The 57,671-nt window shown below is 58.5% G+C and carries 35 protein-coding genes and 2 tRNA genes (1 of these 37 running past the window's edge); 18 read left to right on the top strand and 19 right to left on the bottom strand.

Features of this window, described 5'->3' with window-relative positions:
• Positions 1–5,045, bottom strand: the 5' portion of a protein-coding gene (locus ABIQ96_RS16215; RefSeq protein WP_348215663.1) for an Ig-like domain-containing protein. The gene continues 4,267 nt to the left of window position 1, outside the view; only the first 5,045 of its 9,312 coding nucleotides appear in the window; it begins with the start codon at positions 5,043–5,045; its stop codon lies off the left edge, out of view.
• Positions 5,046–5,444: 399 nt separating this feature from the next.
• Positions 5,445–5,885 (bottom strand): 3-hydroxyacyl-ACP dehydratase FabZ family protein, encoded by a 441-nt coding sequence (locus ABIQ96_RS16210; protein WP_348215662.1) that lies wholly within the window; start codon positions 5,883–5,885, stop codon positions 5,445–5,447.
• Positions 5,886–6,040: 155 nt separating this feature from the next.
• Here ABIQ96_RS16210 and ABIQ96_RS16205 point away from each other — a divergent pair, with 155 nt between their 5' ends.
• From ABIQ96_RS16205 to ABIQ96_RS16195, 3 genes are read left to right on the top strand one after another with little or no spacing between them, the layout of a single operon-like run.
• On the top strand, positions 6,041–6,835 hold the full coding sequence (locus tag ABIQ96_RS16205) for a lysophospholipid acyltransferase family protein (protein WP_348215661.1): 795 nt from the start codon (positions 6,041–6,043) through the stop codon (positions 6,833–6,835).
• Between the two features lie 50 nt (positions 6,836–6,885).
• The gene (locus ABIQ96_RS16200; protein WP_348215660.1) at positions 6,886–7,668 is read left to right on the top strand and encodes a glycosyltransferase family 2 protein; all 783 of its coding nucleotides are present in this window, start codon (positions 6,886–6,888) and stop codon (positions 7,666–7,668) included.
• Positions 7,665–8,315, top strand: coding sequence for a methyltransferase domain-containing protein (locus ABIQ96_RS16195; protein WP_348215659.1), 651 nt, complete (start codon positions 7,665–7,667; stop codon positions 8,313–8,315). The genes ABIQ96_RS16200 and ABIQ96_RS16195 overlap by 4 nt, the downstream gene beginning before the upstream one ends.
• A gap of 153 nt (positions 8,316–8,468) precedes the next feature.
• On the opposite strand, the gene ABIQ96_RS16190 is transcribed toward ABIQ96_RS16195, so the two are convergent.
• The 3 genes from ABIQ96_RS16190 to ABIQ96_RS16180 form a co-directional block, all read right to left on the bottom strand.
• Entirely contained in the window at positions 8,469–8,720 is a 252-nt protein-coding gene (locus tag ABIQ96_RS16190; protein ID WP_348215658.1) for a hypothetical protein, read from the bottom strand.
• A gap of 116 nt (positions 8,721–8,836) precedes the next feature.
• Positions 8,837–8,909, bottom strand: a tRNA-Phe gene (locus ABIQ96_RS16185).
• A 106-nt stretch (positions 8,910–9,015) separates the two neighbouring features.
• Entirely contained in the window at positions 9,016–11,583 is a 2,568-nt protein-coding gene (locus ABIQ96_RS16180; protein WP_348215657.1) for a DNA translocase FtsK 4TM domain-containing protein, read from the bottom strand.
• Between the two features lie 129 nt (positions 11,584–11,712).
• On the opposite strand from ABIQ96_RS16180, the gene ABIQ96_RS16175 reads away from it, so the two are divergent.
• Positions 11,713–12,288 carry a hypothetical protein gene (locus ABIQ96_RS16175; protein WP_348215656.1) on the top strand — a complete coding sequence of 192 codons (576 nt, stop codon included), beginning with the start codon at positions 11,713–11,715 and terminating at the stop codon, positions 12,286–12,288.
• 3 nt (positions 12,289–12,291) lie between these two features.
• Here the strand turns inward: ABIQ96_RS16175 and ABIQ96_RS16170 are convergent, their stop codons facing one another.
• The 3 genes from ABIQ96_RS16170 to ABIQ96_RS16160 all read right to left on the bottom strand — a co-directional run bounded on the left by ABIQ96_RS16170 (position 12,292) and on the right by ABIQ96_RS16160 (position 24,354).
• Entirely contained in the window at positions 12,292–19,071 is a 6,780-nt protein-coding gene (locus tag ABIQ96_RS16170) for a hypothetical protein (RefSeq protein WP_348215655.1), read from the bottom strand.
• Between the two features lie 176 nt (positions 19,072–19,247).
• On the bottom strand, positions 19,248–23,666 hold the full coding sequence (locus tag ABIQ96_RS16165; RefSeq protein ID WP_348215654.1) for a von Willebrand factor type A domain-containing protein: 4,419 nt from the start codon (positions 23,664–23,666) through the stop codon (positions 19,248–19,250).
• A 97-nt stretch (positions 23,667–23,763) separates the two neighbouring features.
• Positions 23,764–24,354: an RNA polymerase sigma factor gene (locus tag ABIQ96_RS16160; RefSeq protein ID WP_348215653.1), complete on the bottom strand. Its 591-nt coding sequence runs from the start codon at positions 24,352–24,354 to the stop codon at positions 23,764–23,766.
• Between the two features lie 248 nt (positions 24,355–24,602).
• Here ABIQ96_RS16160 and rnhA point away from each other — a divergent pair, with 248 nt between their 5' ends.
• The 4 genes from rnhA to ABIQ96_RS16140 all read left to right on the top strand — a co-directional run bounded on the left by rnhA (position 24,603) and on the right by ABIQ96_RS16140 (position 29,308).
• On the top strand, positions 24,603–25,073 hold the full coding sequence (rnhA, locus tag ABIQ96_RS16155; RefSeq protein ID WP_348215652.1) for a ribonuclease HI: 471 nt from the start codon (positions 24,603–24,605) through the stop codon (positions 25,071–25,073).
• Between the two features lie 45 nt (positions 25,074–25,118).
• Positions 25,119–26,054: a lysophospholipid acyltransferase family protein gene (locus ABIQ96_RS16150; RefSeq protein WP_348215651.1), complete on the top strand. Its 936-nt coding sequence runs from the start codon at positions 25,119–25,121 to the stop codon at positions 26,052–26,054.
• Positions 26,055–26,179: 125 nt separating this feature from the next.
• On the top strand, positions 26,180–27,982 hold the full coding sequence (locus ABIQ96_RS16145; RefSeq protein WP_348215650.1) for a HEAT repeat domain-containing protein: 1,803 nt from the start codon (positions 26,180–26,182) through the stop codon (positions 27,980–27,982).
• Between the two features lie 396 nt (positions 27,983–28,378).
• Positions 28,379–29,308: an N-acetylmuramoyl-L-alanine amidase-like domain-containing protein gene (locus ABIQ96_RS16140; RefSeq protein ID WP_348215649.1), complete on the top strand. Its 930-nt coding sequence runs from the start codon at positions 28,379–28,381 to the stop codon at positions 29,306–29,308.
• 3 nt (positions 29,309–29,311) lie between these two features.
• Here ABIQ96_RS16140 and ABIQ96_RS16135 read toward each other — a convergent pair whose 3' ends face one another.
• Both ABIQ96_RS16135 and ABIQ96_RS16130 read right to left on the bottom strand, forming a co-directional pair.
• On the bottom strand, positions 29,312–30,892 hold the full coding sequence (locus ABIQ96_RS16135; protein ID WP_348215648.1) for a glycogen/starch synthase: 1,581 nt from the start codon (positions 30,890–30,892) through the stop codon (positions 29,312–29,314).
• 240 nt (positions 30,893–31,132) lie between these two features.
• On the bottom strand, positions 31,133–31,756 hold the full coding sequence (locus ABIQ96_RS16130) for a hypothetical protein (protein ID WP_348215647.1): 624 nt from the start codon (positions 31,754–31,756) through the stop codon (positions 31,133–31,135).
• Positions 31,757–31,941: 185 nt separating this feature from the next.
• Between ABIQ96_RS16130 and ABIQ96_RS16125 the strand changes: the two genes are divergently transcribed.
• From ABIQ96_RS16125 to ABIQ96_RS16105, 5 genes are all read left to right on the top strand, one after another.
• Positions 31,942–32,748 (top strand): choice-of-anchor K domain-containing protein, encoded by an 807-nt coding sequence (locus ABIQ96_RS16125; protein WP_348215646.1) that lies wholly within the window; start codon positions 31,942–31,944, stop codon positions 32,746–32,748.
• Positions 32,749–32,848: 100 nt separating this feature from the next.
• Positions 32,849–32,924: transfer RNA gene (locus ABIQ96_RS16120), tRNA-Ala, on the top strand.
• A gap of 125 nt (positions 32,925–33,049) precedes the next feature.
• Entirely contained in the window at positions 33,050–33,739 is a 690-nt protein-coding gene (locus tag ABIQ96_RS16115; protein ID WP_348215645.1) for a DUF1345 domain-containing protein, read from the top strand.
• Between the two features lie 335 nt (positions 33,740–34,074).
• Entirely contained in the window at positions 34,075–34,779 is a 705-nt protein-coding gene (locus tag ABIQ96_RS16110; RefSeq protein ID WP_348215644.1) for a PRC-barrel domain-containing protein, read from the top strand.
• Positions 34,780–34,800: 21 nt separating this feature from the next.
• Positions 34,801–35,028, top strand: a complete 228-nt coding sequence (locus tag ABIQ96_RS16105) for a hypothetical protein (RefSeq protein ID WP_348215643.1) — start codon at positions 34,801–34,803, stop codon at positions 35,026–35,028.
• Between the two features lie 60 nt (positions 35,029–35,088).
• Here ABIQ96_RS16105 and ABIQ96_RS16100 read toward each other — a convergent pair whose 3' ends face one another.
• Entirely contained in the window at positions 35,089–35,487 is a 399-nt protein-coding gene (locus tag ABIQ96_RS16100; protein WP_348215642.1) for a hypothetical protein, read from the bottom strand.
• A gap of 412 nt (positions 35,488–35,899) precedes the next feature.
• On the opposite strand from ABIQ96_RS16100, the gene ABIQ96_RS16095 reads away from it, so the two are divergent.
• From ABIQ96_RS16095 to ABIQ96_RS16085, 3 genes are all read left to right on the top strand, one after another.
• Positions 35,900–36,295 carry a hypothetical protein gene (locus ABIQ96_RS16095; protein WP_348215641.1) on the top strand — a complete coding sequence of 132 codons (396 nt, stop codon included), beginning with the start codon at positions 35,900–35,902 and terminating at the stop codon, positions 36,293–36,295.
• A gap of 36 nt (positions 36,296–36,331) precedes the next feature.
• Positions 36,332–36,628: a PRC-barrel domain-containing protein gene (locus tag ABIQ96_RS16090; RefSeq protein WP_348215640.1), complete on the top strand. Its 297-nt coding sequence runs from the start codon at positions 36,332–36,334 to the stop codon at positions 36,626–36,628.
• 1,567 nt (positions 36,629–38,195) lie between these two features.
• A complete protein-coding gene (locus tag ABIQ96_RS16085) occupies positions 38,196–38,957 on the top strand; it encodes a DUF6799 domain-containing protein (RefSeq protein ID WP_348215639.1) in 762 nt (253 codons plus the stop codon).
• Positions 38,958–39,117: 160 nt separating this feature from the next.
• Here the strand turns inward: ABIQ96_RS16085 and ABIQ96_RS16080 are convergent, their stop codons facing one another.
• The 5 genes from ABIQ96_RS16080 to ABIQ96_RS16060 form a co-directional block, all read right to left on the bottom strand.
• Entirely contained in the window at positions 39,118–40,059 is a 942-nt protein-coding gene (locus ABIQ96_RS16080) for a fibronectin type III domain-containing protein (protein ID WP_348215638.1), read from the bottom strand.
• Between the two features lie 597 nt (positions 40,060–40,656).
• Complete coding sequence (locus tag ABIQ96_RS16075; RefSeq protein WP_348215637.1) at positions 40,657–41,334, bottom strand: response regulator transcription factor; 678 nt, start codon at positions 41,332–41,334, stop codon at positions 40,657–40,659.
• Complete coding sequence (locus tag ABIQ96_RS16070; protein ID WP_348215636.1) at positions 41,331–43,514, bottom strand: PAS domain S-box protein; 2,184 nt, start codon at positions 43,512–43,514, stop codon at positions 41,331–41,333. Before ABIQ96_RS16070 ends, ABIQ96_RS16075 begins: the two co-directional genes overlap by 4 nt.
• 11 nt (positions 43,515–43,525) lie before the next feature.
• Complete coding sequence (locus tag ABIQ96_RS16065; RefSeq protein WP_348215635.1) at positions 43,526–46,243, bottom strand: chemotaxis protein CheB; 2,718 nt, start codon at positions 46,241–46,243, stop codon at positions 43,526–43,528.
• A 403-nt stretch (positions 46,244–46,646) separates the two neighbouring features.
• Positions 46,647–46,913 carry a hypothetical protein gene (locus ABIQ96_RS16060; protein ID WP_348215634.1) on the bottom strand — a complete coding sequence of 89 codons (267 nt, stop codon included), beginning with the start codon at positions 46,911–46,913 and terminating at the stop codon, positions 46,647–46,649.
• Between the two features lie 239 nt (positions 46,914–47,152).
• On the opposite strand from ABIQ96_RS16060, the gene ABIQ96_RS16055 reads away from it, so the two are divergent.
• Positions 47,153–49,504, top strand: a complete 2,352-nt coding sequence (locus tag ABIQ96_RS16055; RefSeq protein WP_348215633.1) for a glycoside hydrolase family 2 TIM barrel-domain containing protein — start codon at positions 47,153–47,155, stop codon at positions 49,502–49,504.
• 391 nt (positions 49,505–49,895) lie between these two features.
• Here the strand turns inward: ABIQ96_RS16055 and ABIQ96_RS16050 are convergent, their stop codons facing one another.
• Positions 49,896–51,887, bottom strand: coding sequence for a BamA/TamA family outer membrane protein (locus ABIQ96_RS16050; protein ID WP_348215632.1), 1,992 nt, complete (start codon positions 51,885–51,887; stop codon positions 49,896–49,898).
• Positions 51,884–55,408, bottom strand: coding sequence for a translocation/assembly module TamB domain-containing protein (locus ABIQ96_RS16045; RefSeq protein WP_348215631.1), 3,525 nt, complete (start codon positions 55,406–55,408; stop codon positions 51,884–51,886). The genes ABIQ96_RS16050 and ABIQ96_RS16045 overlap by 4 nt, the downstream gene beginning before the upstream one ends.
• 242 nt (positions 55,409–55,650) lie before the next feature.
• Between ABIQ96_RS16045 and ABIQ96_RS16040 the strand changes: the two genes are divergently transcribed.
• Positions 55,651–56,589 (top strand): type I phosphomannose isomerase catalytic subunit, encoded by a 939-nt coding sequence (locus ABIQ96_RS16040; protein ID WP_348215630.1) that lies wholly within the window; start codon positions 55,651–55,653, stop codon positions 56,587–56,589.
• 214 nt (positions 56,590–56,803) lie between these two features.
• On the opposite strand, the gene ABIQ96_RS16035 is transcribed toward ABIQ96_RS16040, so the two are convergent.
• Positions 56,804–57,262 (bottom strand): hypothetical protein, encoded by a 459-nt coding sequence (locus ABIQ96_RS16035; RefSeq protein WP_348215629.1) that lies wholly within the window; start codon positions 57,260–57,262, stop codon positions 56,804–56,806.
• Between the last annotated feature and the right edge of the window lie 409 nt (positions 57,263–57,671).

Below are 57,671 nucleotides of genomic sequence, written 5' to 3'. Positions count from 1 at the left end.
ATGACCTCGGTGACGGTGAGCAGCACCGTCACAGGAAGAGAATCAAGCGCGCCGTTGTTGGCACGGTAGGTAAATGAATCGATTCCGAAGAATTTGTTGTTAGGTATATAGTTAAAACTCCCGTTTGCATTCAATACGATGCTTCCGTGCGCCGGGCCAGCACCGAGAACCGCGGTGAGTGGACGGGATCTGGGATCGCTGTCGTTTTGAAGCACCCCGCTGGCAGGAATGACAAGCGCGATGCTTTCGCTCGTCGAGTAAGAGTCGGCCGCCGCCACAGGTGCCGGGATGACCTCGTTCACGGTAAGATTCACCATCACGATGTTCGAATTCAAAAGCCCGTTCGTCGCATGATAGGAAAATGAATCCGGGCCGAAGTAATCTCCCGCAGGTGTGTAGGTGAAACCTCCGTTGGAATTGAAAACAAGACTTCCATGGGACGGATTTGAATCGCGAATCGCCGTCAGTGGCCGCAACCTGGGATCCGTATCATTGGCGAGCACTCCTGCGGCAGGAACCACAAGAGCGGTGTTCTCGTTAGTTGAAAACCCGTCGGCCCGCGCTAGCGGAGGGTAAACCACCGGAATGACCGTAATGGTCACCGTCGCGACATTGGAATCAGCGATGCCGTCACGGGCACGATAGGTAAAGGAGTCGGTTCCGAAAAAATCAGCGTTGGGGGTATAGACGAATGATCCATTAGAATTCAGCATTACGGTACCGTGGTTTGGCGGAGCCACGAGCAAAGCGGTCAGCGGCGTGAAATCGACATCCGTATCATTGGCAAGCACTCCCGCGGCAGCGACCACTAGCGGGATGTTTTCATTCGTGGAAAAGGAATCGGACACCGCCTGCGGCGGGGTGTTGGGAATGGCGGGCGAAAGGCCCGTAAGCCGCACGTTGTCGAGGACCAGATCAAGATTGACGGTGCTGGCGGACTGGTCGCGGAAGGTGAGGGTCGTGCTCGTGCTGTCGGCCACGAACGTAAAGCTCTGGGGCAGCCAGCGGTTGGCTCCTCCGCCAAGACCATTGATGGTGATCGATTGAGAAAGGAGGATGCCGGCACCCGTGACAGACACCTGCATCTTCTGAGAGCTCGTGTTATATGAAAGCACTCCGGCATCAAACGCCAGGGTATAGGTAGCCCCGGTCACCGTGCCGAACGTTTGGGAAAGCACGCCGTTAGGGGTAAGATTTCCACCGTTGAATTCCACCAGCTTGCTACCTTGAGTCGCCGCATAGGGCGCGCCGGACTGGATATGCTGGTTTCCTGTCGCCGTCCAACGATCATAGCCCGATTCGAAGCTGCCGTTCTGAAATCCTCTCGGAGAAACCGTCACCCGGACGTCATCAGTTGACTCCAGACCGATGGTGTCGGTGACCTTCAGTTGGATCAGATGATTGCCCACGTTCAGATTGGCAACGGGATGAATACCGCTGGCAATGAGCGCGCCGTTTTTGAGCCAAGCATAAGAAAGAATAGGGGCGTCACCTGCCCGACTGCCGCTCGCGTCGAGTGTGACCTGCTCGGAGCCATTCACATCCTGATCGACAACCTGCAGATCCACCCCGGCATCCGCAGTGGGCCCGATCGTGATCACAGGGTTCAACGAAAGCCAGTTGATCGCGCCGGCGGTTCCGTTAGGTTCGACGGCCACTACGACAAGACGCAGGACATGCTTCCCGCTCCCCAACGATATCCCCGGCACCGTGATGGTTTGCCAGATGCTCGCGCTTCCGGTCTGCGGGATCGCGATCAGCCCGCTGATATCCGCACCATCCGCTTCCAAACGGATTTGGCCACCCGCGGCGGCGTTGCTGACGCGCAGATCGAGGGTGTGATTTCCCCCGGTCTCCACATTGACCGTGTATTCCAACCACTCGCCGACCTGGGTGTTAAAAACGTCATGTCCGCCCCCCGCGTCCGTAGTGCTCCCAACATCGACACTTTCCGTCGTCCGATAGAGTCCGCCTTGGTTACCCGGAGTCAGATCGTGATAAGCAACACCCTCTCCACCATCGTCGAAATCCTCCGCCTGAATCGTGCCTGGGACCGGCCACGGACTGCCGCCGTGGGGCAGATTATCCAAAGCCGAAATCACGGTTACCGGACGACTGGCGTTGGATTCATTTCCTGTTAAGTCGAAAGAGGTCAGCACATAGTGATAGGTATTTCCGGTTACCATCGAGGTATCGAGAAAATCAACGGCACCAGCGGGCAGCGTTGCGGCAAGATGACCCGCATCGGTGGGCACCAAGGCAATCTCCGAGCGGTAAACCCGGTAGCCCGCAAGGTCCGCCGCACGAACCGAATTCCATGAGAGATGGATTGAGCCGGCGGAATCGGAAGATGCGCCCAATCCGCCGGGAGCCGGTGGTGGTGTGGCGTCTCCCGAACCCATCCGGTCGATGCGAAGCGCGACATCCTGCTGATAGATCACCGGATCAAGGGTGATCGGTCCTCCACCGTGGACAAATTCCCGGACGCGTAGCTCCACCAGATCGGATGGCCGGACCCACACGGCCCGCCATGATCCTGCCGGCAATGTCACCACCGCGGCGATGGCATGGTCGGAGCCGTCGATCGGGTCGTAGGCAAGTTGTCCGAACGCGGCCGGAACGGTTTCTCCCCCATGATGGAAATAGGCCACGTATTGCTGCCCCGGACTCGCCATTGACTGCACTCTCGCCCCCGCGGGAATGCCGCTGGTGATCCACGATGAATCGCGACGCAACGCAGCCAGATGCAGGTTGTCCACATAGCTGCCAAGATTGCGCAATACCTCGCGAAAACTTCTGCCAAGTGCGCTGTCGCCCGCTTCATCTTCCGCCGAGTAGAGGAAATAGGGAACATCCAGCCCGTTGTAAATCGCCCCGCCTCCTAGCAGAAACATCCACGACTCCAAGCGTGTCTGAAGCGCGTTCATCGTATGCGTTTCGTCCAACGATAGAATGAGTCCGCGTGAATAATGGTCACGCAGTAATACCTCCGCGCCTGCGATGGCCGGATCCGGTCCCTGCACCCTGACCGACAACGGATAGTGCTCGTTGATCATGTCAAACCCGGGAGTCAGCGCGTCCGCGAATTGCGGAAAATTATGCGCCACCAAATGCCGGTTGGGCAATCCCGCCTCTTCGCCGCGGATCACACCGAGCATCCGCTTTTGAAATTCCACTTCCGCAGCGTCCTTCACGCCTGGCTCGTTCCAGAACGGCTCGTTCTGCGTTTCATAGTAAATGTTATCGAACCCGTTCAATTCGTTGCTGATCCTGCGGACCGCCGCCTCCTGCGCGGCTACCAGATCGGCATCCGTCGCACGCATGCTGTCGTATCGCTCCGTCGCGCCGTATCCCTGCACATTGTTGGCCGGGTTGAACGGACTGCCACGCCAATCGGAATCATTGTAAAAGGTGCAGAAGAAGGTGAATTCGATGGCGATGCCCCGATCCGAGCACGCCTGCGCGAAAGATTTCAGTCGAATGAAATATTCTTCATTCCAAGCGGTCAGGTCCCACTTGCCAAGTCCATCCAGAGCAAGTCCGCCGGCATCGCTGCGCTTCCAGGGCTGCATGAACTGCGGCGGGGTCGGCGCGAGAGGAGTTCCGTTCAAGCTGGCATTGTCATGATGAAAACCTAACAAAAACGCCCGGGTAAGATTCATCCCGTCGCGTTGCAACACGTTGAGGTAAGGGACGAAATCGAAATTGGAATTGATCACGGAGCTGTAGTGCTCGCCGTAGGTACGCAACAGCGTGGGTTGCCCCCGGAAATCCAAAATATGCGGGTTCTGCGGATGGACACGGAGCGGCTGCCACACGCTTCCGCCGTTTGCTGAAGGCCGCCGTGTGATCCGCAGGTGATCCAGGAGCAATCCGTCTCCCGTGACGGAAACCGATAGATCCGTAAAGCTGAGTGTGGCACTCGTGCTGTCCGCGACGAACGTGAGAGCCTGTGGCTGCCAGACATTGCTTCCCCCGCCCGCGTTGGTGATGGCAAGGGTTTGTCTCAGAAGATTGGTCGTTCCGTCGATTTTCACTTCAAGACTCTGACCGGACAAATTACCCGCAGCTCCCATGTCAAAGGCGAGATCGTAAGTAGCTCCTGCGACAGTCGCGAAACTCTGGCTCAAAATCCCGTCCGCTGTGGAGCCACCCGGGTGGAAGTCCGCGGATTTCGTGCCGTCGGAAGCACCGACAGACAAGCCTGATCCGATCGCCACATTTCCGGTGTTTGTCCATCCTGCGAAATCAAATTCAAAACTTCCATTGATGGGAGTAACGAGCGCACTGGCGGCGATCGCATCAAACCAGATCCGTCCCATCTGCTTGTAGCCCGCCTGGCCCGGATGGATTCCGTCGCCGGGCTGGAAAAAGTTGTTCGCAGGAATCGGGTCGGTCAGGGTGATGCCGGAGTTCATCTCCACGAGAAACACCTTTCTGCCGCGGTTCGCATGTTGCCGCACCAGATTCCGCACTCCAATGTTGTAAGAGTTCACTTCGGCGTTCAATTGCGCCGCCGGCCGGCCGTTCCAGGCTTGAGTCATCGGGATGATCGTCGCGACGTAGAGCTTGAGGTTCGGCGAGTTGGAGATCATGCCGTCGATCAACAAATCCAGATTTCCCAAAGCAGTGGCAACCGCAACGCCTTGGAGAATGTCGTTCGATCCCAAGTGCAGCAGCACGATGTCCGGAGCGAGGGCCAACTGGGAGGACAGATTCGCAAGAACCTCGTCGGTGCGGACGGCAGGAAATCCGGAATGATCGGGATCCATCCCCAACGCCGCATTGTCAGTCCTACTTCCGACAAAATCGAACGCCACTCCGGCGATTTTCAAACGGTTCTCAAGCTGCTTTCGATACCCTCCGGGGATATCTCCGTTAGGAAAGCCGATGTCATTGTTTCCCCGCGTGATCGAATCACCCAAAGGTATGATTCTCAACGGTCCGGCCTGAGCGAAAGCGCCTGCAGCAGTCATCAGCAACGCAATCAACAGCACGGCAAGAACGCGGCACGAATCGCCGCAATTCAGGGGAATTAACTTCATGTCCAATGGGGAGGGGTAAAACGGGGGATTCCATTGGGGGGAGATGGTGGGATGGAATTGATAGTCGAGTGACAATCAATTTGCAAATAAGTTGTTAGCTATTTTTTAATTCAATGGCGAGAAGATTGAGAGACTTCAAGTACAATCCGATTCATGCTTCGGCACTGCGTGGCATACACCGTTGCTACCTTCCGGATCGTGATCTCCATTCGATACCGGATGATTGGCTAACGCAAAACGACTTGCGCGATTTTAGCGTTAGATTTTAAAATTTGGCTGCCGCTGCGAATCGTTCAATTCGCAATGAGGCTCGCGCGGCGGACTCTAAATCCGCCTCTTGACGAGATCATTTGCACTCATACTTTTGTATTATCGACAGACCAACCGGTCTGCTGAATCCTATTCGGACAAGGTGCCGCTAAGAGTCACTCTGGCGGTGGCCAAGGTGCCGTACGGGCCATCCACCTCGCCCACGATCTGCACGAGCCCTGCAAGGCGGCCTTCCAGTTTCGCACTGATTCTCAACAAGTCACCGGGCACGGCGGCACCTAGGATTTTCGCAGCACGAATCCCGGTTAGACGGAGATCAGACATGGCGGGATGTTCCGGGTCCGTCTGGACGACAATTCCGCCGAGTTGGGCGATGGCTTCAATGAGGATGACTCCCGGCATCATCGGATGTCCCGGAAAATGCCCTTCGAGAAATGCCTCGTCTCCCCTCACCCGGTAGATCGCCGTGGCTTCGCGGCCTGGTTCCAAAGATTTCAACTCATCGACAAAACGGAAGGACGGGCCGTGTGGCAGGGATCGTAGGGCGGCGGCTTGATCGGCAGGACTCATCTGTGGTCAAGTATCGCACGATTTCCACCGCTTCTGACAAGTCCCGATGCCACGGAGAAAAATCAAATCGACCCGTTTAGGTTTCCGCATTAGGTTCAACTCCAGTGGAATCCGGCGACCCAAGCAGCGCACTCACGATTCATCCCCCCGAAGCGATGTCGCTCCGGTGGTGGCTGCGCGCACCTTGGGATTATGTGATGATGGCATTGGGGCTCCTTTACTGGGGCGTTTTCGGCGGGCTTCTGACGTTGATCGGCGGGCCGCTGCATTTGCTGCTTCCACGGCGCAAGGGCGAGCGGCTGGGGCGATTTCTCCTGCATCAGTTGTTCCGGAAATTTGTCGTCTATCTGCGGCTCTCGGATCTGGTGCGGGCGGACCTGACCGCCCTCGACAAGTTGGAAGGGATCAAGCATTCGTTCATTGCGGCACCGAACCACACCTCGCTGTGGGATGTGGTTTTCATCATCGCCCGGTTGCCCTCCGCCGTGTGCGTGATGAAAAAGCAAATTCTCCACAACATCGTCCTCGGCGGTGGCGCGAGATTGGCGGGCTATATCGCCAACGACGGAATGAGCCGTATGATCCGGGCCGCCACGACCTCGTTGGAGGAGGGCGGACAGTTGCTCCTTTTTCCCGAAGGAACCCGGACCAGGCCCGACGCCCGCTGGATCAATCCACTCAAAGGCGGCTGTGCGATCATCGCCATGCGTTCGCAGGTGCCGGTCTATCCGATTTTCATCCGCAGCAACACCCGCTTCCTGCAAAAAGGCTGGCCGCTGTGGCGGAGACCGGTTTTCCCGATCCACATCCAGTTTGATCTCGGCGAGCCGCTGGTGCCAATGCCCGGCGAATCGTCGCAGGAGTTCACCGGACGTTTGGAGGCGGCTTACGAGCAGGAACTTTCGAAGCCACATCCGTTGCGGCGGCAAATCGACGCGCTGCCCGATTGATGTTCGTGATGCTTGCTCCGAACGAGCTTGGTCGGTAAAGCAGGGCGGACATGGCCGATGTGCGACCACTCATTCTGATTCCCAGCTACAATACCGGACCGATCCTCCTCAAAACGGTGACGTCCGCCTTGGCGCTCAAGACTCCGGTGTGGTTGATTTTCGACGGCTCGACGGATGGTTCGCCCGAGCTGGTCGCACATCTGGAATCCTGTGAAAACCCGTTGTTCTGCATCATTCGCCAGCCGGTGAATTCCGGGAAAGGCGCGACGGTCCTCCACGGACTGCGCGAAGCGATCTCCGCGGGATTCACCCACGTTCTGACGATGGATGCCGACGGCCAGCATCCGGCTGACCGCGTGACGGAGTTTTTCAAATGGTCGGCGGAATATCCCGAAGCCGCCGTTTTCGGCAGACCGGTGTTCGATAAATCCGCTCCGGCTCTGCGGGTGAATGGCCGGAAAATTTCGAATTTCTGGGCAAACTTGGAAACCCTCGGCTGGGGCGTGGACGATTCGCTTTTCGGAATGCGGCTTTACCCGGCGCAGGATCTACTCGCCGTGATGGAATCCACTCCGTTCGCCCGGCGCTTCGATTTCGACCCCGAAGTCGCAGTCCGGTTAGCTTGGCGGGGCGTGCCGATCATCAATCTTCCGACCCCTGTCCGCTATCCAAGCGCGGAGGAAGGCGGAGTGTCCCAATTCCGTTATTGCAGGGACAACACGTTGCTCACCTGGATGCATATGAGGCTCTTTTTCGGCTTCGTCGGCCGCCTGCCGCTATTGATCGCCCGTGGGCACAATCCCCTCGACCACCTCAGTCCTCCTTCGCGATGAGCCCTTCCGAGCGTCGTAAAATCGCAGCATTGTATCCGGGACGTTGGGACCGGAATTACGTCGCGTCGAAATTGCGGACTGATCCGCTTTACAGTGCCCTTGCGGAAAATCTGCGGAGCTCGACACTTCCACTGTTAGACCTTGGTTGCGGCCTCGGATTGTCTGCTTTTTTCCTGAGATGCGAGGGGATCCAGGTGCCCATTCTCGGTGTGGATTACGATCAGCGGAAAATCGATATGGCGAATCTAGCAACGGCGAAGCTCGGGAATTCCGGACTCACTTTCGCTGCCCATGATCTCCGCACCGGACTGCCCGAGCATTCGGGCAATGTCAGCATCTTGGATATTCTCCAATTTTTCGGACCGGACGAACAGGAAACGTTACTGAATGCGGCCGTCTCCCGCGTCGCTCCCGGCGGACGGTTGGTGATCCGCTCCGGTCTGCGCGACGAGACGATGCGGTTCAAGATCACGATCCTCGGCGACTTGCTGGCAAAAGCGACCTTCTGGATGAAAGCGGCACCGAGTCATTATCCCACGGCCGAAGATTTTCAGAGGATCCTCTCGCCACACGGAAACGTTGAGATTTCACCGCTGTGGGGTGGCACGCCATTCAACAATCATTTGATTGTCTTGACCCGGACGTAAGCCTTTTGACTCCGGATCAAAGCTCAGAATCCAAGCCGGCTTTCCTGTTTCGTTGCCCATGTGAGCTTTTCGAAGATAGCACCACCGACCCTGCGCCCGATCGTGCTGTTTGCACTGAGTCACATGCACAATTCCTCCGGTCAGAGCGACAATTCAAGATGAGATCTCATGCGTGATCACCCTAAGTAGCTTGAAATTGGTCATATACAGGATGATTTCCGGGTTGGCCGGAATCCTGCGATGAATATGCCAACCCCATTTCACCATGATCAACTCATCCCACCTATTTTTGATTCTCACCGTGATCATGGGAGGCTTTGGCTTTTCAGGCCCACAGGGTACGATCGCCACCGTTTCCCAAGCGCTTTTTGTCATGTTTTTCGCGTTGATGGTGACCTCTCTCATGCTTCACGAGATCCAACGACGGGAGCATTAGTCGGAAAAGTCGGTTTCCGCTTGATTCCTCAACGGGGGAATCAATCCAGTTTGGCTGAAATGCCTTAACTGATTGAGATTGGAAGTGGCCCGAGACGGATTTGAACCGCCGACACGTGAATTTTCAATCCACTGCTCTACCGACTGAGCTATCGGGCCTTTATCTCCAAACACCCTTGCGGGCGGGGCGGCAGTAAGAGTGGCCGCGTGGGTTTTGACAACCGGAAAATTGCTTATTTCGGCATTTTCCAACGGAAGTCTTAAATTACTTCAAAAACACCTCGCGAGCCTTGGCTCCTTCGCCCGGTCCGACGATTCCACGTTGCTCCAGAATGTCCACCATCCGCGCCGCGCGGGTGTAGCCGAGGCGCAGACGGCGCTGCAAAAGCGAGGTGCTGGCCTTCTGTTCCTGACGCACCACTTCGATGCATTTCATGATGAGTTCCTCGTCCGCTTGCGAGACGTCATCTCCATCATCGTCGCCGCCTTCGCCATTGATGGAGGCTTGGATTTCCTTTTCAAACTGCGGCTTCGCTTGGGCTGCGCAATGATCGATGAGGCGCTCGATCTCCGCATCGGTGACGAAGGCACCTTGGGCGCGCTCGAGTTTGGCGGAGCCGGGTGGCAGATAGAGCATGTCGCCCTTGCCGACGAGCTTGTCCGCGCCCTTGGTGTCCAGAATGACGCGGGAGTCGAGGGCTGAGGAAACCTGGAAGGCGATGCGCGACGGGATGTTCGCCTTGATGATGCCGGTGACGACATCGGCGCGCGGCGTCTGGGTGGCGATGATGAGGTGAATGCCGGCGGCACGGGCCTTTTGCGCGATCCGGGCGATGCACATTTCCACATCCGCCGGAGCGGTCTGCATGAGGTCGGCGAGCTCGTCGATGAGGACGACGATGTAGGGAAATTTCCTTGGGAGGTGCTCTTCGTCAACTTCCTCATCCTCTTCATCCGCCTCGGGGCCGAGGTCGCCATCGCTGAGAGCGGAAGCCAGCGAATCCATCTCCGCGTCCGGCTCATCTTCCATCATCGTCCACGGCGGCGCCTGGTGGCTGCTAGGGATCTCGGGGTCGAGCAATTCACTGGGATCGAATGGAGCTTCAGGCTCCGGACCATCATCCAACAGCTCTTCCTCGACCTCTTCCAACTCCGGCGCGGGAGCGGGTTTTTCCTTCTCCGTGATGGGACGCGAGTTGTAGCTGTCAAAATTCCTTACGCCGACCTTGGCGAAGATTTTATAACGTTTTTCCATCTCGTTAACCACCCACTTGAGGGCGGCCACGGTTTTCTTCGGATCGGTGACGACCGGCACCACGAGGTGCGGCAATCGGTTATACATCTGCATTTCCACCACCTTGGGGTCCACCATGATGAAGCGCAGCTCGTCCGGGCTGAACTTGAAGAGCATGGATGCGATGATCGAGTTGATGCAGACGGATTTTCCGGAACCGGTGGCCCCGGCGACGAGGCAGTGCGGCATGGCGGCTAGGTCGGCGATGACCGTGTTCCCATAGACGTCCTTGCCCAGAGCGAGCGGGATCTTCTTCTTGGAGGAGTTGAAATCCGTGGAGTAGAGCAGCTCGTGGAGCGGCACGGCGACTTTCTTGGTGTTCGCGATCTCGATACCGACCGTGTCCTTGCCAGGGATGGGGGCGAGGATATTGATCCGCTCGGCACAAGTGGCGCGCGCGATGTCCGCCTCTAACTGGGAGATGCGGGAAACACGCAGGCCGACGGACGGATAGATCTCGTAGCGCGTGATGGTAGGGCCACGGGTGATCGGCCCAGCCGTCACGTCGATGCCGAAGGCCTTGAGCGTATCGATGATGATCTGGCGGGTCTCTTCCTTATGGTCATCATCCGCATCCGAGTCGTCCACTTCGGGCAGCGGATCGAGCAGGGTAAACTGCGGGATCTCGTAGTTAGGAAACCGGCCCTCCTGGAGACCTTGGTGCTCCGGGGAAGGCTTGCGGCTGAAGGGGTTTTTCCCGATGAGCTCGGGGTCGATGGCGCGGCGCTGCGAGGCGTCGATGATTTCCGGAGTGGGAATTTCGCGCAGCGGCAGCATCGCCTGCGGATCTTCATTGGCGGCCTTGGCGGAAACCGCGGACTTCGCCGTCTCGCGCTCCTTGCGGCGTTGTTCGCGCTGGCGATCCCGCTCGGCCAGCATTTCCGCCTCGCGGGCGGCGACCTTTCCGGATTCGCTGCGGCTCTCCCGCCATTCGTGGAATTTAAGCCGCGCCAGCCGATAGCAGGCCTTGGCGAATCGGACCGGTTGCTGGCCGGTCAACATGATCAGCGCCACCAGATAGGCGCCGCTGGTTAGAATGAGGGTGCCTGCGCGACCGATGACATTGGTGAGGACGAATCCCCCGACGCCATCTCCGATCACTCCGCCAGGACTGTTGAGATTGCAGTTTTCCGCCCAATCCTTGAAGAAGAAATCCGCCGCATCGAGCCAGGCGGCACCTGCTAACAAAAGAATGCAGAACCCCATTACGGCCCGCGGCCAGATGCGGGCGTCGAACGCCAGTTTGACGACGCCGAACCAGATAAATCCCACCGGCATCAGATAACCGGCCACACCGAAAAGCAGGATTTGGATAAAACCGAGAATGCCGCCTACCGGACCGATCAAGTTCTCCCCCGATCCGGTCTTGCTGGCGAACGCCTCCAACGGCCCCCATTTCGGCAAATCCGCCGGACTGTATTTCACCAGGGACAGCAGCAGCAACAATCCCGACGTGATCCAGATGATCCCGATGATCTCGTTCGACCATCGGGTCGGCTCGGGGACCTCTCCCCGTTTCTTATTGTCCTTGGCTGCCATGCAATTCGCTGTGGCCACAGCATCCCCCGACTCTCGCTCGGGGGCAAGATTGTTTTCAAAGCCGGAAAATAAGGATTTCCGAAGCAATCCGGGCTTGGAGCCGTTATCCGCAAGGGTGATTCTCCCGCCGTGCGACTGCTCACGCTGAAAATTCAGGAACCCCTGCCCGGTCTCGTTTATCCGGAAATGGCCGTCGATCACGGCCCTGACGAAGCAGCCCGCCGCTACCGGGCCGTCGCCGTCACCACCCTGCGCCAACTCCGAGGACTGGCCGATACCCGGTTCCGTTTGTCCGTCGAACCCAGCGACGCTCACGAGGCCGTCCGTTTCTGGCTCCTCCCGCGCCTGGCGGAAAAGTGGCAGGCGGGTGACGGCTTTTTCCGCACCAACGGCTGGGAAATTGACTTCGGAGGAAATGCAGGTCCTTTTGAAATCCAGGCCTCAGGTGAAATCCTCTGCCCGTTTCTTGGCTCCCGCTGGGTTCATACCGCACTGCTCGGTCTCGGCCGAACGACTCACCAAGTGATCGGTCCGGCGATCGGTGGTGGCGAGTATTTCCGCGCTCACGCACCGGACTCACCAGCCGAGCTCGAAACACGGATACTCCCGGAACTTCCTGTTATACAAACCAGCGAGCATTGGCAACAAGCCCTCGACAGCGCCCTTGGCCCGGCACTGAAGAAGGCTTGGGAGGAGGAAGCGTAACGGTTATTTTTCGCGGGCAATCCGCCTCGCGCCGCCCATCGCACCTAGCAGAAGACAGACGGGGATCGCGAGCCAGGCGAAATTGCTTCCACTGCGCTTGAGGTCGAGGGTGATCGCCATCGGGCGTTGGCCATCCACTTGCACGCTGCGGCCGAATGTTAGGACGGTTCCACGTTCCGGCAGCGTGATGTCGAGTGCGACCGGTGCGGGCTCGGCGGCGAGCTGCTGGGTGACGATACGGTTGGCGATTTCCTTGAGGGCCGCATTCTCATCGGCGGTGTTGCCTTCGAGGAAACGGTCGAACTGTTTGGGGTCGTAATTCGAATCCCCGCGAAGAACCGGGTTGGCCTCGGCGGCGCGGTTGATCTGGGCGTTGTCTGTCGGCGCGCCATTGCTGGCGTTGTCGAGAACGAGCTTCTGGCGGCGGGTGTTCAGCCCGAGCACTGCCTGCTGGGTCTTGAGCTGGCGGAGTTGCACGCGGGCATCCTCGCCGGAAGCTGCGTCGAGCTGATTGCTGCGGACGGCGTTGCTGAAGGCCTGGCTTGCTTTTTCCTGATCTCCGGCAGCCAGCCAGCCGTTCGCTTGATCCAGCAAAGCGACCGCGCTCTTCGAATCGTTCTCTTTTTTGCTCTGCACAAACGACTGATAGTCCTCAAGCCGGAACACCCCCATGGCAGCCTGCTCCTTCAGGTCGAAGTCGCCGCCGTGGTCGGTCATTTTCCATCCTTCCGGCACAAGCACGCGCCAGGTTAGATTTTCCATCGGCACGTTGAGGACCGGGCCTTCAAGCCGTTTGCCATTGCCGGTTCCTGCGGAATAAACAAACCGGACGGTGGCGGGATGCGAGACTTCGGGTGAAGGGAAAATGTAAAACAACCATTCGTCTCCTTCGCGCACCAGAGTGGCTCCTTCCTCGTTGACGAGCACGTTGAAAAGCGCGGCACCCTTCGGCAGCTTCAGTCGCAAGGTTCCTTTGCCGACCACCTGCATCTTGAGATCGACAGCCGTCAACGCGTCACCATCGGGCGACATCAGAGTAGTTAGAGAGCCGTTGGCAACCCGGAGCTTTTGCAACTTGGCGAGTTCGTTCCGTTTCAAAACGACAGGCAGTGGTCCTTCCGGATCGGCCACCCGGAAGGCCATCAGCGGAGCGACATTTCCCGCGACCTTGCCGAGGCTCGATTGGACAACCGCCCAATCGGTCTTCTGCCATCCCCGCGGCAACGTGCCGGATTCCAGTTCCAAACGCCCACCCGCACGGATCGCCACGAAATAGGACATCTGCCTGACCTGCTCCAACACTACAGGTTCGATCACTTCGCTGCCGTCGTCCTTGCTGGTGCGTTGGTATTCCAGTTCGACGGTGGTTTCACCAGCGACTCCGCGCTGGAAATGGATTTCCCAAAGCCCCTGTTCGCCAGCAACCGGCACCAGGTCCGCAACGGCGGAGCCATTCGCTCTAACCGTAGCGGCGGCCGTCGCATCCAGTCCGGGAATGCGCACGCGCAGTGATTTGAGCGCGGCGTTTTCGATTTTATAACCCACAACGACGCGAGTGACCATCTGCCCTTCGCGCAAGGTCGCTTCATGAAAAACCTGGGCGGTCACCCATGGATCAAGACGGCTGATTGCAAGTCCGAGCGACCAATCGCCCTGCAACAACCGATAGGCCAGCGCACCCGGACGGGCGGCCGCGCGAGCGGATTCCTGCGGTGCGTCGGCAAGCTCGCGGGGATCGAGTTGGGAAACGTTTTTCCGATTCACCGCGAGCACCTGCAAGCCACGCTCCGGGACGATGGTGACGACACCTGTTTCACGCGAAGCATCGCGCAACGACAAGCGCGGCACCTGCCAGTTTGCCTGAGGCCCGGTCGGATGCCCCGTCATGGTTAGACTGAACACACGTTTACCGATCGTTTTGCCGTTGAGATGCAGGGTAATGACGCGTTTGTCGCCAACCTTGCCGTCCGTCCAATGACTCAGCCCTTCACCGGTAGCAGCTTCGATTTCCAAACCTTCAGGAACCTCGATGTCCAAACGGAACACCCCGGAGCGGGTGATCGTGACAGTTAGATCGGTGGCGACCACCAGACGATCCTCGCCGAGAGATACCAATTGCCACGAGTCCGCCCGCAGTTCGGGGGCGACCGCCGTGACATTCACGTGCGCGCTCACCTCGCCGGAGCCGTAGCGATAGGCATTCTGGAGCAACGCCAGCGGTTTGCCCTCCTTGTCGCGGGGCAGGAGTTTCCCGTTGAAATCCTCGGGATTCACTTGGGAAAGTCCGGAGACTTTTACGGTTTCCGGTTGGGCATCCTCGCCGAATGCCAGCGCGAGAAATCCAATCTCGCCCGCCGAGCCTTCGACCCGGACCGGTTGGAGATCGAGTTCCATCGGCAGGGTTCCGGCACCACGCTGGGTCTCGATCGTTAGACCAAACGCCTGATCCTGCGCGGGTTCGATCGGCACGCGGAGCTCGTGCTTTTCCGGATCGAAACGCCACGAGCCCGCAGGTCCGTCCACCACATCGCTGACAGTGAATCCATCGGGAATTTTCATCACCAATGAGGATACCCTGCCTTGCGCAGGACGGATCGCCACACGATGCCGTCCATTGACCACGCCGGGCCCGGGCAGGAAAAGGTTTGATACCTCTGCGAAGAACCGGGTCTCCTCCGCACCGACGTCGCGTTGGACTGGACGGGCTTGGATTGTCACCGGGTCGGCCGGGCCAAGCACCATCACCGCTCCACTTTCGTTAGATGCCAGACCTTCGAGTGTGGTGACCTTGGCAGCTCCGGGCGAGAAGAACTCCCAGCCGCCTTGATCCCAATGCAGCGTCACCTGCCGCATCGCTGCGACGCCACCGGGTAAATTCCAACCTTGGGCGGGATTCGCCAGAGGCATTTCAAACACCGCCTTGCCCGTCATCCGCCCGGCGGCTTCAGCCACGATGAAATAGGCACTCGCATCGCCAAAGGGAGCTTTCACCACTTTCATTCCAGCACCTTCGAAACCACTCAGCACCGCGGGTTCGCGCAATAACAGAAACCGGTCTCCGACTTCAGCGCGCAGCGTCACGTCCATCGTACCGCGCGCACGGCCATCGCGGATCTGCCAATCCTGGATCATCGATTCCACCGGCTTGAGGTCCGGCCCATTCGCGGCGCGGGCGTCGTTGAAACAGAACGCTGTTAGAATCAGCAGCGCGGCGGTCACTTCCGCCGCCTTGGGCCTGTGCAGGCTTAGAATCGCCTGCCAGACCCGTGGCAACCACCACGCCAGTGCAACCAGCGTGAGAATGGCAAAAAACAAAGTCGTTCCACCACGGATTGATAGAAATGAAGCGCCCACCAAGGCAAGGCCGCAAGACCTCCACCAGCGATCTCCGAGCGACCAGCCACGCAGGACAATCGCGACACCGGCCGCAAACATCAGCCACATCCCCCACCCCGTGCGGGCTTGCCATGGCGCGACGTTGCCAAGCTCCACCGCGACCTCGGTGCCCGCCGCCACCACCGGCGCGGCATACTCCAGCACGCTGGCATTTCCGCGGCTCGTTTGCGCAGCCGAAAATCCCAATCCAATCGAAGTCAGAATGAAAATTACCCCAAATAGAATCGCCAGTGCCTGCGAGACCTTGCCTGACCGGCGTGCCCCCAGCGCTAGTGTCACCACGCCTAACAAAATCACCGCGGCGACATTCCGCGAGTGCCTCGCCAGCCATTCCCAACCGCTCTCCGCGAGAGCGGGCTTCACCAATTCCGCCGAACCACCGCGTGGCACAAGCTGGCGTCCTTCGTCGCCGGCAACCGTCCATTCTCCGATGACGACCGGTGCCGCGAGCCTCGGCGCGGCAAGCCTCGGACGGGTCGCGCTATCAGACCGTCCGCCGTAGCGCAACGTAACCTCCACCGCGCGGTTGGGATCCGCTTGTGAGGAAAGCGGGATCAACGTTTCGCCGCCGTCGGCACGGGCGTTCACCGCTTCGCCATCGACCTTGGCTTCCCAGAGAGAATCCTTGCCGGGCAGCGTCAACCGCAACGCGCTGCGACCTTTTGATTTCACGAAAAACCGAGCATCGGTCACCCATTGTCCATCGCGGGAAACCTGGCTGGAGAGCTTGAGGAAATCGACGACCTGCCCGACGGTTTCACCGGGCTCGAACCATTCGACCTTCATCCCGATCTTGAAATCACGCGCGGTGTATTGCCAAGCCTTGAGGGTAGGCGCACTGCTGAGCAAGCGGAACTCCGCCGGCAGCTCGCTTGAATCAATCGCGAGCAACGGCCCCTCGCTAACAGGCGTGGCGAATTTCACCTGCAACGGGCTGACGACCTGAATATAGCCTCGCTCAGCCTGCACGTCGAGAGGTCGGACCTCGCCGGGAGTTAGATCACCGCCGCGGGCACTCATCGGCTGCTCGAAGGTCAGGAGAACCGTGCCGGTTCCGAGGACGGGACGCGAGAGCGGAACGATCACCGTGTTTCCTTCACGCCGCCAATCCCGGCCGACATTCTGTCCGGTCACGTCAATGTTGCCGATTCCTTCAGGCACTGAAATTCTCCATTCGGTGGCGGGTGCGCCGACGACGAAATAGTTGATCAATACGCTGCCATACGCCGATCCCTCCTTCAGCGAGTAGAGATGGAATACGTCGGCCTGCACGCTTTGGCCCAGCGCGTCGATCTTCAACGCGACCTGCCAATCTCCTTCGCGAAGACGAAACGCCTGTTGCAGACCCGCAGTCTTCTTCGGGAAGAACGTGATCGGCACTTCGGCAACTCCCGTGGTTTTTCCCGCGACCAGGCGATAGCCAGCGGCCGCCACCGCGCCGACATAACCTCGCCGCGATTTCACGTTTGGAAATCCTAACGGCTGGAGATTCCAATCACCGGCTTTCGCGGCTTCGTTCTTTTCCAGGCGCACGCTGACGAGCTGCCGATTCATCACCGCCTGTTTGAAAATGATCTTGAGCCGGCGTTTGCCGTCCTTCACTTCACCTGCCACCACATAATCAGCGACCTCCGCGCCGGTCACCGACGCCACGGCATGATCGGCGGGAATTTCCAGTTCCCACTCGCGCAATGGAGCCTCGCGGATGTCCAGTTCCAGATCCGCATAGACCCGGCGATCCGTTTCCGCAACTTCATAGACAGTCACCTCGGTCACGCCGACTTCCGGCAGAACCTGATCCGCACGGATGGCGTAGCCATAGTCCGCCGAAGGAAACCGATAGACAAACACCTGTCGCAACGACTCGTCCACTCCGCCAGGAAATTGTCCCGGCGCAAGCTGGATCAGCCCCTTCGCGTCCGAAACTTCGATTCTAACCGCACCCTCGTTCGCCACCCGCAGCCAGCCGCTGTGGCGCAACGCTCCTTGGGGAATCATCCGCAATGCCTCCGACCTAACCGGGAATCCGCCGAGCGCCGCCTGGGCCTCGATGACGATCCGCCCGCTGCCCTCGATGGGGCGACTCAATTTCACCTCCAGCCGCCGCTTACCATTTTCCTCGACGACGGACCAGCCGAGCACCGGTTCGCCGGAAACAGCCAGCACCTCGCCGGGGCCATCGAGCGAGAGAGTCAAGGCAGCGAGCTTACCTTGCAGCACGCGCAGATCCATCACGGTCAATTGCCGCATCAATCCGCTGCCGATCCGCACGTCGGTCGATTCCGTGCTGGAGAAAAACAATGCGCCGTCTGCCACCGCTCCCGCCGCGCGCCAAGCCATCGCGCCCATGCCGGTAGCCGGGAGGAATCCCCGCCAGGCATCGCCGGATCGCTCCGGCACCACGGCAAGCGCGCGGTCGAAGGCGACGCCGTTGCCGAGTCCTTCGATCCTAACAGGAACAACGACACCGGCGGGCAGCTTGAAATCGAGCGACCGCCAATCGCCTTTACGGGTCACCGGCACATCGAATTCAATGGCCACCGGAAGATCTCCACCACGTTCGGCCACCAGATCGTAGCCATCATTTCCCCGCAAAGTGACGTGCCAGCCATCGCCGGAGACGCCACCGGACAAGGCCGCACCGCCGCTAAATAATTCCGTGCCCGAGCCATCCGCCGCAGCGCGGGCGGTGGCAGTCAACCGGAAGGCGACGCTGCCGCCATCGGCCGAGAGACGTCCTGTTAGCGAGGCATTCATCAACTCCAGCCCGCGCGAGCCCGCTCCGCCGGGAGAAACGGCGAACTCGACCATCGCCGGGCTGTAGCCGAGGAACTTGTGGTTGTTCGTGGCATCCACCGGATAGAGTCCGTCCGCTTTGGTCACCCGGAGGTCCATTCCCGCATCGGGAATGATCGAGATCGACATCGAAAATCCGTTGGCGGCTCCGGGTGCCGGCAACAACAAGCTTCCCACTCCCTTTGCAAAATCGAGCTTGGTTTTGACCATTACTCGCAGTTCCGAAGGCGACTTGCCTTCCTCCAACACCGGTCGGATATCGATAAATCGGGCTCCGTCGGGAGCGACACGAACCGACCAGTCGCGCAGTCCGTCGCCAGTGACGGACATCACATCACCACTTCCTGTTAGTCCGAGCGATAGTGTCTCCGGCTTGCCCTGGAGTATCCTGAAATCGATCTTCTGCTCACTGGAGATCTGGATCAGGCTTGCGCGTGCCAGCACGTCGGCGGTGGCGGAGAAGAACAGCGGAGCTTCCTTGGGCGCTTTCCCTAACGGCACCAGGACGACCCGGTCGTCGGGTTCCTGGGCGAAGGTGAGGCCTGCGAGGGCGGTCAGGAGTGTCGCGACACGTTGGAAGTGCGTTTTCATGTGAGTTGGTTTTCTATCACGGCTTCCGGGCCGCTTGGGTAAAGGGTGTGTAAAATTGTCGCCCTGGACTGCGTGCAGCTCGCTGCCGCTTTCGCCAGCTAGCTTGCTGGCAAGTGTTCGCAGCAAGCTACGAACACAAAGCGGCAGCGAGCTGCACGCAGTCCAAGGTGGATGAGTTACTTCAACTTCTCGATGACTTGGAGCATTTCGCCGACGCGGGCGCTGGCTCCGTAGAATTGCTTCACCGAGGCGGTTGGACCGGCGAGCAGTTTGAAATCGATGGCATCGGCCAAGGGGCCGCCCTTGAGTTTTTCGGCGGCGAGCAAGGAGAGGCCCGCGAGTTGCATCGACGGTGAGGCACGATCGAAGGCGGTGGCGGACGACTCATGGGGAATCGTCCAGCTCCGTTCGACCATTTCGCTGCTGGCGGTGTCGCGGAAACGCACGCTGACCTCGCCGATCTCACCGGTTCCTTCGGGAAGCGTTTCAACCTGATAGATCGCGACCCCCGCTTCGTCCGCGGCGAGTTCTGCCGCGTCCACGGAGTCGTTGCGGAAATCCTCGGTCTTGAGCCGGTCTTTTTCGAAGCCGATGAGTTTGTATTTCCCGACGCGCTGCGGATTGAAGTTCACCTGGACTTTCACGTTCTCCGCCGCCGGGCGGAAGGCTCCGGCGAGTTGGCGGGCGAAACTGTCGTTCCTGGCGTCGCCCACGACGTAATAGCGGCCGTTGCCGTGGCGGGCGAGTTCGCCTAACAAACGATCGTTGAGTCCATCCGCGCCGATGCCGGCGATATCGAACGCGATGCCCTTCTGACGGAGGGAGGTGACTTGTTTCGCGAGCCGTTCCGGGTTGGCATTGCCGAGATTGGCCGCGCCGTCGGTGAAGAGGACGATGCGGTTCTGGGCACCGGCGAGCTGATGACGCTCCGCCATTTGCGCGCCGAGTTTCATCGCTTCTTCCAGATTCGTTCCGCCTTCGCTGGCGGTTTGGTTGATGATCTCACCGAGCTTTGCGCTTTGATCACCGGCCAATCCGTCGGCCAGCAAATGCGGCGTCCGGGAAAACCCGACGATCGTGACACTGTCGTTTTTGGTCAAAAGTCCGCCGAGTTGTTTCAAGGCGTTTTCCATCGCGGCGCGGCGATCCTCGCGGACCATTGATCCCGATTGATCCACCAACAACGTAAGCCGCAACGGTTGCGACGCGGCGCGACCGACCGACGCGGTGCGCAACGCCACCCGCACCAGGTTTCTCCCGGGAATGATGGGATGCGCGGATTGCTCGACCGTCGCGGCGACGGGTTCGTTAGAAGTTGGAGCGGGATCACCGTAGTCCACGGCGTTGTAAAACTGCTCGGGCTTGACGCTTTGCGGATCCGGCATTTCGCCTTTCGCAATCGCCGCCTTGGCGAGTTGGAACGAGGCGTCGCTGATGTTGAGGGAGAAGGTGGAGTATGGGTTTTCCGAAGCGGGTATTTCCTCCATCAGGTCCGCGAGATTCACTTTCGCATCCTCGGCCTTGCCCAAATCCATTCCGCGGAAAAGGTATAAACTATTATCTTCATCCCACGGTTTTTTCTCACCCAACTTGGAAGAATCCCAATTCAAATTCGACTTTTCAGTGAAGATTTCAGGATCGGCACTAAGGTTCGACGAAAACTCAGACAGTTCAGAACCGGCGCGGAGATTCATATCACCGAACATTATGGGGTGACTACCACCAGCAGTGACATTACCCATCTCGATTTCGGGAACAGCAGATTCGGAAGAACCGGTTAGTTTGCCTTCCTCCAATCTTTTCAATGCTTCACCATCTTCAGCTCCGCCGGACGGAATTGAGCTCGCCGGAGCGTTCTTATCGGTAGGAACCTTGAGTTCCCATGACGAGTCCACCTGTGACAGCAACTCGGCGCGAGTGTGATCGTAAGCGGCGCGATAGTAGTCGGTTTTTGCTTGGGCGACTTTATCCAATCCGCGGCGGGCTGCCGAGTTATAGGGATCCGTTTTCAGAACCTCTTCGTAAGCCTTCTTCGAATCATCATTCTTACCCAAATTGAAATTACCTTCCGCCGTGTAAAGTTCCTTGCGGACCTTGTCCATGTTCTCTCCGTGTTCGGCGGTGAGCGCCGGGTTGGTGCGGATCGGATCTTCCAAGACGGCCTTTCCCCGCTGGGAAAGATCACCAAGATCTCCTTCCGGTTTCCGCGAAGCCGTTGGTTGTCCAGGAGGCGGGACCGCACGGGGCCTGATCTTTCCCGCGAGCTCGTCAACTTCCGATTGTTTCGCAGGGACCTCTGAGGAATCCTTGGCGGCGAGGGTCGGCATTTTTTTTGACTGACGGTAGTTACCTTTCGCTTTAAGGTTGAGGGATAACGGGCTGCTGGTCGTCGGACCGTCCTCTTCGTCAGATAGAGACTTCTTATTTTCACCGGCAGTGCGATTGGGATTATTGAGAATCGCGTCGATGGAGTTGCGGTTGATCGCCTGGTCGCCGCTGCGCAGGCCGTTGGTCACACTGTTAGCGGCGAGCTGGTCCGGGTCTGCTGGAATCCCATCAACGCTGGTGCCATTGACCGGGCTGACGAAATCACCTTTTTCTGCCTGCTCCAGAGGAGTTTCTTGAGTGGAGTCATCGAAGCGTTGGCTCAGGTTCATGCCCGCGCGGGGCTGACTCTCTAACTCTCTAGTATCGGTCCGCCGACGTGAGAAAGAGCTGAGTGAGGGTGCGTCGTCGTTCTTCGCGAGTGTGTCCGCCGAAGCAGCCGCGTCGCGCAATGCGTTATCGGCCTTCAACCCAAAAGAAGAGCCTCCGACGATGTCGATTCCTCCTCCAAAGCCTCCCGCTCCCCTTGTGTTGGGGAGCTTCGGGGCGGATTCCAATTTGGACGACTCCGCAAGTTCCGGAAGATCGGTGTCTGCCACCGAAGCCTGCGCAGGTTCCGCCGTCTTTCTCCCTGTCACCAACCGCTCGCGCTTGAGGTCCTGCTGGGCCTCCGCGAGCCCTGCTTTGGATTTCGCCAAGGACATCGTCATTTCCTTACCTCCATCAGCCGTGCCCACAGGTGCGGCGGCCGGAGAAGCGGGGCTGGCAGGTGCTGCGACAACGGCCGATGACAGGGAAGTAGAAGATTCGGGCAAGGGATCTTCGTGAATGACGATGGAATCAGAGGGCATCTTTCCTGTGATTGTCTTGTTGATCTGCTCTAACTTCATCGTTTGGAGAAGCTGTTGATCGGTTTCAAAATCGCGTTTGGCATCGACGTAGTCTTGGGCGTCGAGTCCACGTTTGATCGCTTCCTCATGAGTGTCGTTCTTCATCATCTCGACATTTTTCAATCGATCGGATGCCATGCTCAGCTGAGTCTGAAGAGTTGACCTCAGGTTAATGACGCTCTCGTCAAGCTGACGTTTCATGGCGTCGATATTTTCAGCTGCCGCCTTAACCCGTGGGTGGTTATCGCCCGATCCTTCGATTTTCAGACCGCCGAATGCGCGTTTCGCTTGAATGTATTGTGGATATAAATTGCGGACGGCATTTTCCGGCAAATCGAGCCCCGAAGCATACTGCAACAGCTCGTCGTTGTCATATTTCAACAAACTGTTGATCTGACTCTCCATCTGCATCTTTTGAGTCTGCAGGTCGTTGTAGGTTTGAAGCGCGCCTCGGGCGGCTTGGTCTTCATCCACTCCGCTAGCGCCATAGAACGAATCCTGCCCCTTGTAGATGATCCCTTTGGTTCTGACGATGGTGGCCAGCACCTTGCGGCGCTCCTCGACCTTGTCCTCCTGGTCGCGGACGGCTTTGTTAAGTTCATACAACTCTTTATTCGTGTCGCGTTGGTCGATCTCAGTCCGGTAGTCTTTGTAGGCCAAGGCTACTTCATGGGCGATCTCTTTGGCATCCTGCTCATTGGCGTTTTTTACCCGGATCGAGATCAGATCGGTTCCACGGATGTTCTGAGGTTTGACACTGTCTTTGAGGATCTTGATGGCATCCTCCTTGTCCACTTTCCAGCGATCCGTTAGCGCAAGTTTATCCACCACTTTTCCAAGGGAATTGCTGCTTTTGATTTTTTCAAACTCCGTCCCGAAAAACTCTGCGGTCATTTTCGGATCTTGCGACTTCTCTCCCTTCGTTTTGTCGAAACCCAAATCCATCGACGACCTCGACTTGATCTCGATGATGGCCTCGCTCTCGTATTTCCAAGGAATCAGCCGGGTGATCACCAAAGCCAACATCAAACACGCTGCAATGGCGAGGATCGCCCTGCGCCCGCTGCGGCGGATGTCCCGTTCTTTTTCGAGTTCCAATTTTACGACCTTTTCCTCACCGAAAATCTCATCCAACAGCTTGCGTTTCTCCGGCGGGAGTTTCCACGAGTGATCGGCTTCGGAGGCTTCGGCTTCGGTGAGAAGTCCGTGGAGGGCGCGCATGCGGCGGCGGAAGACGAGGAGTTCGGGGCGTTCCTCACAGAGGCGTTCGAGCTCGGCGGCTTCGAAGGCGGAGGATTCGCCTAACACCCATGCGACGATGCGGGCCTCAACGGGCTGGTCGCCGACGGTGTCGAAGGGAGTTGGAGGTTCGTGGTCCATGGTAGGATTGGGGATCGGAGATTGGGGATCGGAGATTGGGGGTCGTGGATGGAAGAACGGGGAAGAAGATCTGAGATCTCCGGTTACTGATCTGCTATCAGCCCTCGGGGCTTTCCACGCCGAGGCGGCGGAGTGAATCGGCGAGGTTTTTCAAGGCGTGGTGGAGTTTGTAGCCGACGTTGCCGACGCTGATGCCGGTGCGTTTGCTGATCTGGTCGTATTTGAGACCTTCGTGGTATTTGAGGGAAATGAGGGCGCGGTCATCTTCGTGGAGTTCGGAAACTAACAATTGAAGGGTGCCGATAGCTTCGAGTTTTCCAAGGGTCTGTTCGGGATCGGGTGACTGGCTTTGGAATTCGCGGCCGTCTTCGATGGGAGTTTCGCGTTTGTGATCGCGGATGTGGCTGAGGGCGAGATTGCGGATGCAGCGGAAAAGCCAGGCTCTCGGGTGGATGACTTCGTCCCAGTGGGCGTGGAGTTTTAAAAACGCGTCCTGAACGAGGTCTTCGGCGGTTTCCCGCTGACCGACGAGGCCGTGGGCATAGCGGAGCAACGGGGATTCCTCCGCATCGAAGACCTGCCGGAGTGATGGTTTTTCCTCCATGGGGCGTTTCAAGGGGCGGAATGGAATCACCGGCCGGACTCCGGCGTCAGCCTGGGAACGGGCGCTGGAGGTCAGGGTTTCCATGAATCGACGGGTGCGTGGTCATGCTTTCGTCAATGAAGACACGGATGGAGGGATTTCCTTAGAAAATAATTTGGAGAGAAAATTTACCGCAAAGGCGCGGAGGTCGCAAAGGGACGCAGAGAAAGAGATTTGGACAAGGAAGGCAGGAAGGCCGGAAAAAGAGAGCTTTGCGCCTTTGCGGTAAACTCTTTGGGCTTTCGGCCCGTTTGTCTTGTCAGTGAATCGCCGGGTGAACAGTTTCCCCGCGAATGAAACGGGTGGTGATTCATACGGATGGCGGCTGCAAGGGGAACCCGGGGCCGGGCGGATTCGGTGCGGTGCTGGTCTTTGGAAAACACCGGATGGAGTTGTCCGAGGGCTACCGGCTGACGACCAACAATCGGATGGAACTGCGGGCGGCGATCGCGGCTCTGGAAATGCTGAGCGAGCCGTGCCAAGTGGAGTTGCACTCGGATTCGAAGTATTTGATCGATGCGATTTCCAAGAAATGGATCGACGGATGGAAAAAGCGCGGCTGGCAGACGGCGGCCAAGCAACCGGTGAAGAACCAGGATCTCTGGCTGCGCCTGCTGGCGGCGATCGGCGGGCACAAGGTGGATTGGCGCTGGGTGAAGGGCCACGCGGGGAATGTGGAAAACGAGCGTTGCGACGAGTTGGGAAACATCGCGGTGGCGGGGAAGAATTTGCAGGAGGATGTGGGGTTCGAGGGAGCAAACTGAAAGCACGGCTTGCAGTCACGTGAGCTGGCAGTTTCCTTTCCCCAAGTGCCTGACAGCAAAAAATCACGATGGAGCGCGAGGCTGGGAGTCTTCGGCGATTTGCCGACGAAGCTGATGCTGCGGGCGCTGCGCGTGACACCGTTTTTCCTCGAACCGGTGCTGATCGCGGGCTGGACGTTTTTATTTTTCCTTGTGGCAAAGGCGCAACGACGGGCCGTTGCTGGAAATTTAAAAGCGCTGCATCCGGAATGGAGTTCACTGCGGGCGAAGGTCGGCGCGTGGCAGGTGTTCTGGAATTTCGCGCTGACCTTCGTCGATGCGATGCGCTGTGAAACCGGAACCGGTGCGGTGGATTGGGCGGTTGAAGGACTCGCCCACATGGAGGATCTGGCGCATCGCAAGGAAGGCTGCATCATCCTAACAGCGCACATGGGAAACTACGACATCGCCGCCCCGATGTTCGCTTCGCGCTTTCACCGGACCCTCTACACGGTCCGCGCACCCGAGCGGGAACCGGAAACACAAAAACTCCGCGAGCAGGAAGTCCGCCGGAAAGAGGCTGAAAATCCGAATTTCCGCACGCTCTACAATCAGGAGGGAAACCTTCTCGGCATCGAGCTCGCACGATTGTTAGGCGAGGGTCACATCGTGGCGGTGCAGGGCGATCGGGTGATCTTCGACGTTTCTCCGATGGATGTGGAGGTCGAGTCGGGGCTAACGATGCGGATCCCCAAAGGCCCGCTGTTCCTCGCGAGGGCAACGGGTGCGCCGTCATTTCCTCTGTTCATCGTCCGAGACGGATGGCGCAGATATCGGGTCATCGTGCTGCCGGAAGTGGATCTTCCGCCAAGGAAACGTGGCGTGGACGACGATGCCGCGGAGATCTGGGCGACGACGATTCTCAGCATCGTCCGCAAGCACTGGCGGCAATGGTATGTCTTCGAACCGCTGCTGACGCGCAAGCCGGGCGCCGCAAGGTGAAGTTCAGGATTATTCCCTGACGGCCACCATGATTTCGGGGAGAATGCCAACCCAATGATTTCAATTTTTTCCAAGAAAACCCATCCTGCCGCGTCTTCTGTTTGGATGAAATCCTTCCACCGCCCATGAAAGCCTTCTTCCTGTCGCTTTGCCTCACCTCCTTCGCCTATGCGGGCAACCCCCTTCCCATAAAAACCGAGTATGGCGCCAAGTTCCCAGTGCCTACCGGTGCGGAGGTCAGCCTGAAACTCCCGGAAAAGCTGAGGCTCGGCGATGCAATCCCCGGCACATTCACGGTTAGAAACGCCGGTGCCGAGCCATTTGAAATCTCCACCGGCGGCGATTATCGCGGGACGGGTTTTCCCTTACGTTTGAAAATCCGAGTCACCGACACGCAGGGCGGCGCACTGCCGGATGCGAGCGAGGGGCTGCCGGAATTCGGCGGCATAATGGGTTCCCAAAAAATCGAACCTGGGGCCGCATTCGACATCACCTTCCCGTTGGCGGGCTATGTCACCTTCCCCGGCGCGGGGATCTACACGGTCGAGGCCTGCCATGATCTCGGCTGGCTCGTGAACGAGGCTCGGCCCCATCCGATAGGGAAAGCGCGAATCGAAATCGTCATGCCCACCGCGGATGAGGCGGCAGCCCGTGTGCGTGATCTCTGTGCTGGCGATGATCAAGATCGGCTCTTTCAATTGGAGAAGCTCAAGAACGGCGTGTTCCTGCCTGCCCTCATCCGTGAGGCTGAGGCCGGTCATATCGCCGCAGTGACAGGCATCGCCGGGATCTCCGGCAGGGCTGCATTCGAGGCTCTGCTCAACCTGCTAGAGCATCCATCGGCCGATATCGTCAAAGCTGCGGGAAACTTGTTAAAGTGGCGGATGCCCGCCTTGTCCACCCCAGACAAACCCGCTTTCCCATCGTGGAAGGAGAATCGCGCCGCGCTTGAAGATTGGTATCCGAAATACCGCGAACCCTTGCTCAAATCCGCACTTGCCCTCCTCCACAGCAAGGACGCCGAGGCTGTGGAACTCGGCGCATCTTTCATCCAAGCCCAGGGCGATGCCTCCCAAGCCGGACCTTTGTTGGAAGCCACCCAGACCGCGCTCGACGGGCCATGGGAAATCCGCTCTGGAAAAGGAGCCAACGTGCTCGATCCACCACCGCCCCTGCGCAGCCTCATCGCAGCCATCGACGCCCTGCGCGGCCGTGGATGGAGCCTTGGCCCAGACCCCGCTGGCGGCTCAGCCGTCCTACTCGCCCAGTTCCGCGAACTCGCAGATCCCACCCTACCGCGTCCTGCGACCGACCGCTGGCAACAGACGCTCATTGCTTTCAGCGATGCGAATCCTCCGACATTCCGGCAGAACGCCATTCTCGCCATTCCCACTCCCGTTTCAGATGTGTTTGAACCCACACTCATGAAGGCACTGGAGGACAAGGATTGGGGCGTCCTGCGCACCGCTTGTGAGGTGGCGGGCAAGTCCGGACGCGCTCTCTTCATCCGTCCGCTCTGCCAGATTGTGGAAACCACCCACGAGACTTTTGTCCAATCCGCGGCGAGTTCCTCTGCATTTGCCCTCGGCGCCCGGGTGGAATTGTGGAACGCCTGGTGCGAGGTCATCACCGATCAGGACTTCATGTCCGAGGCCCTGAGACAACTGGCCTTGGGAACCATCGACCTGACCTCGGGTAGCAGCAGTGGCAACAGCAATTTCACCCGCGAGGAGCGCTTCGCCATCCGTGACGCCTGGCGTAATTTCATCCGGAAAAACAGCGGACGCCTTGCCCGCGGCGAACGTATTTCCGCCGATGATCCGTCTGTTTCCCCTGCCCTAACTGGTTGCGACATCCATGCTCAGGACCCCGCCGTCCGCTTCCAACTGCCGGGCGGCAAACAATGGCCGACTCTAACTACTCCCTAGAACCATGAAAGCTCCGCTTCCGCTTCTCGCATCAATCCAGCTTCCAGCCCTGTCTTCAGAAGGGCTCGCGAAAGTGGCCGTTTTGCCCCGGGTGTCGATCTCCACCCTCCAAAGAATGAGGCGGAAGCACTGAAATTCATCCGCACCTACGGAGTGATATTGGAATGCGTGAAATTGAATGAACTCAAATCGCTATCCTGGAAACCGGAGGAAACCGGAGGAAATCGCCAGACAGACGCACAACGAGATAATCCGCAAGATGACCGAAGGGTGTCTGAGGGCCTTCCGGTGAGGAAGCACGACCGGAGCCAGCGTGATTTTCCCGAATGTTCCCTTTTACCGCCCCGGATTTTCGGCTATGGGGAGAACATGAAATTTTCGTTCACCCGATTATGCATGGCAATCGCGCTCCTCGGGCTGGATGCGGCACAGGCCCAGAAGCCGATTCCTCCGGCGGTGCCCCCGCGGTTGCCATTGACCACGGTGTTCCAAGGCGATGCGAAGTTTTATGCGGTTGTCGCCAAGGCCGAGCGCGAGAACTGGCGCAATCTGCCGATCGGCGAGCGGACCATCCGCATCGCCCGCGAATTGGTCGGCACTCCTTATATCAATTACTCCTTGGAGGTCGATGACCGCATCGAATCCCCGGTCGCCAATCTCAAGGGCATGGACTGCTGGACGTATTATGAAAACGCATTGGCGATTTCACGGATGCTCAAATACAAGCCGGCTCCCTACAAGCCGCAGGACATGCTGCAGATGGTGGAAATCGAACGCTATCGGAACGGTGTCTGCACCGGAAACTACCTGAGCCGGATGCACCATCTGGAAGAGGTTTTCTACGACAACCAGCGCCGCGGCTATGCGACCAACATCACCTCGCGGATTCCGGGCGCGCAGAAAATCCACCGCGAAATCCACGAGATGACGGTGCAGTGGAAAGCTTACCGCTATCTCCGATCCGATCCTTCGTTGATCGAGCCGATGGGCAGAATCGAAGCACAGGTATCCAACCTGCCGGTCTATCATGTCCCGAAATCGAAGGTGAGGGACGCCGAGAAATATCTTCAGAATGGCGACATCTGCGCGATCACTTCGAATGATCCCACCGGCTACACCTCCCACGTTGGCATGATCGTCAGATTAAATGACCGTGCCTATTTCACCCATGCGACTTCGGATCGCGACAAGGGGCGGATGGTCATCATCGACCGGCCGATCAGCGACTACGTGAACGGGGCATCGAAGCACGCGGGCATCATCGTCTGCCGGCCTAACGATGTTCCAGCATCACCTTTGTGGCAAAACAACGTCGCAAGGCAGTGATCGTTAGAAGCCGGGAAGGCTTTCAGTCAGACTTTCTGCGATCGCCTTGATCACCTCGCCGGATTCCTTCTCCACCAGCGGACGTGCGAGCATTTCCTCGTAGATCGCGATGTAGCGGCGGGCCACCTCCTTGTGACTGAACTCCTGCTGGCTTTCGATCATTACGCGACGGATCTCGCGTTCGCGGATTTCGGGCGGAAGTGCGTAAAACTCCATCGCCTGGTCGATCGACCAGCGGAACGCATTCGAGTTGTAGTGGTCGAAACGGAAACCATTGCCCGTCGAATTTCCGACATCCAGCGGGTGGACGGTGTCGTAAAGGCCGCCGGTGGAGTGTACGATGGGAAGGGATCCATAGAGCGGCGAAGTCATTTGCGGCAAGCCGCACGGCTCGAACAACGAGGGCATCAGCATGAAATCGGAAGCCGCATACGCGAGGCGCGAGAGACGTTCCTCGAAATCAACGATCGCCACTCGATGCCGCAAGTCGAACGCGCAGACGATTTTATCGATCCATTCCTGATGAGGTCCGTTCGCGACGACAACGACCTGCAAGTCGCGGTCCCAGTAATCCGAAACCAGACTGTGCAGGATCTCAGTGAGGAGCTGCGGGCCTTTTTGAACCGGATCGAGACGCGACGGCCAGAAGAAGATCGGAGCGTTGACATCCTCGTTCAGTTGAAGCTCGCGCTGGAGGGCCAGCTTGTTAGCCGCCTTGCCCGCAACGAAATCCGCCTCGGTGAAATTCTGAACCAGCGAGTCATCCGTCGCGGGATCGTAGGACACGTCCGGCGCATTGAGAATTCCAGCAGAACATCCTGCCGCATACTTGCTGCGCAGCTCGGCGCGCACCGAATCCGGAACCACCGCATGCCAGCCTTCGACCATTTCCCAAAGGAAACGCGGACTAACAGTATTGATATAGTGCGCCGCGAAAATCCCCGAAGTCAGAAGGTCCACCGGCACATGCGACCGGGCGTGGTCGTAGTTGGACGGCGGGCCGGAGAAATAGAGGTTCATCCAGAACTCCGCCGCATCAATTCCCGCTTCCTCGATTTGCGCCAGCGACACTTGCCGCGTGTGGATGTTATGAACCGTGAAAAGACTCTTGATCCCGCGACGCCGGGCCATCGCAGGAATCAGCGCGGTCATCCAGTCGTTGCAGTGCACCAGATCCGGCATCACCCGCGGGATGATGTGGTTGATCACCTCACGCTGGAACACCAGGGCGATGCGCATCGACTCGTCGTTCCGGTTGCTGTAAACCTGTTCGCGATAGTAGAAAATCCGATCTTCCGCTAGATGGATGTGTGCTTCCGGCAGAACCTCGTGGTATTTCCTCAACTCCCGCTCGTGGAGGTTGAAAATGTCTCCCTGAAACATCCGCCGATAGTTCGGCATCGCCACGTGGACATCCGCTCCGAGTTCGAACAACGCCGACACCAGCGACGCGGAAACGTCCGCCAACCCCCCCGCCTTTGCAGACATCCGTTGGGCCATGTTTCCCATGCCTGACGGCAAATAGGTGATCTCAGGCGTGACAATGAGGATTCTGGGCTTGGGGGGCTTCGGTGTGACTGACATGGGGCGCTCGATTGAAGTCGTTAATCTATCCGGTGTGATATTGGTGGGTATTTCAAAGTATCGCCACCTCAATCTGCGAAAACAGGGTGAAAATTTCACGCGTTGCAATTCGCACATCCCGTTGGAACACAAGTTGCCGCGGGGATGACTTTTCGATTGGACACATTGCCTTCGGCTGCTCAAAATGCATGATTTGGACCAAGATTCGGAGAATCAAATCCCGCCGGATCATGCCAGTCATCATCGGACTGAATCCGACAAATGACGGATGCAAAACTGCGACCACGTCTCCAAGCGCTCGAACCATGGACCATTCAAATCCGCGAGCGGCGTGAACCCCAAATCCGACAACGCATCTTCGCGGGACGCCACCGCATCGGATTTCAAATCCACCAAATGGACAATTCCCAGATGAACTTGTCCCACCGGATTCGACTCGTCATTCAGCAAGGCGATGATCCGGTGCTCGTGCTCTTCGGGTAGGTCCAACTCTTCCTCGATCTCGCGGGTGACCGCCGCATGATAGGCGGCAGGACCGGTCCGGCCACCGCCGGTATCGACAGGATTCACATGACCGCCCACTCCCACCGAAATTTTGGCGTGGAGGCGGCTTTCGCCACCTGATTTGCCGCGGGTGTAATGCAGGATGCGGTCACCGCAGCGGAAGATGCAGTAGGGGATCAACTGCTTGTGGCTGGGATCCTCCTCGGCCGCCGCCCGATCCATGAAAAAATGATTCGCCGGATTCAGCAGCCGTGCGACTGCGGCCTCAAGCCCTTCCGTGCGGATCCCCTCGAACATCCCCACTTCATCCAACAATGCACGCGGCACCACCAATACTTCCTCTCCGGCATACTTCGACATGCCGCGGAGTATGGAAACGGAACACCGTTCGCCAAGTCCTCATGCATTGATCTTCAGACTTAAATTATACGGGTTTCCTGAGATTACGCGATCACGTGATTCCTTATGTCCGATTTTGTGACATTGTGAGTCCGTCAGCAGGTCACCCCGCCCCTGACAAAATCCCCCACCCCATCCCCCCTGCTATGAAGATCCCCCTTGGTTTCTTCGCCATTCTCGGCATCGTTTTCGCGATTTTCGAGATCAGTGCGAAAGCTCAGAACCTGCCAGGTTCGCTCAGTTTCACAGTTTCCGGCTCGTTTGAAAACGCCGCCAGCGAAAGCAGCAACAGCCTGCTCATTTCGGATAACAACCTCACCAACGGCTATGCCGCGGGCATGGATCTGACCGACGCGCCTGCCAGTCTGTCTTCCAGCGGACCGACCGGTTCCGCAGCCTTCCAATGGGGCACTCCTTCCACCACATCAAACTACCCCCACAGCAGCGCCCTGTGGTTTGAGCCGATCAGCGGGACCAATATCTCGCCCAATGAGTATTTCAGCGTCGGCAATCTCTACTATCGCAACGGCACCATTAAATCCAATACCGGAGCCTCTGCCGTGGACATCGCCCTGAACCTTCATTTCTCCAATCCGTCCGGCATGCCCGATGTAAACGCCACCTTCACCAGCGATCTCGTCAATTCCCCCAACTCCAGCGACCCGATTGCCAGTGCCGATATCGTCTCCCTGCGAAACTGGGCGTCCCCTCTGAACTACACAGACGCGCAAGGAAACCGCTACTACCTCGAACTCACCTTCAAAGTCGACCAAAACACCATGGACGGCACGCTCTCCACCCAGGATGAATTCCGCGTTTTCGAAGGTGATCAAGGTCGTGCGGAGTTGCTCGGCCGCTTCACCACCTCGCCCGGTGCGATGGCGATTCCCGAGCCTTCCACCGCCATATTGGGTCTCCTCGGTGCGGTCGCCCTTTTCCGCCGCAAACGCTGAATCATCGAAAAATGTGGATTCCTTCGGATACCCGCATCTTTTTCCAAAAATCCTCTTGCCCATCCCCGGTGCCGCCGATAAACCTCCGCCCCACCCGAAAGGGGCGTTAGCTCAGTTGGTAGAGCACTTGCATGGCATGCAAGGGGTCAGCGGTTCGAATCCGCTACGCTCCACCATTTCGATCATTGTCGGCAGTGATAGAGACGACACGGTTTGACGGACTCTTGCGAGGTGCAAGCCATGTGGACGACGGGAGGGTTAAGCTTGTTCTATCGGCCGCGAAGCCCTTTCCTAGGGATTCATGAACGCATCCATGTCATGGCCCGCACGGACGTGGCGGCGCATCATCGAAGCCGAGTCCCACCACCATCTGGCGACGGCTTTGGTCGTAGGAGGTATCGCACTGGCGGCAACCCTACGTTTTTTCAAATTGCCGGTGAGCCTGGCGATTTCATGGGATGCTTTCGCAACCACCAGCCTGCTCCTCGCATGGGGAGGCATGCTCGCCCACGGAGCCAAGGCGCGGGTGCGGAATGCGGATCAGGAAGACTCGAATCGGGCGGTCATCGCCGGCTGTCTGATCGTCGCCGCGCTGGTCAGTTTGGGCGCGGCGGGTGTCTTGCTCGGCAAGGCCAAGTTGTTGCATGACCAGCAGGCGCCGGGATTCGCGGTGATCGAGCACGTCGTCCTTGCCGCGGTGACCGTGGTACTTTCCTGGAACCTCGTCCACACCTTGCTGGCCATCCACTACACGCACATGTTCTATGCGGAAAGCGAAGGCTTGGGACTTGATTTCCCAGAGGAAAAGGAGCCCGACTTCCTGGACTTCGCCTATTTTTCATTTGTCATCGGAATGACCTTCCAGGTTTCCGATGTCCAGGTGACCTCACGTGAAATCCGCCGCATCGTGCTGGTTCACAGCCTGCTGTCATTCGCCTTCAACACGGTCATCGTGGCCTTCAGCATCAACCTGGCGACAACACTGCTCTGACGGATTTGGATGAAACATCCGTCCCGAGTTTGCTTGCGGTAGTCGTGGGGTTGACCGGCCGCAGATTGATAGGAATGCATCGAAAAAGCAAGGTGCTGACGAAGCAGCACTCCGTCGCCACGCGTCCCGGGATGTTTTTGTGGGTACGGCAGATCAGTTGTTTCCATGCGTTCGATGGTTGCGCCGCGTTGCGATTTGCAACCCGCATCGATTGTCTTGCAAGTAGGGTAACGCCCCATGGATTGCGGCACTCCGCTCGGATAGATTGAAAGTGTGATCCGAGGAATGATCTGCCCCAGCGGCGGATTTCCCGGAAAGCAGGGAGAAACAACATCATGCTCAGGAACATTAAAGACATTTACGGCATCAAGCTTGCCGCCACGGACGGAGACATCGGCCATGTGAAGGATTTCTATTTCGACGATCAAAGCTGGATCATCCGCTATCTGATCGTCGATACGGGATCCTGGCTCCAAGGCCGGCAGGTTTTGCTCGCCCCTCATGCGTTCGACGGATTTGGTCCCGATGGCGAAACGCTGTCGGTGCGCCTGACGAAGGAGCAAATCGAGAACAGTCCGTCGATCGAGTCGCACCGGCCCGTGACGCGGCAGCACGAGAAGGATTATTATCACTACTACAGTTGGCCCGCCTACTGGGATTCGACCGGACTGTGGGGCATTGGCGGCCTGCCGACCTTGTCACCGTCACTCGTGCTGGATAACGACGCGAAAAAGGAACGGGAAGCCATCGACGACGTCCACCTCAGGAGCACGCGCGCGGTCGCCGGATATGCCATCGAGGCGAGCGACGGATTGCTGGGTCATGTGACCGGTTTCCTGGTGGATCACAAAAGCTGGGCCATCGCCGACCTGATCGTTGAAACCGGACACTGGTATGCCGGCAAGCAGATCCTGATTTCTACGGCGTCCATTCTGAATATCTGTTATGAGGATTCCAAGGTGTCGGTAAAACTCACGCGGGCGGACATCCAAAGCACCTTGGAAGATGACGTCGCCAGGCCCGCCTTCTCCGAACGCTAACCGAATACCCGATCCCCCATCATGAATACAACTCTTGAAAAGAATGACATGCACCCGGGAACCGCGATTCCGGCCCGGCGAGTGACGCGGCACATGGTGCAGACCCGGACCCTTGAGCTTGCATTGCTCGCAGGTCGGAATCCCCATCAAATCAAACAGATGGACTACGAGCAGGCGAAGCGCGAGCTGACAGGTGAATCGGACTTCGACCTGCAACAGGCGATTCTCGACAGCCGGGAGTATGACTGAGCAGCCGGCGGAACGCCTCCCGACCTGTATGGCCCGGGAGGCGATCGTGTTTTGCAATCATCAGTCACCTAACGAAATCTTCCTCACGCCGGCCAGCATCTGATCATGCCCGGCCTCATCCACGCCCTCTTCGAAAAGCCGCTCGCCGACGCTGCGGCCGTTCTCGTCCTCATTGTCACCGAAGGCCACCGGCGCCTCGTGTCCCGGCGATCCGGGAATTGGATTCCAGCGGTCGGATTCCGGTGCCGATTCCAGCAATGTTTGATTCTCATCCAATTCGCTTCCGCCCGTGAGTTCGCGTTTGGCCTCCTCCCAATCCGACTTCGACGCCTCGTGAGGCATCCGCCCATTGATCGCCGCCAGCTCGGCGGCGCGCTCCCGCACCATGCCGCGGGTCACCATGCCGATGCCCGTTCCGTGAATGATCATTGCTTCCTCGTGTAATGGATTCGTATTCATGGTTCCTGCGGGGTTCCCGATATTACTATGGGAAAAACGTAGGAAGATATTCCGGATCCCGCCATGGGGTGAAACCCTACCGGACGACACGCGCCCGGAGATGCTGCCAGGATTACTCCGCTCACGTATATCTTCCCGAGTTGTCATAAGTCGTCACACTCCGCCCCATGCTGAACTCGCCATAGGCACCTTACCATCCTCTGTTTCGGAATGGAATGACGCTTTGAAGGACTTCGCCCGAGTTACTCGGCTGGTGGGCCACTATCTCATCCCATCATCAGTGTCTTGCGGAAATTATATTTCATTAGATTGCCAAAGTAGGGTTTCTCCTCATTGCCAGGCTTTCTGTTCCGGGTGTCGTCGGCTTGCCAAGCGATCACAACGGCATCTGCGAAAACCAATAGGTTCGGTCGTGAAATTCGGCCTGGCTGCGGCAGTTGTATTGCAAGGGAACCAGCTGTCACAGCCACGCTTCTTCTCAAAACCAAATTCAACCGGCGTCCTCCGAACAATCCGTTCTCCAGGAACAACTATCTGTTTCGCGACTTTCGCCATTACCAAAGACATGAAAAAAAATCTGAGTTCTCAACCCATTTTCAAGTATCCCGTATCCGGCGTGGGACAGAATTTCATTTACTCATGTCACCGGCTGGCATCGATTCTCCAATTGACGGAAGAGGAGTTACTGACAGGCTATTGCGGCGTGAAACCGAATAAAAATGGTGCGAAGAGGTTCTCGGCAACCGTTATTCAGAGCGGGATCGAAATGAAAGCTCCGGCTAAAATTTCCGAATCGCGATCCGCCTGACCGCGACGGGAGGAACCTGAATGGCGTGCTTCCGAGGTGATCGGGCAGAACGTGAAAAATGTGGGAGATGAAACCATCGGCGAGATCCGAGACCTTCTCGTCGATATGAAATCCGGAGAAATCCACGCCGTTGTCATTTCCTCCGGCGGCCTTCTCGTCAACGCCGACACTCTCAGTGCGGTTCCCGTGTCGGCTCTCCGCTTTGACGTCATTGCGAAGGCATTCAAGGCCCGAACAGATCACCCAAGCAGACTACGAGCAGGTAAAACCTGCGAGCTGACGAGAGAAACAGATTTCGACTTGCAGCAGATAGCGATTGTCGGCGGGTGGTGAAGCGAATCGATCCGGTCCCGCCACCCTTCGCCATTTGCGAGGGGAAGCATTATGGCAGCGGATCGAAATCCCCAGGCATACGCTCGCGGTGACAATCCGATCCGTCTCGGAATTTCCGTAAAACCGATGCGCATAAAATTCGCAGGTTCCGAAATTCTCTCTGGCAGATTTGAACATGGTGGCTCGGTTGGCAGGCCCGGCGATCCCATGTTCGGACCCAATCCATCATGTTTCGTTCAGCCCCGGGTCCACCCTGATTTTCCGTGGGCATGTCGTAATGAACAGTAGGAGTTCTCCCCATGGCATTCCCCCGGTGAAACTGGCATCCTCATGGTGCCTAGGGAATTCCGAAGCAGAAACCAAATAACGGTCAGTCGTGAAATTCGACTTGGCTGTGACAGTCATGTTTCAGGGAACACGACTGTCATAGCCTCCCCCTAGGCAAAGTAGGTCTACACCCCATGGCAATCAAACGTCATGATTGTAAATTGATGCTTCCTGAGCAACAGGAACTCTTCCCCGGAAAAACAAAAACCATAACCAGCAAGTCGTGAAATGCGACCGGGCTGTGACAGTCGCTTTGGAATGCATCGCGACGGTCACAGCCCAACTGCCGGAAATGATTGAGCAGAACCACCCATCCCTCTTGAGCCCCCCAAAGCATTGACTACCCAGATCATGATAGCAGGACGTCTAAAAAACTCGGCGCTGTTTCCGGAGAAAAAATCCGGAAACGAACTTCTTCAAGGTTTATTCCTGTTAGCGCGAAAAACCACTGACAAATCCGCATGAGTGAAAAAATCAACAATGACCGGTGCCGATCCGCCACCCGGTCGGACTCACATGCAAAGGGCGTGTCGATGAAATTATCGTTTATGCGGTCATTGACTTTGCGGCAATGGATGAATTGCCAGAAATCAGGTGACTGTCCCATTCTGCCTGTTTGGATTCGCCGGTTTTTCAAATGACAGAACCCGAGCAAGCGGCATGAAAGTATCCGAACAAGCATTTGTAGAACTCTTCAACCTTTAAATCGATGGATAGAACCCTACTTTCCCACCACCCTACAGACAATCATCCTGGAAATGCAGGATATACATCAAATCGTCCCGGCGGCCAATTCAAATCCATTCTAACGGATGCCCGGATGTTCGAACAGCAATCCCAACGCCGTCGGAATCCAGAGCCACTTCAAGGTGGCTGTTTCATTCCCCGTTCAACTTACAAAAAACCTACTACCCACGACCTTTTCAGATAACTCTTTCCACGCAAGATCAATCTGGCGCATTCACCTTATCAACCAACGATTATGAAAATAAATTTAAAATTACTCCTTGCCGCCTTTGGAATGGCCATAGTTGGAGCGAATGCGCTCTCCGGGTGCGCTGACATGGGAAGTGGCTCCCACGGCGGAAGCCGCCCGATGGGGAATCCAAAAATTCAGCAGACGAGTCCGGCTACGGGCATGTCCAATCACAACTAAATTCGTGCTGTCAGGATTCACCCCAAGGACAAAATATTTCAGGCTACTTCTGAATATCCAAACCCCAATACAACAACTACAATTATGAAAACACTGAAGACCACACTCGCCACGGCGTTCCTAGCACTTGTTATCTGCAACCACGGTTATTCCGAACCGCGTTCCAAGGGCGGGGAGCCGCTGGACGCCGAGGATTCCATGATGAACGGCGATCACCTCATGATGGAGGACGGCAAGATGATGGTGATGAAGGATGGCAAATCCATGATGATGGACGAGGACATGACCCTGTCCGACGGCACCAAGGTGATGAAGAATGGCAAAGTCACGATGAAGGACGGCACGTCAATGATGATGGAGGACGATGACTCGATCATGATGGACGGGAAAATGATGCACGGCGTCATGATGAAGGATCACATCATGATGAAAGGCGGGAAAATGATGGTGATAAAGGACGGCAAAGTGATGACGCTGCAGGAAACAATGACCCTCTCCGACGGAACCAAAGTCATGGCGGATGGCAATGTCATGATGGAGGACGGCAAGAAGACGATGATGGCCGACGGCGACATGATTACAATGGATGGTAAAATGATGAAGGCCTCCATGAAAAACGACCACATCATGATGAAAGACGGCAAGATGGTGATGATGAAGGGCCGTAAGACCATGATGATGGAGACGGACATGACCTTGTCCGACGGCACCAAAGTCATGACGGACGGCAATGTCATGTCGCCGGACGGCAAGAAGATGATGATGTCCGAGGGCGACTGCGTCATGATGGATGGAAAAATCAAAAAGGCGGAGGAGGTTCCGGCAGGGCCGAGAAAGAACAACTGACATGCGGCTGTTTCCGTGTGTCGGGGAGGGAGGCACCCCACTCTTGTGGCGCTGGCGGATGCGGAGCGCTTGAAAGGCTTCATGGCCTTTTCATCAAAAGCCTCCGTCTCGCTTCCTGGATAAACAGGCACGCCGTTTCCGGCGTGCCTGTAGTTTCCGGTCAGTTCAGCGTGATGGAGGCGGATGAACTGGCAGGCCCATCCCCGGATTCGTTATGGCCGATGACGGTAGCCGTTAGCACCACTCCCGACGGCAGGCCGGTGAGGGTGGTCTGGTCATCGGCGAAGAGGCCGAAGGTGCGGGGCTGGGGTTCGCCGGGAACCTGGATTTTCACGCGGTAGCCGGTGGCGCGGCGGGCGGGATTCCAATCGACGATGAGGGTGCCGGTCCCCGCGGCTCCGGCGGCGAGGACGAGGTTTTCCGGCGTACCGGGGGTGGCTGGATCGTTGGGGCGGTTGAAACCAAAGGCATACCAGAGAGGACTGTCGCCGGGCAGCGGGAGCTGGGAGAGTTCGTCGCGCAGGCCGCCGAGGCGGCGGCGTATGGTGTCGAGTGCGGTTTCGCGGGCGGTGGCGGCGGCGCTGCTCTCGTTGGTCTTGTCATTCACGCCGGTGCGGGCGGCGGAGGTGGCGAGATAGAGGGCGGCGGCGACGGCTTCGGTGACGTCAAGATCCGGTCGGGCGACATCGGTGATGACGCATTCGGGATGGTTGTGGAGGAACTTCTTGATTTCGCCTAGCAGGACGAAGCGTTCGCCCTGAGTGCCGGGCATGCTGATGGACCCGGCGGAGAATCCGGCTTCCTGCCAGAGCGGTCCCCACGAGCTGCCGATGCGGGGTTTCTCCAGTTGGATGAAGCGGGCGATGAACGCCTTGCCATTGGAGTCGGCGGTTTTGTTAGCTCCGGCGGCGCTGGCCTTGGCGGTGCGCTTGAGTGCGGCGGTTTCCTCGGCGGCGGTGAGCGCGTCGAGATCGGCACGGATGACGCCGCCGGTGTTCTGCTTGAGGCCGATGGCAGCCCCGTGGGTTTGTGCTCCGTCGGCGGCGTCCTCGGCGAGGGCGACGGCACCGGTGTAGTTTTTCGGTATTTCGTTTGAGGCCATGGTGGCGTGTATTTGGTATTAAAGTCCCGACGGTTTTCCTACCCGGCGGGTGTTGTTGGATGCGGCTCCGCCCGATGGGGAGGAAAACCGAAGGAAAATGGACATCTGATTGGAAATCAGAGGATAGCGGGTGCGGCAGACCTGCAAATTTCCGCCGCCAGAGAGGTGGAGGATGCGGCGGGCTCGCGAAATCCCGCCGTTTGCGGGGGTGCCGGTCCCACTACCGGTCCCACGCCCTGCCGCGCGCGGGACTGTAGGTTCCGCTATCGGCCACACGGCCACCGCGCGCCCGCCCTCCGGTGCCGCGGGGCCGCGAATTTCCGCCTCCAGGAGACTAGCCGCTCCCACAGCGGGGCATCCAGCGGCCGCGAGGAGACCAGCCGGACCAGCGATGCCCCGCGCGGCTTCCGCTAGGGGTGGTGCAGCACCGTATTTCCGCGCTGCGGCAGCCTCAAGGATGAACGGAATGGATGGATATCCCAACAATTCCTAACATTAAACCGGAGCCAGATAGAAATTGTCAATGTACCAAATCGGCATTCTGCTGGGCTGCCCCCTTGAAAGTATCCGCCATCCTGTGGTGGGAGCGAATGCCGCTCACAGAATCGTCACTTGCACGCTGCTCTCGATGATGCCGTTGGCGATGGCATAGCGGGTGAGGCTGGCAGCGTCGTGGATGTTGAGCTTCACCATTAAGCTCTGGCGGTGCTTCTCGACGGTCTTGATGCTGATCTTAAGAATGTCCGCGGTCATCTTGTTGGCGTTGCCCTCGGCGATGAGTTGCAGCACTTCCATTTCGCGCGGGGTTAGTTTGTCCGCGTCCGGCTTGGTGACCCCCGCCCGGGTCAGGGCGGATTTCCCCAGTGAGCTGAAGCGTTTTGAAATGGAGGGACTGAAATAGGTTTTGCCGCCATGGACCACACGGATGGCTTCCGGCAGCACATGGAAGGCGGATTGCTTGATCAGGTAACCGGATGCGCCGAGTGCCATGACCTTTTCGATGTAGGCATCGTCGCTGTGGGCGGAAAGGATCAGAATTTTGGTGGTGGTCTTCGTTAGAAGAATCTGCCGTGCGGCCTCCAGGCCGTTGAGCAGGGGCATGGCGATGTCCATGACCAAAACGTCGGGCGCGAGTTTGTTGGTCAGCGCCACGGCTTGACGGCCGTTTTCCGCCTCAGCGACGATCCGGATGTCCGACTCCAGTTTTAGTAAGGACAGCAACCCTTCGCGAACGATGGTGTGGTCCTCGGCTAACAGGACGGTGATCGGCTTCATGAGTGTTTCGCGGTTGGAGTTCCAGCAGCTTTCTTGGAAGCTGGTTTCTTCGCCTTGCTGCGGGCGGATTCGACCAGGACCCGGACGGTGGTGGGCGCGCCGGGTGCGGAGGCGACGGAGAAAATGCCGCCGATCATTTCCGCGCGTTCCCGCATCCCGATGAGTCCCAGACGCCCCTTCCGCTTCAAGGGCGGGTTTCCATTCACTTCGAAGCCTTCACCATCATCGGTGATTTCCAGCGAAATGCCTCCGGTGACTTTGTGGATGCTGATCTCGACCGTGGTCGCCCTGGCATGTTTAGTCACATTGGTGAGCGCCTCCTGGGCGATCCGATAGAACGTGGTGCGAATGATCTCCGGCACTTTTTCAATCCCGGCAAATGCCTTGAGACTGACGCGGATCCCGGTTTCCTCCATGAACTCCTTAAGATGGGTCTGGAGCGCCGGGATCAATCCCAAATCATCCAGCAGGGTCGGGCGGAGTTCGCGGGCGAACTGATGGACGATGTCCACGGATTTCTCGACCATCCGGTGAGTGCTGGCGATCCGCTCCTGAAGGTTGTCGATGTCTGAATTGGTTTCCTGAGCCAAGGCCGAGACATGGACATTGATGCCGACGAGCGTCTGGGCGATGACGTCGTGAAGTTCGCGGCTGATGCGCTTCCGCTCCTCCTCCTGCACGTGAAGGATCCGATGGGAAAGGTCACGCAGCCGGAGTTCCTGCTTCCGGGATTGGGTGAGCAAGCGGGTTTCCTCCGCACGGGTCTGGTGAAGGTCTTTTTCAAGTGCCTGACGGCGGATGATCTCCTTTTTCAATTTCAAGTTAGAGGCAGTCATCACCTCGAGATCGCGCTGCGATTTCTCCGCCCGGATGCGTGCCGTGATGTCGTTGAAAAAGCACACCACCCCATGCTCCTCCGACGGCAGGGTGACGCGTTCGATCTGCCACTCATAGATCTGTTCCTGAGCGATATCGCGCCGCCGTTCCGTAAACTCGGGAGTGTAATAGGGCTCGCCCGTTTTCAGGGTGTGCCGGAAGAGGGCCGTGGTCGAGTCCGCGGCCTTTTTCGGCCAGAGCAGATGGAGGATTTCCGAAAAATCGCGGTCGATCAGCGGATCGACGTTGGCGAAAATCTTGAGCGCCGGCGGATTCGCATGGAGCAACCGGAACCGCGCATCCACCACGAAGACGCTCACCGGGGCCTGGCCGATGAGCGCGGAAAAAAGCGCTTCATTCTGCCGCAGCATGTCCTCCGCCTGCTTGCGCACGGTAATATCGCGGATGTTGCACTGGATCACCGGCCTGCCGTTTTCCCGATAGAGATTCGCGACCACTTCCACTTCCTGATGCCTGCCGCCCTCGCCTTTCAAGGGCAGGTTCTCGTAGCGGACCTCGTGGTTTTTTTTCAACCTCCTGAACATCTCCTGGCAGGCTGGCTCATCTTCCAGAAGCCCGATTTCACAGAGTTCCTTGCAGACCAACTCCTGTTGTGAAAAGCCAAGGAGCTTGGTCATGAACGGATTGGCATCGGTAATTTTGTAGGTGCCGGGATCGACTAGAAGAATCCCGTCGTGGGCGGCTTCAAATAGCCGGCGGTAGCGGATCTCCGACTCGCGCAGGGCGTCTTCGTCGTGCTTGCGGCCGGTGATGTCGGTGACGGTGACGCTGCATTCCTTGCCGTCGGGCGAGCGTTGGGCGTTGATGGCGACAAACCGATCAGCTTGGCCTTTTTGCATCAGCCCGGATTCGATGGAAAGTCCTGTCTTGCCGGTGAAACTCTTTGCAAGGAAAACACTGAAAGAGGCACGGAGATCGGAGGGGACCAGCATTTCAAACGACCGGCCGACCAACCGCGAACGCTCCATCCCGACCAGCGCGGCTCCTGCCAGATTGACCCTTTTGATCGAGCCATCCATCAGGATCGTGAAATACCCCACCGGCGCGAAATCATAGAGGTCCGCGTAAAGTTCCCGCACGGATTCCGCTTCATCGCGGGCACGACGCAGCTCGGCATTCTGCATTTCCAATTCGATCTGATGGACCTCCAGTTCGTGGAGAAGCCGCTGGGTGTCCACTTTTGTCCGGGGGACCGGAGTTTCCGTAAGCAGTTCCATGGACTTTTTTTCCGCACGGCGGCGCAGTTCTGCCGGAGTTTCGCTGGTCTTCGGCTTGGTTGGCATATCGGTGGTGGTTAGATTCCGGAGGGTCCGGGCGGTTTGCCACTGCGCTTCGCCTTGGGCTTGGTGGAGACATTCGCCTTTTTGATTTCCGTCGATTGCTTGGCGAGGCGGGTTTCCAGATGATCCTGGATCTTCTGCATCTTGCCTTCGAGCGCTTTGGCGACGCTGATGTCCCAGAAGGTGATGACCACTCCGTCGATGCGGTCGTCCAGCGTCCGATAGGGCATGATCCGCACGGTGAACCAGCGGCCATCGCGCGAGCTGATCGGCTTCTCGTTGAATCCCAGCTTGCGCAGTACCTCACGGGCGTCATCCGCCAGTTCCGGATAGATCAGGTCCGACGAGAGATCGGTGATGGGTCTGCCGATGTCGCCCGGAATGAGATTGATGATCTTGGTGGCCTGGGTGGTGAAGCGGCGCACGTTGAGTTCCTTGTCGAGAAACAGGGTGGCGACATCGGTGCTGTTGAGGAGATTCTTCATGTCGTTGTTCGAGCGGGACAGCTCGTCGAGTTTCCCCTGCAGCTCGTTGTTGACGGTTTGCAATTCCTCGTTGAGTGACTGCATCTCCTCCTTGGAGGTGGTGAGCTCCTCGTTGGTGGATTGCATTTCCTCGTTGGTGGACTGGATCTCCTCGTTGGTGGACCTCAGCTCTTCATGGGAGGTCTGCATTTCCTCCCGAGTATTTTGCAGTTCCACACGCGTCTGTTGGAGTTCCCGCTCGACCTCGGTGAGGCGCGGGTTGCGCGGTGGTGCTTTTCCGGATTTAACGACCGTCTTGAGATCCAACGGCGGGGCGATCTCCGTGAAGACCATCATCACCATGCCGCGCAGCGGCTCGGTTTCCGCGAGCTTCTCGACGGTGATGTTGACGAACAATTGGCCGGCGTCGGCACCGATTTTCAATCCGTGCAAAACCACCGGGGTGTCCTGCTTCAGTGCCTTCTGGAAGGCGCCGGTCAACTCGTAGCGCAGGCCGTCGCGCGCCATCGCGAAGATGTTCCAGTTCGCCTTGCCGGCCGCGGGTTCGAGGTATTTCCCGGTGCGACCGCTGATGTAGAGGATGTCGCCCTGTTCGTTGGCGAGCACGGACGGCGGGCTGTAGCGGTGCAGGATCAACTGCTCCGCCAGCGACTGAAGGCTCTGATAGGATTTCGCCGCGACCGGCTGGCCGTGGCCGACGGTTAGAGCCGGGGCGAACGAGGAGGGGAACTCAATGCGCTCCGGCTGCAGCGAGGTGTCGGTCCGGCGGAAAATCCGGCACTTGCCGTTGACGGTGGCGAACAAGTCGTTGAAATGGCCGATGGTTTCCGCGCTGCCGAGCACCAGCACGCCGCCCGGATTGAGACAATAGTGGAACAATGGCAGCAGCTTCTTCTGCATTTCATGTGACAGATAGATCAGCAGATTCCGGCAGCTCATGAAGTCCAGCTTGGTGAACGGCGGATCCATGATCAGACTGTGCGGGGAAAAAATCACCATTTCGCGGATCTCGGTGCGCACCCGATAGACGTTGTCCTCCTTGATGAAATAGCGCCGCAGTTGTTCCGCGGTCATATCCGCGGAAATGTTCTCCGGGAACAATCCCTGGCGGGCCTTGTCGATCGCATCCTTGTCCAAATCGCTGGCGAAGATCTGTAATTTAAAGCTCTTCTTCGGCTTGAGTTTCTCCATCACCTCCTTGAAGACGATGGCGAGCGAATAGGCCTCCTCTCCCGTCGAACAACCCGCGACCCATGCCCTCAGGGTGCCCTCCGGCCTCCCAGTTAGCAGGGTTGGCAATGTTTCCTCCCGCAGGATCTTCCAAACATGCGGATCGCGGAAAAACGACGTCACGCCGATTAGCATTTCCTTGAACAGCAAATCCAGCTCCTGCGGATTCTCCTGCAAATAGCGGACGTAAGTGGCGATCTTCTCGATCTGATGGATCCCCATCCGCCGCTCGATCCGCCGGTAAAGCGTGTTGCTTTTATAAAATGAAAAGTCGTGGCCGGAATGACTGCGCAACAGGATCACGATTTTTTCCAGGCCACCGCGCATCTTCTCATCGACGCCCGGGTCGGTCTCGTCGGCGAGCGGTTTGCGCTTCAGGAACGCCATGATCTTGCGCGGCAGTTCCTCCGCCGGTGCCACGATGTCCACCACCCCCGCGTCGATCACGCTGCGCGGCATGCTGTCGAACTTCGCCGAAGTCGGTTCCTGGGCCAGCGCCAGCCCGGCCTTCTCCTTGATGTCCCTCATGCCGAGCGTGCCATCGGTCCCCATGCCTGATAGAATCACGCCGATGCTCAGTTGCTGCTGGTCCTGGGCCAGCGAGCGAAGGAACAGATCGATCGGCAGCCGCAGTCCGCGCGCCTCCGCCGGTTCGAACAAATGCAGCGACCCGTGCAGGATCGACATATCCTTGTTAGGTGGAATCACATAAACGCAGTCCGGCTTGACCAGCGTGCGGTCCTTGACCTGGACCACCTTCATCGGCGTGCAGCGCTGGAGCAACTCCGCCATCAGCCCCTTGCGCGTGGGATCGAGATGCTGGACGATCACAAATGCCATTCCGCATTTCGCAGGAACCTGCTTGATGAACTGCTCGAGCGCCTCAAGCCCGCCGGCCGAAGCACCGATGCCGACGATCGGAAACGAGACGCTGGGTTTCGGAGCCGGAGTTTCCTCGGTGGCGACCACCGCTGGCGCTTTCTTCGTGCGGCGGGGAGTTGTAGTTTTCTTTTCCATGGTGATCTGCTTCGCACCCGAACAAGGCCGGTGATTCACAACAGGACAACGATTTCTCCCCTGTCGTAAAAGACTGCGCGTTTGTCCAGATGATCACAACTCAAAGTTTTTCCGGGAACTCCGGGTGCCGTCGGATTGGGTGGGACCACCTTTGGGCCAACCGATTGCTGGCGGTAGCACTTCACCCCATAGAAACCTGCGCGATTCATCCTATAACTAAGGACGTCTCGCGGGAGCAATTCCGGGAGACGCTCCGCCACATAAATCAAACAGATCGGTTCGTGGAACCCGATCAGGCTGTGACAGTCGCATTTCACTTCCCCGACACGGCTGTCACAGCTTCCCTATTTTAAAAAATGATCCGCAGTTCACCAGGAACAGGATGCACCGATTGTCAGCAACTTCATTCCATGCCGATGAGCCTCCAGCCTTCCAGTCGATTCGAGACGCGCCGCACGCCGCTCGGTGGGCAAACCGTGGCCGCGACACCGCGCGCTTCGACCAAGGGCATGCGTCTCGAGTCGTTGGGTTTCCGACAGATGAAAGTTCCCACGCTGCCATCGCAATATCCGTCGATGCAGGCTACGCAGAAACGGTTGGCCCGGAAACGGAACATACAGATCCGGGTGACGACCGGCATCGCGTTCCTGCTGACGATCGCGGCCATCATCCAGTACGGGATGTTTTCCTATTCGAATCGATCCCCTATCGTTCCGGTTGCCGCCAAAGTATCCGCAAAAACTCCGCCCTCAACAGCATCGCCCGTCGACAAATCTCCGGACTCTCCCGATCGGAAAAGCGATCCCGCGAAGGAATCAAGTTCCCGGTTACCGGAGCATCGCGACTCAGCTACAAATTAGCGATCACTGGGAAAACTAACCCGTTTCGGTGACTGGCTTTCTTCCGGAAATGCGTTTCAATCGCGCAGTGAAGCCCATCATTGCCATTTTTCTCGCCGCCATCGCCACCGCGTCGGCCCGCACCGTTGTCTCACTCGATGCTGACTGGGCCTTCTTCCAAGGCGATGCGAAGGGAGCCGAGAACCCGGAGTTCAACACCGCCTCGTGGCGGAAACTCGATGTGCCGCATGACTGGAGCATCGAGGGGAAATTCGACGAGAAGGCCGCCACCACCGGCGCGGGTGCCTGGATGCCTTCCGGGGTGGCGTGGTATCGCAAGGAAATCTCCCTTCCGCCCGAAGCCAAGGGCCAGCGCGTGTGGGTCGAGTTCGACGGCGTGATGCAGAACAGCGACGTCTGGTTCAACGGCAAACTCCTCGGCCACCGGCCCAGCGGCTACGTTGGATTCCGTTACGACCTCACCGATCTCCTCAAACCAAGCGGCCCTAACACCCTCGTCGTGAAAGCCGACACCGCCGAACAGCCTGCATCCCGCTGGTATTCCGGCGCGGGCATCTATCGCCACGTCCGCCTCGTCACCGCCCATCCGGTGCATGTCGAGCCGTGGGGCGTTTACGTCACGACCCCCGAGGCCAACGAAGCGGCGGCCACGGTGAAAATCCAGACCACGCTCGTTAACTCCGCTAACAAGCCAGGCAAAGTCACTCTCCGCAGCGCCCTCGTCGGACCTGATGGAAAATCCCTCGCGCTCGTCACCACCGAAGCCGACTTGTCGCCCGGCAAGAGCGAGACCGTCAGCCAGCAGATCAAAGTCCCCCACCCGCGGCTGTGGAGTCTTGAGTCGCCGGAAATGAACAAAATCGTCACCCGCATCACCGCCGGTGAGACGGTGCTCGATGAGGTCACCACGCCCTTCGGTATCCGCCAGGCCGAATTCAAATCCGACACCGGCTTCTGGCTCAACGGGAAGAATTTCAAACTCAAGGGCGTCTGCCTCCATCAGGACGGCGGCGCGGCAGGTGTCGCAGTTCCGTTAGGCGTGTGGGAACGCCGTTTGAAATCCCTGCGCGAACTCGGGGTCAATGCCATCCGCACCGCCCACACCCCTCCGGCGCCCGAGTTTCTCGACCTCTGCGACCGCATGGGCTTCCTTGTCATGGACGAGTTCTTCGACTGCTGGACCAAGGGCAAAAACAAATACGACTATCACCTCTTCTTCAAGGAGTGGTCATCCATCGATCTCCGCGACGGCATCCTCCGCGATCGCAACCATCCCTCCGTCATCCTCTACAGCGTGGGAAATGAAATCCACGACACGCCCCAACCGGAGATCGCCAAGCCGATCCTCCGCGGCCTCGTCGATGTCTGCCATGCCACGGATCCCTCGCGCTCAGTGACCCAGGCGCTGTTCCGTCCTAACGTTTCCGGCGACTACAAAAACGGCCTTGCTGACATGCTCGACGTCATCGGCACCAACTACCGCGACAAGGAACTGCTGGATGCGTGGAAGGATAAATCCGGCCGCAAGATCGTCGGCACCGAGCAGGGCCACGAACGCGCCACCTGGCTGCTGTGCCGCGACAATCCGCAACATTCCGGCCAATTCCTCTGGTGCGGCATCGACTACCTCGGCGAGTCACGTAGCTGGCCGCTCACCGTATTTAACGGAGGATTGTTAGATCGTGCCGGATTCGTTCAGCCGCGCGGACTCGAACGCCAGAGCTGGTGGAGCGACAAGCCGATGGTCCGCGCCCTGCGCCGCATCGGCATGACCTCCGCCACGCCTGCCGATCCCGGTTACGAGGCTCTCGAATGGAACCGCCGCCAGGTCCTCTTCGCCGACTGGACGCCCACAGCCACCGGCGATCACGAAGAGAACGTCGAGGTTTACAGCAATGCGGACGAGGTCGAACTGTTCCTCAACGACAAGTCGCTCGGCAAGCAGAACACCCGCAAGGACAGCGCGGCGATCAGCTGGAAAGTCCCCTATCAACCCGGCACGCTCAAGGCGGTGGCGCGGACGAAAGGCAAGGAAGTCGCCAGTGATCTTCTCCGCACCGCAGGCAAGCCGGTGAAAGCCCGGCTCGTCACCGACCATGATTTCATCGGCATCGGCTTCGATGACGTCGCCAACGTCGTGATCAATCTGCTCGACGAAAACGACACGGTCGTTCCCGCAGCGGACAATCTCATCAAGTTCTCCGTCTCCGGCCCCGGCAAAATCATCGGTGTCGATAGCGGCAACATCGTCAGCACCGAGCCGTTTGTCGCCAATGAACGCAAAGCCTATCAAGGGACCGCCCTCGCGATCCTCCGCGCCACCGCGCCGGGCAAAATCACTCTAACTGCCACCGTTGACGGCCTGCCACCAGCCACGCTGGAGATAACCGCCAAACCGTGATCGGGGTCCCCGCCGGGTCGAAGATCCGATAGGGAGCCACGACACTCTTGTCGTGGAGTGAATGCGTGGAAAAAGAAGAGCTCCAAAGATCTTTTCTTTTTCATCCCATTCTCAAGCACCACAGGAGTGTGGCGCCTCCTTGTTTAAAAATCAAAACGCCGTGCCAATGGCGAAGTGCAGCGTCCCGATCGGTTCGCCGGGGTCCTGCCGCCCGCCACCCTGGAAATCACCGCCAAATCGTTATCGGTCCCCGCTGGATCGAAGATCCGATAAGGAGCCACGACACTCTTGTCGTGGAGTGAATGCGTGGAAAAAGAAGAGCTCCACAGATCTTTTCTTTTTCATCCCATTCTCAAGCACCACAGGAGTGTGGCGCCTCCTTGTTTAAAAATCAAAACGCAGTCCCGATGGCGAAGTGCAGCGTGCCGATCGGTTCGCCGGGGTCCTGCGTCAGGTTGTAACCATACTCTAACCGGATCGGCCCGATCGGCAGATCGAGGCGGATGCCGAGGCCCGCCGCCAGATTGAGTTTCGCGTCGGGGATGTCGTCGTATTGGCGGGACAGCGATCCCGCGTCGAAAAACGCCACGCCCTTGACGCTGCCGGAGATCGTCCGGATGAGTTCGGCATTCGTGTGCCACGATGCCTCGCCACCGGTCGGATAGGTATTCGCCACCGGTCCCAACTCGCGGTCCGGAAAGCTGCGGACACTGCCGGAACCACCGTTGAACAACCGGATGTCGATGGGCAGTCCCTCGCCGTCGCCGGTAGGAATGATCACCCCGCACGCACCGCCAAGGACCAGATCATATTTCGAACCGAGTTTGTGATACCAGCCGCCGCTCATACCGGCCGACGCATAGCGGGTGGAAACAGTTCCCACCGCCGCGCCGATTTCCACGGGTGCCTCCAGATGCCAGCCGCTCGTCGGCAGCACCGGACTGTCCCGGTAGTCCAGCGTCTGCGTGAACCGCAAACGCGGGTGGGTGTAAACGGTTTCGCCGAGTTCATCGGAAGGAAGACCGTTCGCACTGAGATTCACGATCGAGTAGCCGCCTAACAAATCCAGCGTGTAGTGATCGCCGACCTTCCATTTCGTGCTGGCTTCGAGACCGGTTTCCAACGAGCTGTAACCCTCGCGCGTGAAACTGAGCGCATAGGCGCGCAGGGTGCCGGCCACGTCGTTACCGAACATCCAGGGATCAATCAGCTTGGTTTCCCCGAGGATCCCCTTGCTGCTGAATTCGAAACCGCTGCTGAACCCCAACAGCTCGCCCCACAGATTGCGGTCGGCGTAGGTCGTGCGGAAAATCGGACCCTGATAGGAATCCGCCCCTGCGGCGAAACTCAACTGCCGCGCGCGGCCTTCCTCCAGGTGCAGCGTCGCGTCGATCCGGTCTTCCGAGACCGGGTATCGCTCGAGGCGGACGGAAGAAAACGCGCCGGTCGCGAGCAGCTCGCGGATCCGCTTGTTCATCGCCGCCTCGTCATACCACTGGCCTTCCAGAGCCTTCATCCGCGCTTCGATCCGCGCGGGATTGGTGATGACCAATCCTTCGGGGTGGACCTTGTTCAACTTCACCCGCTTGCCAAGCTCGACGGAGAATTGCGGGATGAAACGAGCCTGCTCCAGACTGCGGGACATCGTAATGTTCGAGTCCGGATAACCGCTGCTGGTGAAGGACTCCTCCACCGCGAGGCGCATCGCGTTGAGATTTCCGGTAGTCGCCCACCGACCGATGTAAGGCTCCACCGTGACTTTGGTTCGCCGCAGTCCGCCTTCGTCCGAGCTGGTGATGCGCGCCGGAGCAATACGGAACTGCTCTCCCTGCTTCACGTCGATGACCACACTGACCGATCCGGTGGCAGGGTCGGTTTCACGGCTGCTGATTTCCGCCTCTGCCGCCCAGTAGCCTTCCGCGTTGAGCTCCTGTTGGATATAGGAAAGTCCGGTCGCCACATCCTCTTCGCGGAAAGGAGCATCGCCAGCGGTCAGCGGGCGGTCTTTCTCGGCGGGACGTGAGTAGAGTTTGACGAATTTCCGGGTGTCCTCCTTCGGCACGCCGTTCACGGTGACGGTCCCCAGCGACAGGCGCTTCCCCTCCTGCACGGTGAGAAGGATCTCCGTGCTGCTGACGATTTTCCAGTTCACCTGGACATCGGCGTAGCCATCCTTTTGCAACACTTGGCGGACGAGAAACGCGGCGTCATCCGCCCGCGAGGCCGAGGCATCGCTTTTCCTAACATGCTCCAGCCGCCCACCCATCAGTCCGAGCACCTGGTCGCCGGATTTGCGTTTCATTCCCTCGATGATTACGCGCGTTTCAGCACTGGCGGCGAGTGCCGTCAGCAGCAGGACGAGAGTGGTGCGGCAGGAGTTCATCGGAAGGAAAGCCGCCAGATGACGAGCACGCGGGAGTCACCCGTCGCGCCCATTCCAGCGGAAATAAACCAGTGGTCGGTTAGTGAAATGGTGGCGGTGGAGAATGAATCGCTCGAATAAGGATCCGCCTCGGCGAGACTGAAGTCCACCCGGTCGAGCAATGCTAACAGCGGGCGAAGCTGCTTGCCGAAACGGAAACGGCCGCGCCGCAATTCCTCGGCGAGCAACTGCATCGCCCGGGACGAGGCGGCCTGCGGATTTTCCAGCCCGGTGGTGGTGGTGCCGGTGGCGAGCAGCGTCATGATCTCGTTTTCCGGCAGCGGCGGATTGGATGTTAGGACGAGCTGCGGATTCGAGGCGCGGCCATAGGCATAGATCGTCACCACGTAAGGCCGCGGTTCGGCGGTGCCTCGGATTTCCAGAATCGGATCGAAACCGGACGCCGGCTTGAAACTCACCGTGCCGTTGCGGACCGACAAGGTGCTGAAGGGCAGGCTCGCTTTGAAATCCTTGATCTTGAATTCCCCGTCGGGAGCCGGGGCCGCCAGCGTCCCGCCGATCCTCATGCTGCCGGTGACTTCACCAGTCGCGAGGTTGCCGCGGATGAGCAATGGCTCGTCGGTTTTCACCGTGACGTTGAGCCCCCATTCGGCGAACGGTGCGGGTAGTGCGGCGGTCGTGCTCTTCGGCGGATCGATCTTCGGCAAGGCAGCCGCAGACGGTCCGGTAAACGGCGCGCCGATCGGCAATAGTTCGATGTCCCGATAGAAAATACTGTCCACCGCACCGACCGTTCCAGATAGAACCGCCCGCTCCCACGGTCCCTGCAAACGGAGGTCGGCATTGGCGCGCACGATCAGGAAATCATTGCGCTGCAGCGGCAGATGATTGCCCTGAAGCCGCAGGTTGATGTCGCCTAATTTCCCGCCGGTGATGGCCAGCGTCCCGTCTCCTTGCAGAGTTCCGCCCGCGACGGTGGCTTTCAGGTTCTTCAGTTCCACCCGATCAAGTGCGAAATTCAGAGTCGCCCCTCCGCTCTCGACCGCGGGAAACTTGTCGGCCTTGAAGCGGATGCCGGCTCCTGCCAGATTGATGACGCCCTTGATCTCCGGTTTCCCGACCTTGCCCGTGACCATCACGTTGCCGGTTAGAACTCCCGAGATCTTGTCCGCTGCGGAAACCAGCGAACCGAAACGAGAGATATCAAGCCGTGGCAGATCCACCCGCGCGTCAAGCGGCTCGTCCTTCACCAGCTCCGGCGTCTCCGCCCAATCCGCCGGACGGAACGGCATCGTCGCCTTCAGTTCCGCCGGGGCGAAATCCGGGGCGGTGGCGCTTCCCGTCACCACGAGCTTTCCCTCCTTCCCCGCGATTTCGATCTTCAGATCGGCTGGTGGAAGCTTTGGTTGCGTCGGCGAACGGAGATCGCGCGCTTCGAGCTTTGCGGCGATCACCGGCTCGGCATAAGTGCCGGAGACATTGAAATCCAGTTGGCCGGTGGAACGCGGATCGAGTTTTTCGAAAGCCGGCACCCATTGCTTGAGCAGACCTAACGAAAGCACGCGCGAGTTGATCGCCACACTGACGGGGCGCACGTCCTTGGCCAACGTCTCCCGCCACTTCGAAAAATCCGCGGGCACCGGCAGGCGAGCGGTGCCGGATGCGAGTTCGGTCTTGCCGTCATTCCACAGGAATTTCCGCAGCTCCAATATACCATTGGAAAGCGCCGCATCGAGAGCGACAGTCTGCTCGTTCATTTGCAAACGCAGCCCCTGGGTCTCGAAGCCCGCCGGCCAATCGTATTTCGCCCCGCCGATGGCAGTGACCGGCGCGGCATCCTCCCGCGTCCATGTGGCCTGGGTGAATGCGACCTCGCCGTGATGTTTGCCCGCCTTGATCTCACCGCCGCCGCTCCATTTTCCGCTGAGATTCGCCACTCCGCCCGGCTTCACCTTCACGACAGCCAGCCAACGGTCGATCCTCGTGTTGGTGAAATCCTCCAGATCCAGCGCGCCCTGATAGGTTGCCGCCGGGATCTGATAGGTGGCGGCGGCCTTCAAACCCTCGGCCGTGAGCTCCGCCGTCACCGGCGCTTCCGGAGCCCAGTGCCCCTTCACGGCGATGGGCGACGCCAGCGTAACGTCCTTGGCCTTCAACACCAGTCCGGCATCCGCGGACTTCGGCTTGTTCGCATCGAACGCCACCACGAAATTCCCATCCACCGACGACGGCGGGATCGGAGCTTCAGGATCGATCGCCGGAACGCGCGGTGCCAACTCGCGCAACGCTTTTGGCACATCCGCGATGTTGAACGTCCCCTTCGCCTCGCCCAGCGTGAAACTCTTCCCGCCGCGGGTCACCGGCACCGCGGCGTCCAGCGAGACGCCGGTTCCGAGAAGCACTCCATGACTGACCACCGTCGCCTGATCCGCGCCTAACTGCGCGTCGAGCGCCAGCTCCGGCATCGTCCAGTCCTGCCAGAAAACATCACCTAACGAAATCCGCACCTTGCCCGTCGCCGCTTTCGGATCGGGCAGAATCCCATTCATTTCCACCGCCAGCGAGGTCAGCTTGGCTTTGGCCGGTAGATCGATGCCGAAGCGCTTCACAGCCTCATCCACCTGCAGAGTCCCCTCTCGCAGGTCGAGCTTGGCCGAGGCGAATCCCGGTGCGCTGGTCAACATGAAGACCGCGTCATCGAGATGCACCTGGCTCGCCACCGACGGCTCGCCACCGGCGGGAAGCTGCATCACGAACTCGCGCAGGCTCACCCCGGGAAACGGATCGAGCCGCGCGATGGATAGATCGTCCGGATTCCAAACCACCGTCGATTGCCTGGCCTCCCACACTCGGCCGGTCACGTCGGTGAAAGCGCCGAGATCTATCTGAATGTCATTACTGCCCGGCGCATGCGACACACGGCTGGGCGCGAGCTGGAGTTCTGGTTTTCCGTCGCGAGTCGCGGCGAGACTGATGTTTTTCAAATCCAGCTTCACCGGCAGCACCCGCTCGCGCACCGAGCGGATCGTTTCCACCAGCTTCTTCAGATCCAGCGGCGGCTTTTCCTCGTCCTCCTTTTTCAGCCCCAGCCGCAAGTCCGCATGCACGCCGTCCACTTCGAGTCCCTCCAGCCGTCCTTTGATCAGGCCTCGCCATTCGTAGTCCGGCACTACGCGGTCAATCGTCAGGATGGCGAGCGCTCCATCCGTCTCGATTTTCAGGTCGGAAAATGAAAGCCCGCCCGTAAGACTGCCGCCGACCTTCAGGTTGCCCCGGATCCCCGCTTTCTGCAGGAAATGAGCCACCACCTGCGGCGCGATGTAGCGCAAGCCCGGGCCGTTCAGCCACAACAGCCCCAGAGCCAGCAGCGCCAGAAATCCCAACACCCAGCGCCCATACTTCCGGCGTCGCTTCGGACGCGCTGCGGGTTCGTCGGTTGGTTTTTCAAGGTCCGCCAAAACACCGCTAACTTCGACGGAACTTCCCGCCGGGTCAACCGCTCCCTTTCCTGCAAACCCCACAGAGTTCAGTCGCGAAAAGGTGGAAAGCGGTCGCAAAAAGCAAATTCAAACCGCGGGTGGAGGGTGGGGAAGAGTTTAGAACCGCGGATTTCGCAGATTTACGCGGATGGAAAGAAGGAGAACAAAGCCCTCAAACCACAATCCCCATCCTCTTCATCCGTGTCATCGGCGATTGAAAGAGCTTCCCCCTATCGGATTCTCTGCAATTGCCAAAACCCGCCTCCGCGTTTATCTCCCCGCCCATGGAGCCAATCACTTTCAAACCACTCTACATGCAGCGCGTCTGGGGCGGCCGCGAACTTGAACGCGTTTACGCACGCCACCTGCCCGATCCCGCCCAGCCCTACGGCGAATCATGGGAAATCGTCGATCGCGAAAACGAGCAATCCGTCGTCGATCAGGGCACCTACCATGACAGCACCCTGCACGACCTCTGGATGAACCACCGCGAGGAAATCTTCGGCGAAGGATTCTCCGACCAGCCGCGTTTTCCCATCCTCATCAAGGTGCTCGACGCCCGTGACGATCTCTCCATCCAGGTCCATCCACCGGCACACCTCGCCGCTTCCCTCAGTGGCGAGCCGAAAACGGAAATGTGGTACATCGCCGATTGCGATCCCGGAGCCAAACTCTACGTCGGCCTGAAGAACGGCATCACCCGCGCCGATTTCGAGAAATCGATCGCCGACGGCACCGTCGCCGATTGCGTCCACGCCATCACCCCGCAGCCCGGCGAATCGATCTTCATCCCCTCCGGCCGGCTCCACGCCATCGGCGCGGGATTTTTGATTCACGAAATCCAACAGAACTCCGACACCACCTATCGGGTTTTCGATTGGAACCGTCTCGGCCTCGATGGAAACCCGCGCGAACTCCATGTCGGCGAATCTCTCGCCAGCATCGACTTCCAAGACTTCGAGCCCGGCATGGACCCGCCCGTCGGCGACAACCTCGCTAGTTGCGACTATTTCAAAACCGATAGAAAATCCCTCGAACTCGGCCAAACAATCACCAATCCCCGCGACGACCGCTTTTCCATCCTTTGCGTAGTTGAAGGTCTGTTGGAAAGCGACGGCGGCACCCGCTTCGAAAAAGGCCGATTCATCCTGCTCCCCCGCGACGGCGCACCGCTCACCGCGCTGGAAGACTCCACCATTTTGCAGGTGACGCTGCCGATGTAAGAGGCAGCCTGGCTGTGGCGTCTCTCCGCAGTCCGTGGTGAGAGACTCTCGCCGCGTCACATCTTCCTATCAGAAATCCAAAATCAAACCTCCACAATCATCAATCCAATCGCTGACGGTCTGATAGACGGAAGATCGATTGATGATTGATGATTGATGATTTTGGAGGTTTGAAGCAAAGAGCCTTCGGTCCTTCCTGACGGCAAGACACGGATTACCGTCTCACCCCCGCGTATCGTGTCATCCAGTGAACCATTTCCCGGTCGCCGGCGGAAGTCCGATGAACGGCAGGGATTAGGATCGAGTCCACGATCTTATAACGGGAATCCACGGCGATCAGATAGCTTCCCGCGATGTGATATCCCACCTGCTGCTGGCTTGCCGGCAAGACCCTCGCCAATTCCTGCGGAACGTCGGTCAGAGATTCACGTTCGCTTTCTGCCAGAACCTTGCCGGGAGCCATTTCGACTTCCCCGGAGTCTAAAGCTCCACCCGGACGGTCGCCCTCCAGCGTGTCGAAGTATTGCACCACCTTCGAGCGGACATGGGAACCGAACACCACCTCGGACGGAGTTGCCACCGCGACGGGTGATGAGGAGCCTAGATAATTGGCACCGGTCAGCAGAACGGGAGTGATGCTGGAAACGGCGAGGAACTGGACAAGGGCGTTCATGAGGGTCGGGAGTCAGTGGTTCGGAAAAGGTCCCATCCTTTTCGCAAGCCCCATGCCAACGCGGAAAACCTCCGTAACTCCCGCACTCTCAATACCAGCCCCCGGCAGACAATTCACCGCCGTCATGCAAATTGCTTGTTAACCGACCGTCACGGGGCAAACCGCAACCCGCCGCCCTCCTCTTTACCCGCTTTGCTGATCGCTGATCACTACTCACTCAGCACTACCCCCTCTCCCCATAAGGAGCGGCGGCCTGACTGTCGCATTCTGTTCGGTCAGTCTTGAATGGCACTGACTTAAGCGAGATTTCGGCGAAAGGAGTGGTCGGAAATCCGGTGATCAGGTTGCTTCTCGTGTGACCTCAAACCAACCCTTCCTCACCGGATTTCCTACGCAGATTTGTGGCCGG

The sequence above is a fragment of the Luteolibacter sp. genome, from assembly GCF_039920825.1.
GTDB lineage: Bacteria > Verrucomicrobiota > Verrucomicrobiia > Verrucomicrobiales > Akkermansiaceae > Luteolibacter.
This window is presented reverse-complemented; position numbering and strand designations above follow the sequence as displayed.

What these genes read in the sequence shown, in the direction of transcription:
- ABIQ96_RS16210 (WP_348215662.1), bottom strand. Translation starts at nt 5,885, where the DNA reads ATGAGTCCTGCCGATCAAGCCGCCGCCCTACGATCCCTGCCACACGGC.
- ABIQ96_RS16205 (WP_348215661.1), top strand. Translation starts at nt 6,041, where the DNA reads ATGTCGCTCCGGTGGTGGCTGCGCGCACCTTGGGATTATGTGATGATG.
- ABIQ96_RS16200 (WP_348215660.1), top strand. Translation starts at nt 6,886, where the DNA reads ATGGCCGATGTGCGACCACTCATTCTGATTCCCAGCTACAATACCGGA.
- ABIQ96_RS16195 (WP_348215659.1), top strand. Translation starts at nt 7,665, where the DNA reads ATGAGCCCTTCCGAGCGTCGTAAAATCGCAGCATTGTATCCGGGACGT.
- ABIQ96_RS16190 (WP_348215658.1), bottom strand. Translation starts at nt 8,720, where the DNA reads ATGAGAGAGGTCACCATCAACGCGAAAAACATGACAAAAAGCGCTTGG.
- ABIQ96_RS16180 (WP_348215657.1), bottom strand. Translation starts at nt 11,583, where the DNA reads ATGGCAGCCAAGGACAATAAGAAACGGGGAGAGGTCCCCGAGCCGACC.
- ABIQ96_RS16170 (WP_348215655.1), bottom strand. Translation starts at nt 19,071, where the DNA reads ATGAAAACGCACTTCCAACGTGTCGCGACACTCCTGACCGCCCTCGCA.
- ABIQ96_RS16165 (WP_348215654.1), bottom strand. Translation starts at nt 23,666, where the DNA reads ATGGACCACGAACCTCCAACTCCCTTCGACACCGTCGGCGACCAGCCC.
- ABIQ96_RS16160 (WP_348215653.1), bottom strand. Translation starts at nt 24,354, where the DNA reads ATGGAAACCCTGACCTCCAGCGCCCGTTCCCAGGCTGACGCCGGAGTC.
- rnhA (WP_348215652.1), top strand. Translation starts at nt 24,603, where the DNA reads ATGAAACGGGTGGTGATTCATACGGATGGCGGCTGCAAGGGGAACCCG.
- ABIQ96_RS16145 (WP_348215650.1), top strand. Translation starts at nt 26,180, where the DNA reads ATGAAAGCCTTCTTCCTGTCGCTTTGCCTCACCTCCTTCGCCTATGCG.
- ABIQ96_RS16140 (WP_348215649.1), top strand. Translation starts at nt 28,379, where the DNA reads ATGGCAATCGCGCTCCTCGGGCTGGATGCGGCACAGGCCCAGAAGCCG.
- ABIQ96_RS16135 (WP_348215648.1), bottom strand. Translation starts at nt 30,892, where the DNA reads ATGTCAGTCACACCGAAGCCCCCCAAGCCCAGAATCCTCATTGTCACG.
- ABIQ96_RS16130 (WP_348215647.1), bottom strand. Translation starts at nt 31,756, where the DNA reads ATGTCGAAGTATGCCGGAGAGGAAGTATTGGTGGTGCCGCGTGCATTG.
- ABIQ96_RS16125 (WP_348215646.1), top strand. Translation starts at nt 31,942, where the DNA reads ATGAAGATCCCCCTTGGTTTCTTCGCCATTCTCGGCATCGTTTTCGCG.
- ABIQ96_RS16115 (WP_348215645.1), top strand. Translation starts at nt 33,050, where the DNA reads ATGAACGCATCCATGTCATGGCCCGCACGGACGTGGCGGCGCATCATC.
- ABIQ96_RS16110 (WP_348215644.1), top strand. Translation starts at nt 34,075, where the DNA reads ATGCTCAGGAACATTAAAGACATTTACGGCATCAAGCTTGCCGCCACG.
- ABIQ96_RS16105 (WP_348215643.1), top strand. Translation starts at nt 34,801, where the DNA reads ATGAATACAACTCTTGAAAAGAATGACATGCACCCGGGAACCGCGATT.
- ABIQ96_RS16100 (WP_348215642.1), bottom strand. Translation starts at nt 35,487, where the DNA reads ATGAATACGAATCCATTACACGAGGAAGCAATGATCATTCACGGAACG.
- ABIQ96_RS16085 (WP_348215639.1), top strand. Translation starts at nt 38,196, where the DNA reads ATGAAAACACTGAAGACCACACTCGCCACGGCGTTCCTAGCACTTGTT.
- ABIQ96_RS16080 (WP_348215638.1), bottom strand. Translation starts at nt 40,059, where the DNA reads ATGGCCTCAAACGAAATACCGAAAAACTACACCGGTGCCGTCGCCCTC.
- ABIQ96_RS16075 (WP_348215637.1), bottom strand. Translation starts at nt 41,334, where the DNA reads ATGAAGCCGATCACCGTCCTGTTAGCCGAGGACCACACCATCGTTCGC.
- ABIQ96_RS16070 (WP_348215636.1), bottom strand. Translation starts at nt 43,514, where the DNA reads ATGCCAACCAAGCCGAAGACCAGCGAAACTCCGGCAGAACTGCGCCGC.
- ABIQ96_RS16065 (WP_348215635.1), bottom strand. Translation starts at nt 46,243, where the DNA reads ATGGAAAAGAAAACTACAACTCCCCGCCGCACGAAGAAAGCGCCAGCG.
- ABIQ96_RS16060 (WP_348215634.1), bottom strand. Translation starts at nt 46,913, where the DNA reads ATGATGGCCGCGATCGTCAGCAGGAACGCGATGCCGGTCGTCACCCGG.
- ABIQ96_RS16055 (WP_348215633.1), top strand. Translation starts at nt 47,153, where the DNA reads ATGCGTTTCAATCGCGCAGTGAAGCCCATCATTGCCATTTTTCTCGCC.
- ABIQ96_RS16050 (WP_348215632.1), bottom strand. Translation starts at nt 51,887, where the DNA reads ATGAACTCCTGCCGCACCACTCTCGTCCTGCTGCTGACGGCACTCGCC.
- ABIQ96_RS16040 (WP_348215630.1), top strand. Translation starts at nt 55,651, where the DNA reads ATGGAGCCAATCACTTTCAAACCACTCTACATGCAGCGCGTCTGGGGC.
- ABIQ96_RS16035 (WP_348215629.1), bottom strand. Translation starts at nt 57,262, where the DNA reads ATGAACGCCCTTGTCCAGTTCCTCGCCGTTTCCAGCATCACTCCCGTT.